This is a genomic window from Corynebacterium glaucum (assembly GCF_002287505.1).
In the GTDB taxonomy this organism is placed as follows: Bacteria; Actinomycetota; Actinomycetes; order Mycobacteriales; family Mycobacteriaceae; genus Corynebacterium; species Corynebacterium glaucum.
On sequence record NZ_CP019688.1, the window covers coordinates 564,618 to 622,288 of the forward strand.

Sequence of the window (57,671 nt, forward strand, 5' to 3'; positions counted from 1 at the left end):
TCACCCGCACGAATATCAAGCCGCAGGTGGATCTGTTCGACCTGCCGAGCGGCAACGCGATCATCGTGCTCTCCGAGGGGCGCCTGCTTAACTTGGGTAATGCGACCGGCCACCCGTCGTTTGTCATGTCCAACTCTTTTGCCGACCAGACGATCGCGCAGATCGAGCTGTTCACCAACGCCGACCACTACGACAACGAGGTGTACCGCCTGCCGAAGATTCTCGACGAGAAGGTCGCCCGCATCCACGTCGAGGCCCTCGGCGGCACGCTCACCGAGCTGACCAAGGAGCAGGCGGAGTACATCGGGGTCGACGTCGCAGGCCCGTTCAAGCCGGAGCACTACCGGTACTAATGATCATCGCAATCGAGGGTATCGATGGCGCCGGCAAGCGCACGCTTGTCGACGGGCTCTTGGAACCGTTGCAGGCCACCTCGCTGGCGTTTCCCCGCTACGACGAATCGGCAGCCGCGCAGTTGGCCCAGGCGGCGCTGCACGGCGAGATGGGGGATATGACCGATTCGGCCCACGCGATGGCCGTGGTGTTCGCGCTGGATCGCCACGGCGCGCTGCCGGTATTGGAGCGTTACGCCGGCAACCCCGATGAGACGATCATATTGGACCGCTACTGCGCCTCGAACGCCGCTTACACCTGGGCACGCACCGGGGACGCAGCTGCGGCTGATTGGGTCGCGGAGCTGGAATTTAACCGCCTCGGCCTGCCGAAGCCGGATCTTCAGGTGCTGGTCGCCACGACCCCGGAGGTTGCCGGCGAGCGCGCTGCGAAGCGCGAGGCGGATGACGCGCAGCGCACCCGCGACCGCTACGAGCGTGACCGCGCCCTCCAGGAGGCGACGTTTGCGGCTTACGCGGCGCTTGCGCACGGGAGCTGGGCGAGTCCGTGGGTGAGCACCACTGATTCGGCGGTTATTATAAAGGCAGTACACGCACTGCGATAAGGAGCCGACATGATGCCGAAGATCCTGGTTGTCGACGACGACCCCGCCATCAACGAGATGCTGACCATCGTGTTGGAAGCGGAAGGGTTTGAAACGGAGTCGGTGACCGACGGTGCCGCTGCGGTTCCTGCGTTTCGCAAGTACGAGCCCGACCTGATCCTGCTTGACCTCATGCTGCCGGGTATGAACGGTGTGGATATTTGCCGCGAGATCCGCAGGGAATCCGCGGTGCCGATCGTGATGCTCACCGCGAAGACCGACACGGTTGACGTGGTGCTTGGCCTTGAGTCGGGCGCGGATGACTACATCACCAAGCCGTTCAAGCCCAAGGAGCTGGTGGCGCGCATCCGCGCGCGCCTGCGCCGCTCGGATGAGGAACCCGCGGAGGTGCTGCACATCGGCGACCTCACCGTCGATGTGCCGCAACACATGGTGACCCGCAGCGGCGCCGAGATCAGCCTCACCCCGCTCGAGTTCGACCTGTTGCTGGAGATGGCGCGTCGCCCGAATCAGGTGCACACTCGCGAAGAGCTGTTGGAGAACGTCTGGGGGTACCGCAACGCCTCAGACACCCGCCTTGTGAACGTGCATGTGCAGCGCCTGCGTTCCAAGATCGAGCACGACCCGGAGAACCCGGAAATCATCCTGACGGTGCGTGGCGTCGGTTACAAGACTGGCAAGCCGACGAGCACCGGCCAGGCGGGGGTGTAGATCCTGGCATCGAACCGGATCAGACGCGCTGGGGAGCGCGTCGCAGATGCTTGGCGCACCTCGCTGCAGGTGCGATTCGTGGGCACAGTGCTGTTGGTGTCCGCGGTGGTCATGTCCGTGCTTGGCTTCACTTTGGCCACGGTGGTCACGCAGCGCATCGCGCAGGCGAAGATCGATGCGGCGAGTGTGGAAATCGACCGGGCGCGCGTGGTCGTCGAGGAGCAAATCGACACCTCCGCCTCCACTTCCTCGTTGCAAGCACGGCTCAACTCGGCCCGGGCGAGTTTGACTCAGCGCACCCAGCAAGGTTCGGACGTGGCCAACGTCTATGAGCCGGTGCTGCTTGTGGAAAGCACCCACGGCACGGTGACCTCGTCGCCGGAGTCCTACCGGGTGCCGGAGCGGCTCGTCGAGTTCGTCTCGCAGGGCTACGTCGCCTACCAGTTCGCGGTGGTCGAGCGACCGGACGGCAGTCCGTATAACGCGCTGATCATCGGTACACCGACGGACTCCGACGTGCCGAACCTGCAGCTTTACCTGGTCACCAACATGGATAACGAAGCTTCCACGCTCGCGCTCATGCGCGGTTTGCTCGCCTCGGCCGCCCTCATTGTGATCGTGCTGTTGGTGGGCATCGCCTGGCTCGCCTCGCAACAAATCGTCGCCCCGGTTCGTTCCGCCTCGCGTACGGCGGAGCGCTTCGCCTCGGGGCATCTGCGCGAGCGCATGCCGGTGGAGGGCGAAGATGAGATGGCGGTGCTCGCCCTGAGCTTCAACAACATGGCGGAGCAGCTCTCGCGCCAGATCAACCAGCTCGAGGAGTACGGCGACCTGCAACGCCAATTCACCTCGGACGTCTCGCACGAACTGCGCACCCCGCTGACCACGGTGCGGATGGCGGCCGACATGATCGCGTCCGACCAGGAATCGCTCGAGCCTACGCAACGCCGCGCCTCCGAGTTGATGATCCGTGAGCTGGACCGCTTCGAGGCGCTCCTGACCGACCTGCTCGAAATCTCCCGCCACGACGCGGGTGTGGCGGATCTGGCCAGCACCATCATGGACGTGCGCACCCCGATCAACTCGGCGTGGGCACAGACTCGTTTGCTTGCCGACGAGCTGAATGTGCCCGTCGAGTTCGGCATCCCCGACCACGAGGTGAAGATCGAAGGCGATCCACGCCGCATCGAGCGGATCGTGCGCAACCTCATCGCCAACGCCATCGACCACTCGGAAGGCAACCCTGTCCACGTGGATCTGTTCGAGAACGACGAGGCAGTCGCCGTTACTGTCACGGATTGCGGCGTGGGCCTGAAACCCGGCCAGGAGGAGCTGGTGTTCAACCGGTTCTGGCGAGCGGACAAGTCGCGTAAGCGCCACTCCGGCGGCACGGGCTTGGGCCTCGCCATCGCTCGCGAGGATGCGCAGCTTCACCGCGGCACTCTCGACGCCGCGGGTGTCGCCGGCGAGGGTTCGCAGTTCCGCCTCGTGCTGCCGCGCGACCCGGAGGCCGGTTTCGTCCACGCGCCGGTCGAGCTGCGGGCACCAGGCGAGTCGAACGCGGTCGTTGAAGCGCGCGCGGCAGTCGAAGGCGCGGATGACGCGGCGGCGGGCGTGGACTGCGGAGACCAAGAGTGCGTCGATAAGCAACCTGCTCCGGAGGTGCGCGATGCGTAAGACTGCAATCCTCCCTGCACTTGGGCTTGTGGGGGCACTGACAGCGGGGTGCGCGACGCTGCCGTCGAACTCTGACCCGCACGTGCTGCGGCCGTTCAACTCGGAGGTCACTGCCGCCCCCGTTATCACGCCGGAGGCGGGGCGCGAGCCGGACCTGCTGCTGCGCGACTTCTTCTCCGCGTCGGCGATCCCGTCTTCGGACTACGAGGCCGCGCGCGCGTTCCTCACCCCGCAGGCCTCGGACGCGTGGGACGCGCAGGAGGAGACGATCATCGTGGACCGGTTGGGCGTGACCACGCTGCCGGGCGGGCAGGCCAACCGCACGTATTTCAACGTGCACGGCAACGTCGTGGGCATCCTCGGCCAGGGCGGCTCGTACCGCCCGGAACGCGGCTCATACGAGGCGACGATTGAGATGGAGCTGGTCGCAGGGGAGTGGCGTATTGCGTCGCTGCCTGCGGGCGTGGTGCTTGAGCGCACGGAGCTGCGCAATCAGTACATCCCGTTCAATTTGTACTTTTTCGACGGGCAGGGCCAGGAGCTGGTCACGGACCGCCGTTGGTTGTTCTCGCGGCGCGAAACGTTGCCGAGTGCGCTCATCTCGCTGATCATGGAGGGCCCGTCGCAGCGCCTCCAGCCCGCCGTCGCCAGCATCTTGCCCGCCGGCGCGTCGTACACCGGCTTCGAGGACGGCGCGTACACGTTCTCGGGCTTCGGTGGGGTGAGCGAGCAGGACCGCACGCGCTTCGCCGCGCAGATCGTCTGGACGCTCGCCTCGGCCGGCATCTCCGGGCCGTTCACGCTTGAAGCGGACGGCGCGCCCCTACTCACCGACACCCCGAAGCTCACCACCGACGATTTCGGCGAGCTCAGCCCACTTGTGCAGACCGCAGGCGAATCCACCCTTTACGCACTCAGCGATGGGAGCATTTCGCTTATCGACGGCGGGTCACTGACGCCTTTGGACAACGAACTGGGCAAGGAACAAAACGTCATTACCGCGGACATCACCGCCTCCGGGCGCTGGGCCGCGGTCACGGATGCAGGCGGCGGCGGAGGAGGGGCTTCGTTGCGCGCCGGGGCGTTCGGCGAGGAGTCGCGCGAACTGGTCACCGCGGATACTTTCACCCGCCCGTCCTTCGAGTCGAAGGCGGCCGCGGTGTGGACCGTTGCCGACGGCACACGCATCCTGCGCTCCGTCCAGTCCGCGGCCACCGGGGACGTGAACACCGAAGAGATTGTCGCGGAGTTGCCGGAGGGCGTGAGCGGCAACATCTCGGTGTTGCGGCTGTCGCGTTCGGGTGCGCGGGTGGTCATGGTCATCGACGGCCACCTCTACACCGGCATCGTAGAGCGCCGCGCGCCGGGCGAGCGCGCGATTGTCAACGTGGTCGAGTACGCAGCGGAGCTCGGCGGACAAGTGGTCTCCGCCGACTGGCAGCCGGACGGCTCGCTGATCGTGGGCACGTCGGTATCCGTATCCCCGGTGCTGCGCGTCGAACAGGACGGCTCGTCTGCCACCGCATTGTCCGTGGGCAATATCTCCGCGCCGGTGGTGGCGGTCGCCGCCTCGCCGAACATGCTTTATGTCACCGACGCCAACGCGGTGCTGCAGCTGCCCAACACCGGCGCGGACAACCCGCTATGGCGCGAGGTGCCGGGCCTGCAGGGGGAGCGGGCCCTGCCGATTGTGGCTCGCTAGTGGCAGGCCTGGGGGAGCTCATCCTGCCTCGCCGTTGCGCGGGGTGCGGGTTGGCGGGGCATGTGCTTTGCGACGCCTGCCGCACCCGCCTTGCCACGCCCCCGCGGCGCGTCTTTCCGCCGACCCCGCCGCACGCGCCGGTCTTCGCGTTGGGCCCGTACGCCGATGCGCATCGCTCGGTGGTGTTGGCGATGAAGGAGCACAACAACCGCATCGTGCGCCGCCACGTGGGTGCAGTCTTGGCAGCCGCATTGGAGTATTTGGAAGTGCGCGGCGAGATCCCGCACGGGGCGGTGCTGGTGCCGGCGCCGACGCGGCCGTCGTCGGCACGCGCTCGCGGGGGTGATCCGGTGGCGGCGGTGTGCCGCGCGTCCGGCAGGGCAGTGGTGGAGGTGCTCGAGCTGTCGGAGCGCGCCGCCGACCAGGCGGATTTGGATGCCGCCGCGCGCCGGGCGAACCTTGCTGGGGCAGTGCGCATCTCCGGTGTGCCGGCCAAGCAATGCATCGTCATCGACGACGTGGTGACGACTGGGGCGACGTTGACCGCAAGCGTCGAAATGCTGCTTGCTCACGGCGCCGATGTGGCTGCCTGCGTGGCAATTTGCGAAGCCTGATTTGCAAAAGCTGAATCAATCTATCGTCTGAATGGTTATTACCAGTTGTATACTCGGAAGTGACCCCGTTCCTACTATCTCTAGGAGGAAGCAGATGACATCTGCAGAGCACGATCAGGCCATCAACCAGGGCATTGACCAGGGCATTGGCCAGGGCATTGGCCAGGGTTTTGACCAGGGTTTTGAAACCGGTTCCGAGCAAGCTGAGGGGTTGAGCCCCTCCGCGCACGTGACCATCACCGGCCGCAACGTCGAAGTGCCGGAGCACTTCCAGGAACGTGTGAACACCAAGCTGGCGAAGATCGAGAAGCTTGATCCTTCGCTGACCTCCTTCCATGTTGAGCTGAAGCACGAGCCCAACCCGCGTCGTGAAGCGCAGGCGCAGCGTATTCAGATCACCGCAACCGGCAAAGGTCATCTCGCCCGGGCGGAAGCGAAGGAAGACAGCTTCTACGCCGCGCTGGAATCCGCGATTGGCAAACTGGAGCGTTCCCTGCGCAAGGTGAAGGTGCGCCGTGAGATCTCCCGCTCTGGCCACCGCGCCCCGAAGTCGGCCGGTGTCATGGCGGCAGAGCTTGCCAACCAGGCTGCGGAGGCCCGCGCCGAGGAGCCGGGCAAGTACGACGTCGACCCCTACGCCGATCAGTTTGCTGACCTCGAGCCGGGTCAGATCGTCCGCCGGAAGCTGCACCCGAACAACCCGATAAGCGTCGACGACGCTTTGAGCGAGATGGAGCTGGTAGGCCACGACTTCTACCTCTTCATCGATGAGGAAACACAGCGACCGAGCGTGGTGTACCGCCGCCACGCCTTCGACTACGGGCTGATCGCGCTCGCGCCGGAGACCGAGATCTCTGCGGCTGCCGGGGACCAGGCCATGAACCCGGCGTCTGCTGACGTGAAGGCGTAAGTACGGCGTAAGCACGAAGCCGTCGATAAGCAACGAGCCCCCGCACCCCTGGAAACCGACTAGGGTGCGGGCGCTTTTGCTCCCCAGCAAGTTCTCAGCTGCCCAGCTCGGAGTTCAAAACTTCGTGTGGGTACAATAGCGCGTTGACGCTTCCTCGACCTTAAAGGATTTATACAACCGTGTTTAATGGACTGACGAAGCTGCTCCGCGCTGGCGAGGGTCGCACTGTCAAGCGTTTGGGCAAGATCGCCGACCAGGTGCTCGAGCTTGACGACGAATACTCCGCGCTGACGGACGCCGAACTGAAGGCCAAGACCGACGAGTTTCGGGCGCAGCTCGAGGGTGGCGCGACGCTCGACGACATCCTGATTGACGCGTTTGCCACCGCGCGCGAGGCCTCCTGGCGTGTCCTAGGTCAGAAGCACTACAAGGTGCAGCTCATGGGCGGTGCGGCGTTGCACTTTGGCTCGGTTGCAGAGATGAAGACCGGCGAGGGCAAGACGCTGACCTCGGTGCTGCCGGCCTACCTCAACGCGCTTGAGGGCAAGGGCGTGCACATCGTGACCGTCAACGACTATCTAGCGAAGCGCGACGCGGAGATGATGGGCCGCGTCCACCACTTCCTGGGCCTGAACGTCGGCGTGATCCTCTCCGAGCTGCGCCCGCCGGAGCGCAAGGAAGCTTACGACGCGGACATCACCTACGGTACGAACAACGAGCTGGGCTTTGATTACCTGCGCGACAACATGGCGCGCTCGTCGTCGGACATGGTGCAGCGCGGCCACAACTTTGCCATCGTGGACGAGGTTGACTCGATTCTTATCGACGAGGCGCGTACCCCGCTCATCATCTCCGGCCCGGCCGACGGGTCGAGCCAGTTCTACACGGTTTTTGCGCAGCTTGCCCCGCGCATGCGCGAAGGCAAGCACTACGAGGTTGACCAACGCAAGCGCACCATCGGCGTGACCGAAGAAGGCGTGGAGTTCGTCGAGGATCAGCTGGGCATCGACAACCTGTACGCGCCGGAGCACTCGCAGCTGGTGAGCTACCTTAACAACGCGATCAAGGCAAAGGAGCTCTTCGAGCGCGACAAGGACTACATCATTCGCCAGGGCGAGGTGATGATCGTAGACTCGTTCACCGGCCGTGTGCTGCCGGGCCGCCGCTACAACGAGGGCATGCACCAGGCGATCGAGGCGAAGGAAAACGTCGAGATCAAGAACGAGAACCAGACGCTAGCGACGGTGACGCTGCAGAACTTCTTCCGCCTCTACAACAAGCTGGCCGGCATGACCGGTACCGCAGAGACTGAGGCGGCCGAGCTGCACCAGATCTACAAGCTCGATGTGGTGGCCATTCCGCCGAATAAGCCGAACCAGCGCCGCGACCACGACGATCTGATCTACAAGACGCAGGAGGCGAAGTTCGCCGCTGTGGCTGACGACATCGCCGAGCACGTGGAGAAGGGCCAGCCGGTGCTGGTCGGCACCACCTCCGTGGAGCGCTCCGAATACCTCTCGCAGCTGCTCACCCGCAAGGGCATCAAGCACAACGTGCTGAACGCGAAGCACCACGAGGAAGAGGGCCGCATCATCGCTGAGGCCGGTCTGCCGGGCAAGGTGACCGTGTCCACCAACATGGCCGGCCGCGGTACCGACATCGTGCTGGGCGGCAACCCGGAAATTCTCCTTGACGCGAAGCTGCAGGAGCAGGGCCTCGACCCGTTCGAGGACGAGGAGCGCTACCAGCAGGCCTGGGACGAGCAGCTCCCGCAGGCCAAGGAGCGTTCGCGCCAGCTTGGCGACGAGGTGCGCGAAGCCGGCGGCCTCTACGTGATCGGCACCGAGCGCCACGAGTCGCGCCGCATCGACAACCAGCTGCGCGGACGTTCCGGCCGCCAGGGCGATCCGGGCGAGTCGCGGTTCTACCTTTCCATGCGCGATGAGCTCATGGTCCGCTTCATGGGTACCTCCATGGAGCAGATGATGAACCGTCTCAACGTTCCGGACGATGTGCCGATCGAGGCGAAGATGGTCTCCAACGCCATCAAGTCCGCGCAGTCCCGCGTGGAAAACCAGAACTTCGAGATGCGCAAGAACGTTCTGAAATACGACGAGGTGCTCAACGAGCAGCGCAAGGTGGTCTACCGCGAGCGTCAAGAAATTCTCGGCTCGAAAGACATCGAGGCGCAGGTGCGCCGCATGATCGACGAGACGGTCGGCGCCTACGTCGACGGCGCGACGCGCGAGGGCTACGTGGAGGACTGGGATCTCGACGAGCTGTGGAATGCACTCGACTCGCTGTACGGTCCGACGATGACTCCGCAAGAGCTTATTGACGGCACCGAGTACGGCCGCGCCGGCGAGCTCACCCCCGAGCAGCTGCGCCAAGCCATTATCGACGACGCGCAGACCCAGTACGACGAGCTCGAGCAGAACGTGGCGGCTATCGGTGGGGAAGAGCAGATGCGCAACATCGAGCGCATGGTCATCCTGCCAGTGATGGACACCAAGTGGCGCGAGCACCTCTACGAGATGGACTACCTCAAGGAAGGCATCGGTCTGCGCGCAATGGCGCAGCGCGACCCGCTGGTGGAGTACCAGAAGGAGGGCGGCGACATGTTCCACGCGATGAACGAGGCCGTCCAGGAGGAGACCGTGCGCCAGCTGTTCATGATGCGCAAGCAGTTCGAGCAGCAGGACACCGCAGAGGTTTAAAGCACCTTGAACGAGGTGAGACGGCCGTCTTCAATGCGGGCCGCCCACCCGTAGCGCTTGCCCGACACCGCCACGGTGCCGAACCATTCGCCGCCTTCCCGCACGTGGCAGGACAAAAGTTGCACCTTGCCGCGTTCGGGGGTGGTGCGTCGTCGCGCCCGGATGTGGTTGCGCACGCCCATCGCGAACAGGGCGTGGGTGAGCGATTCGGGGCTGCGGTTGCCAAACGCCGCTTCAAGGGCGTCGCGCACCAGCGGCGAGACCGGTTTCTGGGGCATTGCGCGTATCGACGGCATGTGGTCGGCGCCTGGCCGTTTCGGTCGAGGCACCACGACCTTGATGTACTGGTGGCCGGGGGCGTAGTAGTACTGCGACATGGTGGGTACCTCAGGGGGACAAAATGGCTTGGTGCAGAACGGCTGACGGACAGTCCCAGCAGCGAGCGCGGGGCAAACGCGCGTGGTGCTGAATACGGTGGCGGCAGGTAGTATTGTGCTCGCTCGCGCAGCGCGGCCGCTAGGTTGCGCGCGCTCATTTGAATGCGCACGCGGAAGGGAACCGCGTTGGTGGACTACAGCGAAAGGCGATACGTCGAATGCAAGGATTGCTCATCGATTACGCAGGCGTTCTGGATCTTGACCCGGAGGATCAGCCCCGCTGGCAGGCGCTGATTGCGGCGGTGAAGGAAAAGGGTATCTCCACCGGCATCCTCTCCAACGAAGAAGCGGACACCGAAACCGCCGATGCGATCCGTGAGTGGGAGTTCCGCGGCGACATTGACGCCGTTGTCCTCTCCGGCGAGGTTGGGGCAGAGAAGCCCGAGCGCACCGCGTTTCAGGCGGCGTGTGACGCGATCGATGTGGACCTGCCGGAGTGCGTGATGATCGACGACGACATCATGAATGTCCGCGCAGCCGTGGAATACGGCATGATCGGCATCCTCCACACGGCGTTCGAGCGCACCGCGGTGGAAATCCAGTCACTGTTCGGCATCGAGGGCGAGTTCTAGTGCGCGTGTACCTCCCCGCGACGTTCGGGATGCTCGAATCTCTCGACGCCGACGGGCTGGTCCACGCCCGTAACGGCTGGGGGTTCGCGGCAACACCCGAGCTGACCGAGTTCTACACCTCGGGCGACCAGGAAGAGATCGAGGCCATCGCTTTCGACGATGCCGCGCTCGCGTCCCTGCGTCTCCTCGCCATCGGGGACGAGGAGAAGTTCCCGCACCGCAGGGTCGTGATCTCTGTCGACACCGATGCCGAGCTCGCGCCCGACATGGGCGAGTCGGTGGTCAAGTTGTCGGGCCCAGTTGAGCTCAAGGATGTCGCGGCGATCCACGTTGATGTGAAGGAAGCGGAGGAAGCTACCGCACGAGCCATTGAGCTTGTCGACGCCGCCGATCTCGGCGACGAAGACGCCGAGTTGGCAGTCGGGGACGCCCAAGACAACTACATGGCGTTCTACGACCCTAGCGAGCTACCGTTCCTCGTCGAGCTGCTTTAGTTCCCACTCGTTGTTCGAGTGCAGCGCCTCGAGGAGGCGTCGCACGGCGGCAACCCGCCGACCAATGGGGGAGTCAAGGTCGAATTCGTCCCACGCGCACTCCGGATCCGCCGGCGGACCCAGGTGGTTGCAACCGCGGGAGCACTGTTCGGTCGCAACGGCGAGCTCGGGGAACACGTCGATGATGGTCTCGGGTGAAATGTGAGCGAGCCCGAAGGAGCGTATGCCGGGAGTGTCGATGACCCAGCCGCCGCCGTCGAGCGGCAGCGCGACCGACTGAGTCGAGGTGTGGCGCCCTTTGCCCACACCGGACACTTCGCCGGTTTCGCGGTCCGCCTCCGGCACGATGCGGTTGACCAGCGTCGATTTGCCCACTCCCGAGTGGCCGATCAAAGCGGAGACATGCCCGGTAATGCGCGCCACGAGTGCGTCGATCGGTTCTTCGATGCCCACCTCGTACACATCGACGTCGAGGTCTTCGATCTCGCGCTGGAACTCGGACGGGTCGGCGATGTCGGACTTGGTCATGCACACGATCGGGGTCACCCCGCCGTCGAAGGCGGCGACAAGCGCCCGCTCGACAAAACCGGTGCGCGGCGGCGGGTCGGCGGCGGCAACGACGATGAGCAGGAGCTCTGCATTTGCAACAATAATGCGCTCGTACGGGTCAGTGTCGTCGGCAGTGCGCCGCAGCACGGAGGTGCGGTCTTCGCGCTTCACGATGCGCGCCAAGGTGTCTTTCTCGCCAGAGGTGTCGCCGACAACACCGACACGGTCGCCCACTTCGATGGAGAGGCGTTTGAGTTCCCGGGCACGCATGCAGGTGACCAACGTGTCGTCGTCAAGCATGACGCCCCAACGCCCGCGATCCTTGGTCACCACCATGCCGTGCTTAGCGTCGTCGTGGCTAGGCCGGTCCTTTGAGCGCGGCCGGGAACCCTTGCCGGGGCGGATACGGACGTCGGACTCGTCATAGCGCGACAGGTCGCCGAAGCCTCGCCGTGCCATTAACGGTGCACCATCGCAGTCCACATTTCGTCGAAGTCCGGCAATGTCTTCGCGGTGGTGCCGATGTTCTCCACCATCACGCCCTCGGTTGTAAGGCCGATGATCGCGCCGGCAGTGGCCATGCGGTGGTCGTCGTAGGTCGCCCACGTGCCGCCGTGCAGCTCGGCGGGGGTGATGCGCAGACCGTCGGGGAGCTCTTCGCACGCACCGCCGAGGTTGTTGATCTCGCGGGTCAGCGCGGCTAGGCGATCCGTTTCGTGGCCGCGCAAGTGCGCAATGCCGGTGAGCTCGCTCGGGGTGGTCGCCTGCGTGGCGAGGGCGGCGACGGTGGGGGTGAGCTCGCCGATGTCGCTCATGTCGATGCGGAGCCCGCGCAGGCCGCCGCGCTGCGGCCCGCGCACCTCGAGCGTGTGGTGTTTGCCCTCGGCAATGAGGTCCACTTCGCAGCCCATGCGCTCCAAGATGAGACGGATGACATCGCCAGGTTGAGTGGTGTCCAGCGGCCAGTGCGGGATGCGCACCGCGCCACCGGTCACGGCCGCAGCGGCGAGGAAAGGGGTGGCGTTGGACAGGTCCGGCTCGATGTCGAAGTGCGTCGCCTGGATAGTCTGCGGCTCCACCTGCCACGTCTGACCCTCGGCGCGCACACGCACGCCGGCGTCAGCGAGCATCTGAATCGTCATCTCGATGTGGGGCATCGACGGCAGCATGCCGGCGGTGTTCTTCACAGTCACGCCGCGGTCGAACCGGGCGGCGGACAAGAGCAACCCGGAGACGAACTGCGAGGATCCGGAGGCGTCGATCTCCACCTCGCCGCCTTCCGCACTGCCGCGGCCGTGGACAGTGAAAGGCAAGGTATCGCCGGCGACAGCCACGCCGAGCTGGCGCAGCGCATCGAGGATGGTGGTCATGGGGCGGTTGCGTGCGTACTCGTCGCCGTCGAAAAGCACGGGCCCATGCGCGAACGCCGCAACCGGCGGCAGAAACCGCATGACCGTGCCGGCCAGCCCGCAGTCCACCTCGGCGGCGCGCAGTTCGCGCGGATTCACGCGAATCGTGCCGCCTTCGTGCGCAAACTCCACGCCCATTGACGCCAGCGCCGCTTCCATCAGATCGGTATCACGCGAGCGCAGCGCACCGGCAATGGTGGATTGCCCGTTCGCAAGCGCGGTGAGGATGTAGGCCCGGTTGGTCATCGATTTCGACCCCGGCACCTCAACTGTGTGGGTAATCGGGGTCGCGGAATGCGGGGCGGGCCAAAGATCTGTCATGCGAACCATCATAATGACAGGTATGTGCGGACGCTTTGTGCTTTTCACCTCCGGTCAGGACCTGTTTGACCAGGTCGCCACACTCCCCGGCGTGCGCGAGGTGGTAGCGCCCGACGGCACCCCGCCGCCGCGCTACAACGTTTCCCCCACGCAGCAGGTACCGCTCATCAGGCTTGAGGGCGACACCGCGCAGATCGACGCCGCGCGCTGGGGCCTGCTGCCCACCTGGAAAAAGGACGACACGGGCGCGCCGCTGTTCAACGCCCGCGGGGAAACGGTTGCGGAGAAGTCTTCGTTCCGCTCCGCCTTCAAAGCCCGGCGCGGGCTCATGGTCCTCGACGGTTACTACGAGTGGAAAACAGACGGCACCGACAAGCAGCCGTATTACGTTCGCCCGGAATCAGGTTTGCTCTACGCTGCGGCATTGTGGGAAACAGGGCTTGATCGCTTATCGACGACCATGGTGACCACCGAGGCGACCGAGAACATGTCGTGGCTTCACCACCGCTTGCCCCTGTTTTTGGCTCCAGAGGAAATCCGCACCTGGGTCGAGGGGACGCCGGAGGAGGCGCTGGCGCTGGTGGCACCGTCGCGGGTGGCTGGCAGCTTTGTGTGGCAAGAGGCGGACAAAGCCGTGGGCAATGTGCGCAACGACTACGCGGAGCTGATGTCGGCGAAGTGACCGCCGCCGAGGCGTGCGAGGTCATCCGGGGCGATCGCGATCGAAAGGCCGCGTTGGCCGGCGGAGACGGTGATTTGGGGGAGGGCGTTGACCGAGGCGTCGATAAGCAATGGGAGCCTGGTGAGCGTGCCCAGCGGTGAGATGCCGCCGACGATGTAGCCGGTGGTGCGCTGTGCTTTGGCTGGATCTGCGAGGGCGGCGTGCTTCCAGCCGAGCGCTTTCGCTGCCGCCTTGAGCGAGAGATGGCCAGCGACGGGCACGCAGCACAGCGCCATTTCGCGCTCGTTCGCGGAGTTGGCGATGACGAGCGTTTTCAGCGTCGCGTGCGGGTCAGTGCCGAGTTCCTGTGCCGCGTGTTCTCCGAAGTGGTCTTGGGCAGAGGTGTACTCGAGCACCTCGTGAGGTGTGTCCTTTACCGCCTCGAGAGCGCGGGTGCGTGCAGCCATGATGAATCCTTTCCCTACAATGGCCACTATGCCCGAAACCGACACCGACGCCGTCAACGAGTCCGTCAACGAGGCCGTCGACGAGGTTGCGCTCAGCGAGCGCAAGGCGCGCTTCACCGAGGAAGCGATGCCGTTGCTCGACCAGCTCTACGGCGGTGCGCTGCGCATGACGCGCAACCCGCAGGACGCCGAGGACCTCGTGCAAGAGACGTACCTGAAGGCCTACAACGCGTTCGATTCCTTCAAACCGGGCACCAATTTGAAGGCGTGGTTGTACCGGATTATGACCAACACCTACATCAACTCCTACCGCAAGAAGCAGCGCCGGCCGCTGGTGACATCGGCAGAAGACGTAACAGACTCCCAGCTCTACACTTCCAGCTCGCACGATTCGACGGGATTGGAATCTGCTGAGGTGGAGGCGCTGAAGCTGATGCCGAATTCTCGGATCTCCGAGGCGCTGAACGCGTTGAATGAGGACTACCGCATGGTCGTTTACTACGCGGATGTGGAGGGTTTGGCGTACAAGGAAATCGCCGAAGTGATGGACATCCCGCTGGGAACCGTGATGAGTCGGCTGCACCGGGGAAGAAAACAGCTCCGCGAGATGTTGAAAGACGTAGCTAACGAACAAGGCATTGGACTCGACCGCGAACCGGAGGAGAAATAGATGGCTAGCGGAAACTGCACGTGCACGCAGGGGAGTGGCCACGACACGCAGCTGCTCCTGTGCGAGATGTTCGACCCGGAAACCACGCAGAGGCGCGCCGAGGAGATTCGCCGCGAGATCGCGAACTGTCCTGAATGCCTGCGGCGCCTTGAATCAGAGCAGACAGTGCGCGGGTTGGTGCGTGACTGCTGCGGGCAGGCGAATGCGCCGGAGCCGCTGCGCCAGCGCATTATCGCCTCGATTACGACGGTGACCTACACCGAGACGTATACCGAGGTGCGCCGCCCTCGGTAAGTTGGCTCCGGTGAGTTGGCTCCGGTAGAGAAAACGCCACCTTCCGATCTGGCGTGAGTGCCAGGGTGGAAGGCGGCGTTTTTGTGTGCCCGCATTCTGGTTGCGGGCACCGCTGCTTAAGAGTTAGGACGCTTACCGCGGTTAGCGCTCTTCTTGCGGCGGTCCTTGCGCTTACGACCACGTTTGCTCATAGTGGGCCTCCTTGATGGGCTGGAAATGAAAGCTTGTCGGCTTTCAACTGTATCGCCCGCAGATGTCGGCGGAGAAATCAGTACCGCGGGCTTAGACGGTCAGGCGGGCGCGGTTGCGGGCGCGTGCCTTGTTGCGGCGCTTGAGCGCGCGGCGCTCCTCCTCGGACATACCGCCCCACACGCCAGCATCCTGGCCGGTCTCAAGCGCCCACTTCAGGCATTGGGAGGTGACGGGGCAGCGGTTGCAAACAAGCTTGGCCTGGGCGATCTGGGACAGTGCCGGGCCCGAGTTGCCGACTGGGAAGAACAGTTCCGGGTCCTCGTCGCGACAGATTGCTTCGTGGCGCCAATCCATGGTGATACTCCTTGTGAAAATCGTGTTTTCGGTTTGTCAATCAGATGGGTGCGCACCACTCCATCGCCGATTGCTCGGAGACGTTGCAAAGAAAAGTTTGATTCCAGGACCCCAGGCGGTGATCCCCAAATTGCTTTGAGGCCCGTCTTCCGGTTTCCCTGGCGTTAACCCTGTGGTGGCCTAGGGTTAAGGGCTGTTTAACCAGCCCGTTGCTTTTGCTACCCGAGAATAATTGCATGGTTTCTTGAAGCTCGCTAGGGGTTGGCCGTGAATTGTGACCTAACTCATAAATGCTGAGCTACATCTAGACGCCTTAAGGTTCTAGCGACGGGGCGGGTTGAGCCGGTGCGGTGCGCTGACCTGCGAAAATCTAGTGAGCGAGAACTGCACAGAAGGTATGCGACGGTCAAATCACCAAACTGAGGTTCCTGAGTGCGCCAACCAGGGAAACCAGCCGGATACACTTACCGGTTGTGAGTGCGAACCATGACATTGAATCCCTCCAGCGCGAGGAATCCCTCGAGCGCGATGCGGCCGTTATGCCCCCGCTGATGCGCTTCGGTGCCGTCGTCGTGCTGCTGCAATGCGCCGCCATTTTCGTCTACATCGGCACGCTGATCGTGGCCCAGTTCGAAGGTGGCGACACGGTCATCGAATCGCAGTCCGCCGCCGCAAACTATGTCAACCTCGGCACAGCCATCTTCCTTGGAGTGATCTTCGGATTCATCACATGGGTATCGGTGGAGACGCTGCGCGGACGGCCGCGCGGACAGGGGGCCATCATGCTGATCGAGGCCATCCTGTTTGGCGTAGCCATTTACATGTTCCGGGGCGGCGCGCCCTGGCTTGGCGCTGCGACGATGCTCACGTCGGTCCTTGTGTTAATCACGATTTTGCACCCGGATACCCGCCGATTTGCGGAGGCGAGGTATGCGGTGGCAAGGGGCCGTCGATAAGCGAAAAGCCCCTACTTTGCCGTGAGCACGACGATCTCGTTGCCCCGCTTTTCGACGACGGTAGCGCCGGCGGAATCAATGTGGACTGGGCCTGAATACTCGCCGCGGTCCACCGGGATGATTGATTCAACATTGTTCTCGTCCCAGTTGACAACCGCGACGCCTTCATCGGAGGCGTAAAGCAGCCGATCGCCAGCGGCGAAACCTGTGCCGAGCGCGCCTTGGAATACACCGGTTGCCTGGAGGTTGCCTGGCTCCAAAAGCACCAGTGAATCGCCCTCGTGATACGTCATGTGATGCGGCAGATCGGCGACGGGAAGCGCGCGGAGGTTCCCCTCGAGCGTGAGAGGGTCACCCAGATTGGTCACCGAAGACGAGGCGGTGGAGTTGCCGTCCTTGTCGTAGGCGCGAATCTCATTCGTATCCGGATCGTAGATCGCCGCGCCCTCTTGCGAGATGGCTACCAGGTAGGCGTCGGCAGAGATCTCGACGCTGCCGTACATCTCTGGCTTGCGGGAATCCTCCGGTGTGGTGTCCTGGAAACGCAGGTACGTGCCGTCCTCGCAGGTCTCGGTGACAGCCAACAACTCGGTGCGGGTCAGCGCCGAGGAAATGTCGCACACGTGGGGCTGCATGTTCGGTTCCTGCGGTGCCTCGACGAACCCGTACTCCACGGTGCGCACCATGTCAGAGCGCCAAAGTTCGGCGCGGGTCGTACCAACGTAGCCGACTCGGTCATTCGAGCTGATCGCGGTGACCTCATCTGGCGCGATCGCCGAACGAGTACGCGAGTACTGGCCGGTCAGCGCCTCAAGCGCGACGACATCGCCGCAGCCTGCATTACTGCGGTACACCGCGACGACCTTGCCCCAGGCGCTGTCCAGCGCACAGAGGTCCGTATCCCGTTTATACGTCCACGCAGTTTCTCCCTCTACTGTCGTGGCCGTGACGGTGCCGTCGTTATAAGTGATGATGAGACCGTTCACCACGACGGGCTGGACACCTGGAGCAGTGTCAGGGAGGCGAAAGCTCTCCGAGAGCGATTCCGGCACCACCGCAAGGCGCCCGGCATTGTCCAATTCCTCCGCAGCTGGGTTCAGCTGTGAGGCGCGGATCGGCGCGGTGAAGTACGCGATCATCAACAGCAGTACCGCCACGGCTGCAATGACAGCGGTGGCGATCACGTCGCCCCGGGTGCGGCGCAATGGGCGAGTCACCGGTGTGTGCCTCCTTGATCGGCTCTTTGGTTCGGGCGCCGGCCACCGTGGGAGCGGCCGTTTCGCCCTCCCTTCGAGCGCGGTGGGCGTGCCCCGAGCACTTTACGCGCCGGACCCACAGTCGCAGACGCGGAGTCCGGAATGTCGAGTGCTTCCGCGAACTCAGGTGAGGTGGAGAACCATTCCGGCGGCTCAGGTTGTTCGAGGCCGAGCTCCTGGTTGATCAGATCCCACTTGTGCACTTCGTCGTAACCGACAAGCGTGATCGCGGTGCCGCTATGTCCCGCGCGTCCTGTGCGGCCGATGCGGTGCACATACGTCATCGGGTCGTCCGGCGTTTGGTAGTTGATCACGTGGGTGACATCTTCGACGTCAATGCCGCGAGCTGCGACGTCGGTGGCAACGAGGATGTCTACCTCGGCGTTGCGGAACGCTTCAAGCGCCTGCTCGCGGGCGTTCTGCCCCAGGTCGCCGTGGACGGCACCGACGGCGAACCCGCGCTTGGCAAGATCTTCTGCTACCTCGGCCGCGGTGCGTTTGGTGCGCGAGAAGATGATGGTGCGGCCACGTTCGGGCGCCTGCAGGATGCGTGCCACCACTTCCGGTTTATCCATCCGGTGGGATTTAAACACCACTTGCCGGGTGGTGACGTGCGTGGTCGGTGCATCAGCCGCCTCAGCGCGAATGTGCACCGGAGTATGCATCTTCGAACGGGCGAGCGTGAGAATCGGACCAGGCATTGTCGCCGAAAACAACATGGTCTGCAGCGAAGCCGGCAACGCTCCCCAAATCTTTTCAATGTCCGGCAAGAAACCCATGTCCAGCATCTCGTCCGCCTCATCCAGGACGAGGATGGCCGCGCCAGACAACTTGAGCTCCCCGCGCTCGTACAGATCAATGAGGCGCCCCGGGGTTCCGACGACGACATCCACACCGTCTTGCAACGCCGCGATCTGTTCTTCGTACGGGCGCCCGCCGTAGATGGTCGAGACACGCACCGGCGTGTACTTTGCCGCTCGTTCCAGATCGTCCCCGACCTGTACTGCAAGTTCACGGGTGGGGACTATGACGAGCGCGCGCGGGGTGCCGTCAAGCTCTGCAATATCTGCGTCATCAAACACCCGATCCAGCAGAGGGACACCGAACGCGTATGTTTTTCCCATGCCGGTTCTGGCTTGCCCAATCAAGTCGCGCCCATTTAGCGCGAGAGGGATCGCGAGTTCCTGGATAGAAAACGACGTGGTGATTCCCAGGTCTGCAAGCCCGGCGATCAATTCGGCGGCAACGCCGAGGTCCGCAAAGGTCGGGGACTGCTGCCCTGCGGTGCGGGAGCGGCCACCTGTTGCAAACTTCGGCAGGTTCTTTGGCACACGCATATCTTAGCCTCCGGCTGCGGGGCCAGCTGCAGGTGCTGAGCGTGGGTGGCCGGTAGTTAGAATGGGTCGCGGTGCCTGGGATTGCAGGCATGCCCAAGACAGAACCGAAGGATAGTGATTTCACAACCATGGATATCAAGATTGGTCTTGCAGACATTCCCCGCGAGCTTGTCGTCCGTCTTCCCGAAGGGCAAGAGGGCGTGATCGGGGTCGTGCAGCAGGCGATCGACGCTTCCTCCCCGACGTTCAAGCTCGAAGATGACAAGGGGCGCCAGTACCTGATCCGCACTGACCGCGTGGTTTATGTCGAGCAGGGCTCTGTGGCAGCGCATTCCGTGGGATTCATGCGTTAAATTACTGCTATGACCACCAGGCACTACCCCGATAGAGACGACCGGGCCGATTACGGCGGTCACGCTCCGCGAGACCTCGGCGACGGCCGGGACGTGGTCGACGGGTGGAGCACTCAACCCCAGCGGGGTCCCGAACCATCTGCCTCTCACAGGGGAAGCGACGGAGATGGACGCCTGGTGGTGTTTGCTCGCGAGTACGGTTGGCGGGCATACGCCATCCCCGTTTTGGCGGTGATAACCGTGTTCGTGGTGGTCAACATGTTCCAAAACCCGCAGGATCAGGTCGTGAGCGCTGCGTCAACTTCGACTGCGTCCTCCCAAGACCCGTTGGCCCAGCCAGGGGATCAAGCCGGTGACGAGGAGAAAGATCAGCCGCTCGAGCCAGCAGAGATGCCCGAGGGCGAGCAGGACATCAACGAGCTTCCCCCGGGCGGGGCGTACACCGAGTCCGGCGACGGCACCTTCTACGAGGTTGGCGCTTCGGGCGCACAGTCGGGTGACGGTGAAGAGATTGTGGTTCGCTACGTCGTCGAAATTGAAAACGGCGTCGACACCGCGCCTTACGGCGGCGACGAGGCGTTCGCATCGATGGTGGATGCAACCCTGATGGATCCGCGCGGATGGACAAACGACCCACGCTTCCGCTTTGAGCACGTCTCCAGCAACGAGGAGCCCTCACTGCGAATTCGCCTCACCTCGGTTGCCACCACGCGCGAGCTCTGCGGCGGTGACTTAGGGCTGGAAACCAGCTGCCGCACGACGATTACCGGCGATGACTCGGTGGTGATCAATGAGTCGCGTTGGGTTCGCGGTGCCGCGCCGTTTGACGGTGACCTGGGGCGCTACCGTCAATACGTGATTAATCACGAGGTCGGTCACGCCGTCGGGTTTGCAGAGCACGTCCCCTGCCCTTCTGAAGGGGACCTTGCGCCGATCATGATGCAGCAGACGCTGAGTTTGAATAACGCACAATTGCGGGCGCTTAATCCCTCTGAAGTGTACCCCGAGAACTCTTATACTTGCCGCTCCAACCCATGGCCGTATCCGCGGCCGGCGGTGCTCTAGCCTGTGGGTATGCATTCCAAGCGCCTGGAGATCCCGCAGCATGTGCTTGCGGCGTTCCAGCTTGAGGGCAAGGGGGTAGCGGTTGGAGCGCCGTGGGATTACGGGTTGCGGTTCCGGCGAGTGGTGGTGTCTCCGGCGGCGGAAACCGCCGCTTGGTCGGGCAAAGTTCGCGAGAGGATTGCGGGGCAGTCCGCCAGTCTCCGGGTTAGCCGACCCGTGCGGGCGACCGACGGCCGGCTGGTTGTGGGTGGGTTCGCAGCGAATGAGTTCGGCGAGGGAGCTCCCGCAGCGAGGATTGATGAAGCGATTGCGGCGGCGCTCGTTTTCGATGAGCTTCTCGACGGCATCGAGGCGCCTTCTGCGCCGTCTCGCCCCAACCCTTGGGCGACGGCTGATCGCACGGTCTGGGCGGGGGAGCGGATTACCGGTGACCGGGTAGTTGCTCACCTCGATTTTCTCTCGTGCTGCTTGTTCGACGGGACTAACCCGCCAATGCTGAGCGCACTCGTTCCCTCGCTGGATTTGCGTCCGAAGGGCTTCACTGCCGCACTGGTCATTGTGGACGGGCTTCTTGCGGACGCCATCGACGCGAAGGTGCTGCAGCGTTGGGAATTGGTACCCAATCTGCGGGCATTGGCACGCAAAGCATTCGACTACCGAGAAGCCTCGCAGCTCCTAGATGATTCGAACGTGCGTTCCGATTTTGTCCGGGTTGCCCAACTCTTGTCGGACTGACGTGCAACGATTACTCCCATGAGTGCTCCCCACATTCCGGCGCTTCCGCCAGCGGTCACACCTCAGGCGTTTCTGGTCGCGCGCGAGCGCCAGCTCACTGATCGCCAGTGGTCGCACGACCTTCCAACCCAGGGACTGTGGAAGGTCACCGGAGAAGCAGGCGCAGGTGTGTCAAGCTTCCTCATCGACACCGCTGTCAATGCCATCACCGCTGACCCGCAGCGAGCGTCGCGCGAGGGAATTGTGTTGTTGACCTCTTCGAAGGAATCCGGTGCGCGTATGCGTTCAGAGCTGTCGGAGCGGCTCGCCGCCACCGGTTTCACCACACAAGAGCCGATTGTGCGCTCTGTGCACTCGCTAGCCTTTGCGCTTTTGCGCCAACGCACGGAGCGAGAAATCCGGCTGATCTCCGGAGCAGAGCAAGATGCGGTGATCCGTCAGCTCCTTCTCGGACACGCTGAAGACGGTGGCGGCACCTGGCCCGAGGAATTGCGCCCAGCACTGCCGCTCGTCGGGTTCGCCCGCCAGTTGCGCGATTTCCTCCTGCGCGCCATCGAGCGCGGTCTCGGCCCGAAAGATCTCAACCGGCTCGGCGAGGTGCACCAGCTTCCGATCTGGTCGGCGGCCGGCGACTTTTTGCGCGAGTACCAGCAGGTCATGGCGCTCACTGGGGCATTGCGCTTCTCGGCAGCAGAGCTCGTGACCAAGGTACTTGAAGAGGAGCTCATCCAATCATGGGGCATCGTGCTTGTCGACGACGCGCAAAGCCTCGCTCCTGCCTCTGCAGAACTCGTTTCGCGATTGCTGCAGCGCGCCTCACTTGGCGTGGTTGGCGGGGACCTAGACCAATCTATCTTCCGGTTTCGCGGGGCGTCTCCGAAGTTCTTCGCCGACCTCGGCGGTTTGCTGCACAACGTCCGGCATCTAGGCGCAAGCCGTCGCAACCCAACGCGCGTAGTTGCTGTGGCCCCAGATGAACAGACACACCACGCTGCGGTCGTCGATTCGCTGCGCCGAGCGCACTTCGAAAGCGGTGTTGATTACCGCGACATGGCGGTGGTCGTGCGTTCCACGCCACTGATCGAGCCGCTGCGTCGCGCTTTGCTGCATGCGGGCGTTCCCGTTGCTTTGGACCCGACGGACGTTGTCTTGGCCGAACAACGTGTGGTCGTCGCCCTGCTCTTAGCCCTCAAGGCGCTCACCCAAGAGCTCACGGTCTCTGAGTGGCGCGAACTCCTCCTCGGGCCGGTGGGAGCTACAGATCCGGTGACGCTGCGTCGCTTGCTCCGCGGCTTACGCAGGTGGAAGCCCGAGTTGCGCGCAGAGGAAACACTGCACCAACTACTCACCTCAACTGCACCGTTGCCGGACTTTGACACGCTGCTGACCGAGCGCGAAATGCAGTTACTCACCCACGTGCGCGGGGTGCTTGACCAGGGGCGGCAAGCGCACGCTGCCGACGGCAGCGTGGAGGAGGTGCTGTGGGCGGTGTGGGCCGCGACCGGACTGTCTGATCGGCTGCTCGCCGCCGCGCTTCGCGGCGGCGCTACCGGCTCACAAGCAGACCGCGATCTTGACGCAGCGATGGCGCTGTTCGATGCAGCTGGCGATTTCACTGAGCGGCGCCCCACGGCCAGCATCGAGTTGTTCTCGCAGTACATCACAGAGCAAGAGCTGCCAACCGGTGTACGCGACCGGCGTACCGCGACTCTGGATGCCGTCTCCCTCCTCACTGCGCACGGTGTGGCCGGGCGTGAATTCGAGCGCGTCGTCGTGGCTGGAGTACAGGAGCTTACCTGGCCGAGCCTCGGAGAAACCGGCACCATCTTCCGGCAAGAAGACCTCATCGATCTCATTGATTCGGACGTTGATCCAGCAGTACCTGTGCCTCGCGTTGCGGAACGGCTCTTGGAAGAGCAGCGTCTTTTCCATGTCGCCACCACCCGCGCCACGGACCACCTGCTGGTCACAGCGGTAGATGATCCGTACAGCGAGGAAGTGGTTCAGCCTTCGCGCTTCATTGAAGCGTTCTGCGCCGAGCATGGGATCGAAGCCACACAGCTGCGTGCTGCCGGCACCGCGTCTGAGGAGATGAACGAAACTCCGGATGAGACACACAGCGCTGCATTAGTACGAGTGCTGGCCAGAGACGATGTGATTGCGGAGCTGCGTCGCGCAGCCGGCGACGCAGACACCAGTGAAGCCACGAGAACGCAGGCGGCCCGCCAACTTGCGCGTCTTGCCGAAGCTGGTGTGGCAGGGGCAGATCCCGATTCGTGGTGGGGGTTGACGCAGGCGTCGACAAGCGAAAAACTCCCGCTGCGATCCTCCCTGTCACCTTCGCGCATCGAGTCCCTTCTGCAATGCCCGATGCGGGCTGTGCTGGAGCGCATGGTCGATCTCGAGGAAACTATGGAGATGCTCTACGGGTCGATGGCGCACGCGTACTTCGAGGCGCTAGGGCGCGGAGTTGATCCAGAGGCGGCGAGCGCTGAGGTGATTCGTGCCAGACGGGAAGCGCATGACGGTCCGGAGTGGAAAAAGGATCGGGACGTGGCAGATTTTGAAGCGATGCTGCGTCGCATTGACGGATGGCTACTGAAATCGCGCGCCGCCTACGAGCAAGTGGCGGTTGAGGCTGACGTGAACGTCGAGGTAGAACGCGGGTTGCGGATTTCCGGACGGGTGGACAGGCTCGAGCGTGCTTCCGACGGTGCGCTGCGCATTGTTGATCTCAAGACCTCCGCAAATCCCGTCGCGCATGCCGAGGCTGAGGAGAACGTGCAGCTTGCGGCGTATCAGCTCGCTATGAGCAGGGGAGAACTTGGCGGCGACGGGGTGCGGACTGCAAAGGATGCCGGGCTCACAGTAGGCAGCGCGGTGCTGGTGTACCCGAACGCGGAAAAGAAACGCCTGACCGAGCGGGGACAGGACGGGAAAACGTCTGAGGAACTTGCGGAATTTGTCGAAGAAATTCGCTCGCTGCCACAAGAGATGGTGGGTCCAGAACTCACCGCACGCACCGGAAAACACTGTGACTACTGCCGGGTGCGCAGCCTTTGCCCGGTACAACCGGAGGGAGAGGTGATTCACCGTGGCTGACATGCAACATGGAATCGGGCCGGTAGCGCTGTCGCGGGCGCTCGGCCAGGCCCACCAACCGACCCCGCAACAGGCAGACGTAATTGGTGCGCCGCCTGGCCCGCTGCTGGTTGTGGCGGGCGCCGGCGCGGGAAAAACCGAGACGATGGCGGCGCGTGTAGTTTGGCTCGTTGCCAACGGTTACGCCCGTCCAGATGAGATTCTCGGGCTGACGTTTACCCGCAAAGCAGCCCAGGAGCTGGGGAAGCGCATCAGAGACAGACTTGGGGTGCTGGCTAGCGACGAAGCGCTCGTGCGTCGACTGGATCCGTCAGGCGAGCTGACGAGCTCCCTCCGCGTGATCGCGCCGACTGTGTCAACCTACGACGCGTACGCCGGCGACCTGATCCGCGAATATGGATTGCTGGTGCCGGTTGAACCGGACGCGCGATTGATTACCGAGGCGGAGCTACACGCCATCGCCACCGAAGTAGTGTTGGACTACCGAGGTAGCCTTATCTCTGAAAACGGCACCAACCCAGCTGTGAACTCGGTCGTCGAGAACCTGCTGGGGCTTATTACGTCCATGGGCAACGAGCTCGCGTCTGCCGAGGATGTGATTGAGCGTGCGGAGATATTTCTCAAGGAAACGGAGTCCTTGGAACCGTCGAAGCGCACCGAGAGCGGCTACTCGCAGACCATGCTGAAGTGGCGCAGTAGGCAGGAGGAGCGCACCGCATACCTGCCGTTGGCGGCGGCGCTCAATACGGAGCTGCGCCGCCGCGGTCTAGTGACCTTCAATGAGCAGATGTCAGTCGCAGCGAAGCTCGCCCGCGATCACGCATCGGTGGGGGAGCGTCAGCGTCAACGCTTCCGGGTGATCATGCTCGACGAGTACCAAGACACCTCCCATGCACAGCGCGTGCTGCTGCGCAGCCTGTTCGGGGAAGGCACCGATCCAAAGCTGACGGTTACCGCCGTGGGCGATCCAATGCAGGCGATCTACGGCTGGCGTGGTGCGACCGCGGCTAACCTCGCCGCTTTCGTCGAAGATTTTCCGGCTAGCGATGGTTCTCCCGCACCAAAAAAGCAGCTCACCACCTCATGGCGCAATCCTCCGGAAATCCTCGACCTGGCTAACTCGGTCTCCGACGCGATTTTGGGTACCGGCGCCGAGCGCGCGGTGGCCCAGCTTGAACCGCGCCCAGGAGCGGGAGCTGGGTCGGTGCATCTGGGGTTCTTCGAGCACGAGGACGACGAGGTCGCCTATGTTGCCGGCGAGCTGGAAACTCAGTTCACCCAGGCGAAGCAGGATGACGAACCGTTTACCGCCGCTGTGCTGGTGCGCAAAAACAAGCACAGCTCAGCAATCGCGGAAGCCCTTGAAGCGCGGGGTGTGCCGTACGAAATCGTAGGCGTCGCTGGCCTGCTCGACGTGCCGGAAGTTGCCGACACCGTCGCAATCGCGACCATGCTGGTCCGTCCGGGTGATTCGGCTGCAGCGCTTCGCATCCTCGGCGGTCCTGCGGTGGGGCTCGGGTTGGCGGACCTGCAGGCGCTCGCCGTGCGGGCGACGAATTTGGCCGGGCGCGGCCAAGCCCGCAGCGCCGACGCGGAGCGCGGTGATTTCGACGAGGCTGCCCGGACTCCGGAGGCCCATCTCGAAGCGCAACTCGCCGAGCTCGTTCAACGGGCGGAAGAAATCGTTGGAACTGGCGAGCGCGCTGCGGGGCTGGCGGATGCCGTGGCGGACCTCGGAGAACCCGAGCGGTACTCGGCGACCGGTCTCCAGCGTCTGCGTGAATTATCGGCGAAACTGCGCTGGCTGCGCACCAATAGCCTGGGTAAGCAGCTCACGGACGTCTTCGCAGACATCATCTCCGTCTTCGGTATCCGCGCTGAGGTCCTATCACGCCCTACCGCGTCGCGTGCCGCGCACCTCGACCGCCTGCTGCACGAGGTGGCCCAGTATCCCGGAACGAGCTTGACCGGCCTGCTGGATTACTTCGAGCTTGCCCGCACCCATGAAGACGGCCTCGCTCCCGGAAACGTCACGGTGAAAGACGATCGGGTGCAGATCATGACCGCCCACAAGGCGAAGGGCTTAGAGTGGGACACCGTTGCGGTGCTGCACGCGGACGACAGGACCTACAGCGACACCGCCGAGACATTCCTGGGCATTGTCAAGCGGCTGCAAGACGAATCTTTTGGAGACCCCGAGCTCACCCCGGAATTTGGGGAGGTAGAGACCCGCCCACAGTTTGAAAAAGCGGTCAAGGCCTGGTTGAAGACGGTCCGCGGAGACTTCGCAGAGGAGACAGCGCGGCTGTTTTACGTCGCCATCACCCGCTCGGAGAGGAAACTCATAGTCACCGCGTCAAGCAACGCGGCGGGTTCGACGAAGCAGACGGGCCCGTATACACACTTTGAAAAGCTGGCATCGCTCGTTAGGCCTGCGGATATCGTCCAGTGGCACACCGATGGAGATGCCGAAGGCGATGACGAGGGTGGCAGCGCCGAACGCCCTGACGGCGAGCGCGAAGGCCGCTGGCCTAACCTGCACCAGCAACCCCACGACCAGCGCGCGGCTCAGACTGTCACTGCAGCACGCGCATCCCTCCCCCCGCTGGTAGAAGGAGAGCTTTACGGATTATGGGAACGCGACGCGACAGCGCTGATTGAGGAGCATGCAGCGTCTCTGTCGCCTGAGGTAGCGGTGGTAGTTCCAGGCGAACTCACTGCGTCTGACGTGGTGGCCATGCGGGCCGATCCTGCCCAATTCGCTCGCCGCGCCCGTCGCCCTGTGCCGTACAAACCGAACGCTTACGCCAAGCGTGGCACCGCGTTCCACCAGTGGTTGGAGGAGTTCTATGGCGCGCGCCCGCTTATCGACGAAGACGAACTTCCGGGCAACGATGAAGCCGAGGTGGACCGCGCCACCCTCGAACAGCTCAAGCGATCGTTCGAAGCGAGCCACTGGGCATCGCGCACACCAGCGTTCGTTGAGCACCCGTTTGAGCTGGCAATGGGCAACGCGATGGTGCGCGGTCGCATCGACGCCGTGTTCGAGGACGAAACCGGGTGGATAGTCGTGGACTGGAAAACCGGCCAAAAACCAGGCACAGCGGAGATGGAATCGGCGAAGCTGCAGCTCGCCGTCTACCGTGAAGCGTGGAGGCGCATTGCTGCCGACGGACGCGATGTGCGCGCGGTGTTTTTCTACCTCCGCACCGGAGAAGACTACGCTCCTGATCAGCTACCGGCAGGTCAAGATCTTGCCGACATGCTTGCGCCACGCACGCAACAGGAAGGCAGGAAGTGAAGCGGCCATTCAGATTCGCCAGCCAGCTCCGCGCAGACGCGGAACTTGGTGATGTGCCGGTGCACACGCTCACGGATGTCATCACCATCCCGCGTTCAGCCCATACCACCCCGTGGGTGTTGATGGCCAGGCGTTTCGGGTACGCGATTTTGCTCGTCATTGCCGTGGCAGGGCTGGTGTACTTCGATCGCGGCGCGTATTCGGAGCCGCTCACGTTCATCGACGCGCTGTACTACTCAGCGGTGTCGCTTTCCACGACCGGCTACGGTGATATCGTCCCGGTCACCCAGGGCGCACGGTTGATGAACATCTTCCTCATCACTCCCGCCCGCGTGGCGTTCCTGATGCTCCTCGTCGGTACTACGTTGTCGGTGCTCACCGAGGATTCCCGCAAAACGCTTGAGATTCAGCAGTGGAGGCAAACTGTGCGCGACCACACCATCGTCATCGGTTACGGCACTAAGGGTCGTTCAGCGACTGATGCGCTCCTTGCCGGCGGCGCTGCCCCGGGTTCTATCGTGGTGGTCGATGCGGACCCGGTGAATCTCGCCCAGGCGGAGAAGCGCGGCCTGGTGACCGTCCACGGTGACGGAACAAAGTCCGACATCCTGCGCATCGCCGGCGTGACCCGCGCGCGTTCCGTCGTGGTGGCGCCGTCGAGCGATGACACGGCAGTGCTAGTCACCCTCTCTGTCCGCGAGATCGCGCCGAGCGCAATGATTGTCGCCAGCGTGCGCGAGAGCGAGAACCAGCACCTGCTCATGCAGTCTGGCGCTGATTCCGTTGTGGTCTCAGCCGAAACGACGGGTCGCCTGCTTGGCCTGGCCACGGTGACCCCGCCTGTGGTGGAGATGATGGAGGACCTGCTGAGCCCGGACGAGGGCTTTGCAGTTGCGGAACGGCCGATCGCAGACGACGAGGTGGGCGCCAACCCCCGCCATCTCGCTGACATCGTCCTGGGCGTGGTGCGTTCCGGTGAGCTTTATCGCATTGATTCACCAGAGGCGGAGACCGTCGAGCCGGGCGATCGCCTGCTCTATGTCCGCTTGACCAAACCCACCGATGCCCACGATGCCTCCAAGCACGCGGAATAGCATGTTTTTACTCATCGATTCGCACAATTCTTTCCCACTCGGGCCCGATAAGGAGCCATTGCTTGTCGACGCCCCCTTGCACGCCATTTCCACCACCGCCGAGCTCCCGGGCGGCGTGACAGCAGCGCGGTTGACTGACGCGCTCGCCTCAGAGCTGAGTGCAGACGTGGGGGATGCGCGTTCCCACGCCGACCATCCCCTCGTCGCCCATGCTGTCGCATTGCTGCGCGCCCAAGAGACGCTGCGCTTCGACCCCACGGACGGCTCTCCGCTGACCTGGGATGTCTCAGGTGCTGTGGCCCGCAGCGAGGCGGGAGGGATGGTGTTCCCCCGGATCGACCCATGCGTTATCGGAGTGGTGCAAAACGCTGATGGCACCGAGATCCTGCTCGGTGAAAATGCCCGCCGTCCCGGCTACCACACCTGCATCGCTGGCTACGTCGAAGTCGGCGAAACCATCGAGCGTGCATTCGAGCGTGAGGTGTGGGAGGAAACCGGGCGCGCGATTTACGACGTCACGTATGTCGGGTCCCAGCCGTGGTCGCTCAGCAGCTCGCTCATGCTGGGGTTCAGTGCGCGAACCGACGATCGGGAGCCGCGTGGTGAGCTGGACGGTGAGCTCAGTTCCGTCATCTGGGCAAGCCGGGATGAGCTGCCACAAATCTCCTTGGCACCAAAGGGCAGCATTGCACGCAGCCTCATCGAACGGTGGGCGCGCGGTGAGTTCAGCGGTGAGTTCAGCGGTGAGTTCGAAGGTGGCAACTGTGGCCATTGATCTGAGCGTGCTCGACCAAGACCAGCTGGTTGCAGCGACCGCCCCCCGCGGACCGGTGTGCATTCTGGCGGGTGCGGGCACCGGTAAAACCAGGACGATCACGTACCGCATCGCGAACCTGATCGACCAGGGCATGGTGGCGCCGAACAAAGTGCTCGCGGTGACGTTCACGCAGCGCGCGGCCGGCGAGATGCGTGACCGCTTGCGCGTCATGGGCATCGGCGGTGTGCAGGCGAGGACATTCCACGCGGCTGCGCGCCGCCAGCTGGCCTATTTCTGGCCGCAGATCGCAGGCGACTTGCCGTGGCGCATGCTGGACAACAAGTTTCCTCTAGTTGGCCGCGCTGCACGCGCCGCGGGAGTAGATTCCGGCAAGGACATGGTGCGCGACCTCCTCGGGGAAATCGAGTGGGCGAAGGCGAACGTGATCGGCCACGACGACTATGTCCAGCGTATTGCGGGTAGCGGGCATACGCCTCCCACCGACCCGTCGAAAGTCGCCCAGGTTTACCGGTTGTATGAAGAAGGCAAGCGCAGCCCCGAGGGCATGCTGCTCGACTTCGACGATCTGTTGCTCCATGTCGCCGCCGCGCTCGAGAACGCGCCCGCAGTGGCGGAGGAGTTCCGCTCGCAGTACCAGTCGTTCGTGGTGGATGAGTACCAGGATGTCACTCCGTTGCAGCAGCGGGTCCTGGAAGGTTGGCTTGGGGACCGCGATGATCTGACTGTGGTCGGCGACGTGAACCAGACCATCTACTCGTTCACCGGGGCGACCCCGGAGTACCTGCTCAACTTCTCGCGCACCTACGCGCACGCCACGGTGGTGAAATTGCAGCGCGACTACCGTTCGACGCCGCAGGTCACTGAGCTTGCGAACACAGTGATTGGGAAGGCGCAGGGGAATACTGTCGGGCCGAAACTCGAGCTCATCGGTATGCGTGAGCCCGGCCCGCAGCCGACGTTTCATGCATACGATGACGAACCGACCGAGGCGCGCGAAGTTGCCACCGCAATTCGCAGATTGCTTGACGACGGCGTGCCGGCGCGGGAGATCGCCGTGCTGTATCGCATCAACGCCCAATCCGCGGCGTTCGAAGCTGCGCTCGCCGACGCGGGCATCTTGTACCAAGTCCGCGGTGGCGAGGGCTTCTTCCAGCGCGGGGAGATCAAAGAGGCGCTTCGCCAGCTGACTGCGGCAGCGAACCGCACCGACCTGCCTGACGATCCGGTAGCAGTCGCCCGGGCCGCTTTCGCCACGATCGGATTGACGCCCACGGAGCCGGAGGGTGCCCAGGCTCGTGAGCGGTGGCAAGCACTGCGTGCGCTCGTTGATCTCATCGAAGACATCGTGCAGTCGCAGGAGGCCGCGCATTTGCCGCAGGTACTGGTCTCGCTGCGGCAGCGTGCGGAGGCGAAGCAGCCTCCGGCAGTCGACGGGGTGACGCTGGCGAGCTTGCATGCAGCGAAAGGCCTCGAGTGGGACGCGGTGTTTCTTGTCGGGCTGGTGGAAAACACCCTGCCCATCTCGCACGCGATCAAAGCCGGCGAAGACCAGGTCGAAGAAGAGCGCCGCTTGTTCTACGTCGGCATCACTCGAGCCCGCACACATTTGCAACTGTCATGGTCGTTGGCGCGTCAAGAGGGCGGCCACAAGTCTCGCTCGCGTTCCCGGTTCCTCGATGGACTGGTCCCGGAACTCGAGGTGGAGAACACCCCGCAGCGCCTGAAGCGCAACCGGCGATGCCGAGTTTGCGGGAACCCGCTCGACACTCCGGCGGAGAAGACGCTGGGCCGCCATGCGGACTGCGAACCGGATTACGACGAAGCGGCGTTCGGGGCACTGAAGCGCTGGCGCCTCGAGGTTTCCCGCGCCGCAGGCCAGCCCGCGTATCTCGTGTTCTCGGATGCGACGCTGCTCGCCATCGCGGAGGCCATGCCCGCCGATGAGCCATCGCTTCTCGACGTTTCCGGCGTCGGTCCCGTCAAGGTGGAAAACTATGGGGCCGACGTGTTGCGGGTGCTCGACGACTACCGCGAAGACAACTAGAAACACACTGGACAATCGGGGTGCCGTTGCAGTTGATGCACGGCCAGCGGTACGGGTCCGAATGGGTCCGCGACATGGAACTCGCCGGGCACCGGGTGCGGCGCGGACACCCCCGGCGGGTCTGGCACACCGGCAACCCGGCGGATGAACACCGCCGCAGCAGCACCTCCAGCGCGCACCAACACCGGGTCGGGGGAGCGCGGTCCCTGCGGCACGTGCGTGGCCGCCGTGTCCCAGCCAGCGTCCTGGTCTCGCAGGTGCTGCTGCACGCACGCTTGGCACGGGTCGGTGGCGCTAGTTCGCAGCGGCCCGATGAGGACGCGCGAGTCGAAGAGTGACACCGCAACCGTGGGTCCGGTGCGGTATTTCACCAGTTGCGCAAACTGCGTGGCGTGCGGAAGCTGGTCGACCAATACTAATGGCGCGGACTGGTCCGAGGCGACAACAAAGTCGGGCTCAGTCTCGGGTGTCAAGGGCACGCGAACTTGGATGCCACTGGAAGCCAATTGGGACTTCAATTCTGCGGCCAGCGGCGACTTGCCAATCACCAAGACCGGGAGATCGATCACCGGCACGAAAATTCGGTAGGAGAGTAGATCGGCGATGAGGCTTTCGGCCGTGCCCGAGGCGGCGCGGATGCGGCTTTGCAATGACCTGGTCAGATGGTGAAGGGATATGGGCTCAAAGGTGCCGTCGATAAGCTGAGCAAGCTCCGTGGCGTAAGGGGTTTCGATGATGCCGGTGCGTGTCGCATCCAGTCCGAACTGCAGCGTGTGCGGAGCTCGCACGAACACGCTCACTCCCGGCGCAAGGCGCACCGGTGTGGCGCTTTTGAAACTGCGCGCCAATGAGACCACCCCCCGAAGTGTCTGCATTCAGCTTACAATCTTGGCCGATGCCCGGCACCGAAATTCCCTACACCGTTATTCGCTCCGCGAGGCGCAAGCGCACCGTGCAGGCGCGGATAGTCAACGGGGTGGCGGAGATCCGTATTCCGGCGCGCATGACTAAGGCGCAGGAACGCACAGCCGTAGAAGAGATGCTGGCGAAGTTGGCGAAGAAATCCCCCACGCCTCGCACCGATGCAGATTTGCTTGCCCGCGCGGAGACGCTGAATGCGAATTTGCTGGATGGCAACGCGAAGTGGCGCTCGATTCGTTGGGTGAGTAACCAAAACACCAGGTGGGGGTCCTGTACCACCGGCACCGGCGACATTCGCATCAGCGACCGGCTGGCGCAGGTGCCTGATTACGTCCTCGACGCGGTAATCGTGCACGAACTGGTGCACACGTTCATCCCGGGGCATAGCGGCGAATTCTGGCGGTGGGCGGACCGGGCTCCGCGAGCTGAACGGGCGAAGGGCTACCTTGAGGCGTATCAGCGCTTCGGTAGCGAGCAGACCAGCGGCCAGAGATTCAGCGGCTAAAGTTCGGTGCCGTCGTCGCGCCCGTCGTCCTTGCCATCGCCGTTTTCACGCTTGACCTCGGGGTTGTTGCGAATTTCTTCTTCGAGCTTGGCAAACTCCGCGTCGAAATCGGTGTCCGGTGCGTCATCGAGCAGGGTGTCAATGAACGCGGCAGGGTTGGCCAAGTGCTCAGCGGTAGGCAAGAAGTCGGGGTGATCCCACACCTGATCGCGGCGCTCAATGCCCACGGCGTTCTCGGCGCGGCGCCATAGGTTCGCTGCTTCGCGCACGCGCGGTGCAGACAGCTCGATGCCCACCACGTTGGCAAACGCCTGCTCGGCGGAACCGCCGGTAGCGCGACGGCGCGCCCACGCCTCGGCGAGCTGGTCGGCGGACGGGATGCGTTCGTTGAGCGCATCGGCTACCACCACATCTACCCAGCCCTCCACCAGCGCGAGGAGGGTTTCAAGCCGCTCCGTCGCGGTCGCGTTACGAGAACCCACACGTGGGGAGAGATCTTCACCCTGTAGTGACTGCAATGCTTCCTGGATCTGCTGCGGGTCCCCAGATTCAAGGTTGAGGTTGCGGGCGAGCTCCTCGATGTGGGAGGTATCAATCTGCAACCCGGCCGCATACTCCTCAACCGCCGCAACCAGCCGCTCGACCAGCCACGGCACGTGCTGGAACAGGCGCTGACGCGCCGCTTCGCGAGCTGCGATGTAGACAATGACTTCCTGGCCCGGCACCTCGAGACCGTTGGCGATCTCCGACACATTGCCCGGCAGGAGAGCGGTAACGCCGTGCGGCGCTACGGGCAGGCCGAAATCAGTGCCGGTCAGCGCCTGCTGGGCAAGATCGCCGAGCGCGTGGCCGAGCTTCATACCGAACTGCATCGAGTTCATCTGCCGCATCATCGATGCCATCGGCCCGAGCATCTCTCGTGCTTCCGCCGGCATCGTGTCCATCTGCGCGCGGTTCATCTGGTCAGCCACCGGATTCACCAACCGCTTCCACATGGGCATGGTCTGGGTGAGCCAATCGCTTGGGTTCCATGCCTGGGCGGTCGCGCCGGAGGCCGGCAGGCTGGTGGTCTCGTTGAGCCACAGATCTGCGAGCTTTACCGACTCCTCAACAGCTTTCGCGTCGCTGCTGGAGATTTCGCGCGGGTTGCCCACGCGCTGGCGCGCCACCCGCAGCGCCATGTCGAAGTTGACGGCATCCTCGCTGCCTTGAGAATTCATCGAAGACCCGACACCGGAAAGCATTTGGCCGAACTGGTTCAATATGTCACCCAGGCCACCTTCTCCGGCTTCAAAGCGGAAGTTCTGCTGGCCGCCGAAACCGCCAAAGCCGAACGCGGCAAACGGGTTGTTGGAATCGCCGTGGTTGCCGCGTTCGTTGCCGTCGCCTCGGCCGTCATCGCCGCGACGATCGTCGTTGTCATCCCGGTCGTCGTTAGGGAAGGAGAATCCGAATCCGTTGCTCATACAGGCCACACTACAGACGCTCAGGTGCGAAAAGCACCGTCTGCAAGGTGGCATTTCGCCGTGTTCGCTCTCGGCATTTGTAGCTCGGCTGTTCGGGGAGGGTGGGGTTGCTGGTCTAAGCTTGCTCAGCGTGAAAGCTGCTGGGCGTGAAATCGAGGACGACATCGAGGACGGCAACGAGGAAGACCGGGTGCGTACAAAGCGCTGGTCCACTGTGGTCTGGGGTGCGATTCCGGTTGCGCTTTTGGCTGGCGTTCTCACGTTCGACCACATCCCCGGCACCGACATTTCGTTGGCGGTGCCCTATGCTGCGCAGGGGCCTGGCCCTTTGTTTGACACGCTCAGCGAGGTCTCGGGCGAGCCGGTGGTGCGTATCGACGGCGCCGACCTCGACGCCACGTCCGGAGCACTGAACATGACCACGGTCTCGGTGCGTACCAACATGACCCTTCCGCAGGCGATCGGCCGGTGGATTACCACGGATGACAGGTTCGTGCCGGTGGAGCAGATCATGCCTCGGGATATGAGCCGCGAGGAAGTCCAGGAGTTCAATCAGCAGGCGTTCGTCGCCTCGGAGGCGTCCGCAACCGTTGCCGCCATGCACTACCTCGGCCGCCCGACCAGGGTCGTGGTCCATGACGTCGTGGACGGTGCCGCAGCCTCGGGCCATCTCGAACCCGGCGATGCGCTAGTCGCGGTCGATGGCACCGAGATCACTAAGCCAAGTGACGTGCAGGACATCGTGCGGGCTAAACACCCAGGCGACGAGGTCGAGATCACCGCGCTGCGTGGGGGAGCGGAACGTCAAGAGCGGATTGCCCTAGGCAAAGATGAGCGGGATGAAAATGTGGCGTTGCTCGGAATCCTCATGTCCTCTGAGCCGGCCGACGGCGTCGATGTCACCTACAACTTGCAAGACGTGGGCGGCCCGAGTGCCGGCATGATTTTCGCACTCGCGGTGATTGACAAACTTTCCCCGGGCGAGCTCACCGGCGGCAAAACCGTCGCGGGAACAGGCACCATCAACGAGGCTGGGGAAGTCGGCCCCATCGGCGGCATTTCCCACAAGATCACTGGCGCCCGTGATACCGGGATGGAGCTCTTCCTCGCGCCCGAGGGAAACTGTGCGGAAGCCGCTGGTGTCGAGACCGGGGACATGGTCGTCGCCGCTGTTGCCAACCTCGATGAAGCAGTCAAAGCGATGGATGATTACGCCGCCGGGCGCGAAGTCGCTACCTGCAAGTAGCGCCTACGGCGTCGCCGACAAGGTCTCAACCGCGCGCGGCGTCGCACCCGGGGTCTTCACCTCATTGACCTGATCGGCCAGGCCCAGCTCGTAAATGCGCTGGCGCGGATCGTCCTGGTCGGTTGAGATCAGCTGTTGCATGACCTGGCCCTTGGTGTTGTCGACCACGGTGATAATCGCAGAGGTGCCCAGCACTGACCACCCAACAACGCGGTCGCCCTTGTCCTCAACGATGCGCGAGGATCGCAGCTCCGTCAGCAGCTGGGTCGTTGACGCCGCCTTTGCTTCCGAGTCAAAGAACTGGAACTGCCCAATCTCCGAACCGGAGCAGTCGAAAGACCCCGCCATCCCGGTAGCGCTGCAAGATTCAAACTGGCTGAACAGCGCCGCCGGGGCCAGCGTCGAGAAGCGCTCAGCAACCTCGGCCACAAGCTTGCGCTCCTCAGCCACAGTGGTCCGGGCAGCAGAAGAGCTTTTGCTTATCGACGGCTCGGACGACGCCTCCGACTCATCCGACACTGTTTCGGTTGCTTCCGTCACCTCCGCCGACGAAGAATCAACTGACGTCGCTGTCGCCTCCGGCGTCGGAGTCGCGGTCTCGGTCTGCTCGGTCGCGTTGTCGCCACATGCAGTGAGGCTGGCTGCGAGCGCAATAGTTGCCGCAGCGGTAACGGCGCGGGAAATACGGGCCACCGAGAGCTCCTTGGAATCGATTACCAAACAGCCATTATTTTAAAGCAGTTCATCTGGGTCTTGGGCAAGACTATGGCGCAATGCCGCAATCACCACCGGCGCGACACCGGGCCCGCCCCGCAATTCAATGTCGTCCTGGGCGAAGAGACCGCGCTCTTCAAGCTCGTCCTCGGTAGGGCGGATCTGCAGCAGCGTCTGCTCGATGTCGTCGTCGCGCAACACGCCTGAGAAGAGCCGGGCTGGACGCGGGGAGGAGTCGACGTCTTCGGCAGTGTCGCGGAAGATAATCTCCTGCGCCAGAATTACGCCCTCTACCGTCTGCGGCCAGGCGACCCGCGCCACGTAGTCCGCTAGTTCATCCGACCCAGCATCGATGGATTCCGGCAAGTCTTGCACCACAAGCGTCAGGGGGCTGGAGGCGCCACCGTCGTCAAGCAAATCGAGCTCCCCCAACTGATCAACGAGGAGCTCTGTGGGGACGAGCCCGAACAATGTCGGAGGCTGGTCCCACCCCTCGGCATGGACGAACTCGACCGCCTCCATCATCGCCTTGTTCAATGCCTGTTGGTGCAGCACGGGAACCCTTCTTACGTCTGGGTCGTTGGACAATTTAAGCTAGAAGCCTAGTACGCGCTCGCACATATATAAGGAGAAGGATTGGCTACCCGCGTGAATAAGCCAAGGCCAAACGCGAAGAAACCGAATGCTGGGTTGTGGGCAACCATCGGCATCATCGCCGCGGTGTTGTTCCTACTGCCCCTGATTGTCGGTCTTTACACAGACTTCCTGTGGTTTGGCGAGCTCGACTACCGCGGAGTATTCAACACCGTCATCCTGAGCCGGGTGGTTCTGTTCGTGCTGTTCGCCGCAATCGGCGGGGCGATTGCGTACGTTGCGGCATGGTTGGCGTGGCGCGGACGGCCAAAGGTTGAGTCGATGGATCCGTTCTCGCCCGGCGCCCAGCACCGAGCAAGTGTGGAGCAGAGCATCCGTTCTCTGCTGGTCTGGGCACCTGTCGTCGTAGCCTTGTTCTCCGGTCTTGCGGGGCAGCGTAGTTGGCGCACGTTCCTCCTCTGGCTCAACGGCGGCGAGTTCGGCGTGACTGATCCGCAGTTCCACCGGGACCTTGGTTTCTTCGCTTTCACGCTGCCTGCGGTCTCGACGGTCGTGGATATGCTGTCTGTCCTGCTGGTTGCAGCATTCCTCATTGCGCTGTTCGGCCACTACCTGCTTGGCGGCATTCGGGTGGGTAACAACGTCACCGGCGCACGCGGTCACATTTCGCAGTCTGCTCGTGTACAGCTTGCGGTCACCGCGGGGCTGTGGATGCTGGTCAAGGCGGCGAGCTACTGGATTGAGCGATACCACCTGCTTTACGCCCGCAACGATATCTTCACCGGTGCCTCCTACACCGGGATCAATGCGATGCTGCCGGCGAAGATCATCCTGACCATCATTGCCGTGCTTGTGGCTGCCGCGTTCTTTGTGTCGGTGGTGTACAAGGATTTCCGGGTTCCGGTGCTCGCAACCGTGCTCATGCTGGTTTCTTCTCTGGTGGTGGGCAACGTGTGGCCCGCGCTGCTGGAGCAGTTCTCGGTGAAGCCGAACCGTCAGGCGAAGGAATACGAGTACATCGGCCGCAATATCGAGGCCACCCGGTACGCCTACGGGCTTACGGATGCGACGGTGACATACGAGGACAACTGGGGCCAAGGCAATGTCTCCAACTCCACAGTGGCGGATGACGCGGCCACGATCTCGAATATTCGTCTGTTGGACCCCGATGTCATTTCGCCGACCTTCACCCAAAACCAGCAGCTGCGTAACTTCTACGGCTTCCCGAACACCCTGGCGATGGATCGCTACGAGGTTGATGGGGAGATGCGCGACTTCGTCGTCGCTGCCCGCGAGCTCAACCCGAACTCCTTGAGCGAGAACCAGCGTGACTGGATCAACCGCCACACCGTGTACACGCACGGCAACGGTTTCATCGCGGCGCAAGCCAACACCGTCGACGAGGCAGCGCAGGACGCCGGATCTACCCGCGGTGGTCTACCGATCTTCACAGTTTCCGATCTGCAATCCAACGCCATTGCTCGCGAAAATGACCAAGCTGAAGAGCTGGGCATCCGCGTTGACGAGCCGCGGATCTACTACGGGCCGGTGATCGCCTCGGCGAGTGACGGACTTGATTACGCCATCGTTGGAGACAACGGCCAGGGGGCGGTCGAGTACGACACAGACACAAGCACGTACACCTACACGGGTCAGGGCGGCGTCAACATTGGCAACTGGGCGAACCGGTTGGCCTACGCGGTGAAGTACCAAGAGCTCAACCTCGTGCTCTCGGACCGGGTCGGCGGGGAATCGAAGATTCTCTACGACCGCGATCCGCGCGAGCGCGTGGAGCGGGTCGCGCCGTGGCTGACTACGGATTCCAAGACCTACCCGGCTGTGATCGATGGGCGGGTGAAATGGATCGTTGACGGCTACACCACGCTGTCGCGTCTGCCGTACTCGACTCGTTCACGGTTGTCCGAAACCACCCAGGATGCCCTGAACCCTGACGGCACAACCCAGCGTCTGATTACCGACGACCTGGGCTACATCCGCAACTCGGTGAAGGCGACCGTCGATGCCTACGACGGCTCGGTGGAGCTTTACGCTTTTGATGAGTCGGACCCGGTTCTCAAGGCATGGATGGGCGTGTTCCCGGACACGGTGAAGCCGGGAAGCGACATTTCCGACCAGCTGCGAGACCACCTTCGTTATCCGGAGGACCTCTTCAAGGTGCAGCGCGAACTGCTTGCGCGCTACCACGTTGACGACCCCGGGGTGTTCTTCAACAACGATGCCTTCTGGTCCGTGCCAAATGACCCGACCGCGCCGGAGGACCGTAAACAGCTCTACCAGCCGCCGTACTACGTGGTTGCCTCCGACCCCGAGACCGGGGACCCGAGCTTCCAGCTGATTACGCCGTTCCGCGGACTCAACCGCGAGTTCCTGTCAGCTCACATGTCTGTGTCTTCGGATCCCGAGAACTACGGCAAAATCCACGTACGTGTGCTTCCGACCAACACGCAAACCCAGGGTCCGAAGCAGGCACAGGATGCTTTGATGTCCTCTGATCAGGTTGCCCGTGACCGCACGCTGTGGGAGGGCACAAACGATCTACGAAACGGTAACTTGCTGACGCTGCCGGTTGGCGGCGGTGAGATCCTCTACGTCGAGCCGATTTACTCGCAGCGCAAGGGCCAGGAATCGGCGTTCCCGAAGCTGCTGCGCGTGCTCGTGTTCTACCGCGGTCAAGTTGGCTATGCGCCGACGATCTCCCAGGCGCTGAGCCAAGTGGGCATCAACCCTGCCGCAGCCCAGGACATTGAGGTGGTGGACGAGGATGCTCCGGATACCCGTACGGAGGCTGATATGGCATCTCCGACATCGCCGGAGCAAAACGAAGAGAGCGAGGAGGCGAGCGGCTCTGACGGCGCAACGACTGATGGCCAGTCGCCGATCGATGGGGCAGCGAACCGGGATGAGGCGCTGGAGAACATCAACACGGCGCTGCGGAACTTGGAGGACGCCCGCGACGGTTCCTTCGAGGAATACGGACGCGCCCTCGACGCTCTCGACCGGGCTGTAGAAGACTACCAGCGACTTCAGGACTGACTCCGCGCATAAACTCCCTGATGCGGCCGTAATCCCCTGGTGAGAGATCTGATCACCAGGGGATTTGGCGCCTGGGGGAGTCATCCGTATAGTGATGGTCGTTGCCAACAAGGCATCAGGTGAAAATAAAAGTCACCCGGCGCGGGGTGGAGCAGCTCGGTAGCTCGCTGGGCTCATAACCCAGAGGTCGCAGGTTCGAATCCTGTCCCCGCTACTACACTAGAGTGGCCCCTCTCTTCGGAGAGGGGCCACTCTTGCGTACCTGAGAGTGCTCAAACCAGTGAACCGATACGGGTTAAGTAGCAAAATGTGTGTCTGGTCGGTGTGTCGTCGGCTGGGCACACTTTTGCTACTTGAGGGGTCCTTTTCTGATTCCTATGTTGTGTTGGTATTCGGTTGGGATAGCGTTGTCATAGAAGGCTGGTCGGCCTGTATGTTGGTCGGCTTTGTTTCGGTCTTCAGGGACAAGATCGGGAACTTTGGCGAGTTGATCTTGCCCGAATGCGCACTGCCTGGCGATCTCTAACGGGTCGTCAGGCAGATGCGTTTTCGAGTGCAGATACCACTCGAGCATTCTGCGTTGGCGTTCTCCTGATCTGCCGCGGTGGGCGTCGGCGATGCGTTTGAGCTGCGCGTTGACCCCGCCTTCAAGACTGTTGGTGGTCGAGGTCCACCGGTTGGGTTCGAGGGCGTTTGGCGGGGGCTGGAGGTAGGTAAACAGCCAGTTGTTGCGCGATAGGTGCAGCAGTGAGTTATAGGCCTTGCGCACTCGGATGTGGGTGTATTCCCACTGGTGGTTCACGGTGCGGCGTTCTTGGGGCACAGGTGTTTTCTCGTTCAGGAAGCCTTTGTAGACCACCCCGAAGTCATGCAGTCGCAGTGTCCATTCCCGGGCTTGGTCCAAGGTGGTGATCTTGGTCAGTTTCAACGCCAGTGCGTAGATGGCTTTTCCGGCATCAGTGCGGGGCCGGGAGGTGGTGTAGCGGCGGATGACACGTTGGGCGTGCACAAGACAGCGCTGGATGAGTGTGGTCGGCCAGCAGGCCTTGATCGCAGAGTAGGCTCCTTGCCCGCCATCGAGGACAACGCATAACGGTTCAGCGATACCGTGCAGGAGTTGTGTGTAGGCGTGGGTGGTTTCGCTTCTAGCCCAGTGCCATGCGATGACGTGGTCCCAGCTGGCTGCGACAAGCAGGCAGCCGGCGTCGGTGTGGGTGCCGTCGATGAAGATCTGGTCGTAGACCCGATCAGGGTCTGGGGTGTTGGGAATGTCGATAAGCCAGAAAGGTTCGAAGCGGCGGTTCAAAGTCCACCTGCTCACACCAGCCTGTCTGGCTACGTCACATAACGGTGCGGTACCGGTGGCGTAGGCGTGGAATGCGGTGAAGTCGCGGGCTTGGGTCAAATCGGTGCGGCGGCGTGTAAACGAGACTCCGCAGTCTTTGCACCGCCACCGAGTGGAGCCTTTGGAGGTGGTGCCGTTTTTCTTCGTTTCCCCACTACATGAGGGGCATCGTGGTCTATTTGGTGTCACCGGGAAAGCACACCAACACCCGGCTACCACATGCAGGCGCCATTCCGATGGATTGAACGCGAATCGGGCTCGAATAAGGTACTGACCCTAATTCAAGCCCGATTCATCCAGCCTGATCAGCGGATACCCGCAAAATCAGACACACTTTCTGCTACTTAACCCACCGATACCGCCAGCCCAAACCTTAGAAAATACTGAGATAGGCAGACGGCCCGGAGTAGTGATGTAGATCTCGATTCTCTATCTCTGGTGGTAGAGCGTCGTGAACACTTGGAAACGAGTCTGTAGTTCCCGAATAATGCATACCAAATCGCTTTGAAGCTAGACCAATCAATGATTTGTCCGTACACTGTGGTCGTCGCAGAAAAGCTGTACACATGCTTTTCGATCTTTTCGAGAAATTAGCTTTTCTAAGTGGCTAAAACTAGTCATTTAGAAGAGCAATCAATTAACTATCCTTTCCTAAATTCAAATTACAACCTTGCCAGTCTCTAAAAGGGGGAGACTCGGAGATGACGAATATTTTGGTGACCACCAGCCTGACGCTGGAACCGCTGCTGCAGCGCGCGATGCCTGACGTGTCGATGCGCACTTACGCGTCCATTGCGGAGGTTCCGACTGAAGCGATTCAGAAGGCCAGTGCCATCGTCTTTGACGAGTCCACCGCCAACTTCATGGAACTCTTCGCGCACAAGGACATTGTTGATCCCTGTGGCAAACTTGTGATTCTGACGGAGAAGCGTGCCGCAATGGTTCGCTGCTTCCCGCAGGCAACAGTGTTCTCTTACCCGATTGTTCCGGTCGATATTGCGACAGCGGTTCGCTACCTGGAGACGATCATTGCTTGAGACCTCACACGTCTTATACGGAGCTACTGTTCTTCTCTTTCTGCTGTTTCTCCTCTGCATATACCTCGTGATCAACAATGTGAGGATGCGTAAGAAGGCTAAGCGCAAGGCGGAGTTCCTGACGACGACTCGCGATACTTGGGTCAGCGCCATCCTCGACGGCGAAGAGACCGACATCCGTTTGGCGAACACCGAGCAGTCGGAATGGACAACTGACATATTCCTGTCCTACGCAAACAATTACGACGATCCCAACATTCGCTCGAGGGTCAGTCAGCTTTCGGATGACGTGCTCGCACCCGAGCTTTCGACGAAACTGAATTCGCGCGGTGTTCCAATCCGTCAGTACGCGCTCTTGGTTATCAACCAGTTGGAGATGACTTCTCTACATAGCGAAGTGGCTGCCCTGCGCCCGCAAACGGATCTCGAGGCCGCTCTCACGTCGCTGATTCTCGAGGGGGAAACCTCGCTCGCCCCATTCAATTCGGCAGAATCAATGGACCCCACAGATGGTTCGAGTCAGTCGGACTCGATGGCTGAGCTTGCTGAGCTTGAACCAGCGAGGGAATCGGAACTCGAGCCATGGACCCAGGAAAAACCAACTAAAAACGTTGAGGAGCCGTCGGCGGATAGCAATGTGCTCAATCCCCGGGAACTAGGAACTGGATTTACACATCGACCGGTCTGGAGGAGAGGAGAAATCCGTGGTTAACATCAACGGGATTCTTGCCTGGATCGGGTACTTTCTCGCGGCGTACTTGTTGGTTGTGCTTCTGATCTACTTCGCGATGATGATCTTCGCGGTGTACAAGATCAATCGCAACCGTCGATACGAGCGAACGATGGACCTGTTGAGCAATACCGAGGCTTACAACCTGGGAGTCTCAGTCTTGGTTCCGGCGTTCAATGAAGAGCAAGGCATTGTGCAAAACGTTTCGTCGTTGTTGAACCTCAACTACAAGCGCTTTGAAATCATCGTGGTGAACGATGGTTCCACCGATGCCACCGCCGACTTGCTCATCAACCAGTTCTTGATGAAACCGGTCCAAAACGTCACGATTGAGCAAAAGTTGAAGACCGCTGAAGTTGAAAGCATGTATGTCTCCAACTTGTTCCCGAATTTGAAATTGGTGAACAAGCTCAACGGTGGCAAGGCTGACGCACTTAACTGTGGCATCAACGTCTCCACCATGGAGTACGTCTGCACGGTTGACGGTGATTCGGTCCTGGAGAAGGACTCGATGAAAAAGGTCATGCGACCGTTCGTGCTTGAGGGCGACCGCGTCGCGGCCGTCGGCGGCACCGTAGAGCTGATCAATGAGAACCGTGTGAACCACGGCGTGGCCGATAAGCAGATTGAATTCTCGCCGAACCCTCTCGTTGCGATGCAGACAATCGAGTACTTCCGTTCGTTTTTGATCGGACGTGTTGCACTCAGTGAGCTGAACCTCATGCTCATCTGCTCAGGCGCGTTCTCCGTGTTCGACAAGGCCATGTTGATCGAGAACGGTGGCCTGGCGCGCAACGTGATCGGTGAAGACATGGAAATCGTCGTGCGTCTGCAGAAGAACATCACGAAGCACAGGCTTAACAAGCTCATCGTGCACGTGCCGGACGCCATCTGCTACACCGAGGCTCCCGAAACGCTGAAGGTGCTTCGCCGCCAACGCCGGCGGTGGCACCAGGGTCTCCTCGAGAGCTTGACCGCCCACATGGAGGTGTGGTTCAACCCTCGCTTCCGGGCCCTCGGTGTCATTGCCTTTCCGTACTTCATCATGGTCGAGGCGTTCATCCCGTTCGTGGAGGTGCTCGGCATCGCCTACCTAATCGCCGGTTTCTTCGTCGGGCAGGTGTTTGTCGAATTCTCCTTGTTCCTTCTAATGCTCTCGCTGATCTACGCCGGTCTAATGAACACCATCTCGGTGATGCTCCACTCCTGGCAGCAAGACAAGTACCCCGATGCTGCAGAGCTGGCTTATGTGCTCGGACTGTCATTCACCGAGGCATTCTGGTTCAAACCCCTCATGTTGTTCTGGCGTTTGGAAGGTTTCTACCGCTTCTTCACCAAGCGCAGCGACTGGGGTGTGATGGACCGTCGGGGTTTCAGCGAATCTAAGCCTGAGGTTGTTTCGTGAGGAAGCTGTTTTCCTTCATTGCTCTTATTGCCCTAATTTTCTTCACCCCGGTGCTGATTTGGGGGGTGAAGAGTGCGCCGTACGATACGTCCCTCGTGTTGGAGAACCGTGTCGGTGAAACGCCGAAGCAGAGCGGTGCCGCATTCGCACTCGACTACATGAAGGCCAACTCCAAGGTTGCCTCGGTCCAGGACGTGGACTCCACAATGGATGAGCTCAAGGCTTACGACGCTATCTATGTCACCACCGAGGATGGATTCAGCACTTCGGTGGATCAGTGGAACACCGTGAAGGTCAATATTGACCAAAACTCCCCAACCATCCTGTTCGCGGAGTACGGCGTTATCCAAAACACCGAGCCGGGCCCGGTCGCGGGCCAAATCGCCCAAGACCTTGGGGTCGAATCCAGCGGGTGGTCGGGCCTTTTCGTGGAAAATCTAGAGAACTATGATTCCGCGATTCCGGATCGTGTGTACGACTACTTCGGCGACAATTGGACGTTCAGTGGACCAGGGCTCGTATTGAATAACGACGTCGAGAACGTGACTCACGTCGTTGAGATTGACACTGAGGACGATGACCTCGCGCTTGACCTCATCACGACCGATGCCGGGCGCGAGCAGGGTTTCAAGGAAGCACGCAAGCCTTACTCGGGTTGGTTCGACATCGTCACCCCTGCGGAAGGCACCGATGTGCTCTACACCTTCGACATCCCGCTCAGCGACGAAGTCAAAGACAAGTTCGACGAGCTTGATATCCCGGAGACGATTCCCGCGGTGACAAAACACCGCAACGGAGCCTCGCACCGTTTCTACATGGCCGGCACTTTCAGCCAGTCCGAAGCGATTCCGCTGTTTTACCAGTTCCAGGGTCTGCCACGTCTCTACTCGGTGTTTGACCGCTTCAGCTCGAGCTCGTTCTATTGGAACTCCTACTTCCCGATCATCTCGCAGGCTATGAAGCTTCACGCTGACTTCAGTGAGGGGCTTGGAGCCGAGTTCGCTGCCGTCGCTAATGAAAATGACGACGACATCCGCTATCCGGCACGAATGAACTATGACCTCGACCGCATCGAGATCAATGTCGACGGCCAGTGGGAACCCACCCTGGTCAAGGGTGTCAACCTCGGTATGGCGAGCCCGGGACATTTTCCTGGCGAAGCGGGCATCACCGAAGACGAATACTACGAGTGGTTCAAGATGATCGCGGAGATGAACGCGAACACCATTCGTGTGTATACGCTTCACCCGCCAGGCTTCTATCGCGCGCTAGCCAAGTACAACGCGGAGCATGAGAACAAGATTTACGTGTTCCACGGCGTTTGGATTAACGAGGAGTGGATCACTGGTGATGCCGACGCGTTCCACGAAGAGGCGGTTCAAGGGTTCCGTCAAGAGATTGAGCACGTGGTCGACGCGTTGCACGGCAATGTGATCGTGGACCACGTTCCGGGACACGCTTCCGGTGTTTACGCGACCGATGTCTCCGACTACGTCATCGGCTGGGTCATTGGTACCGAGTGGGACCCGTTCATGGTTCAGGGCACCAACCAGAAGCACCAGGACGTCGGGCAGTTCAGCGGCACCTATTACGAGACGAAGGATGCCAACCCGATGGAGTACTGGATCGCTTCGCACATGGAGTACGTGACCGATTACGAGATCTCGAACTACAACGAGATCCGCCCGATGAGCTTTACCAACTGGGTGACCACAGACATCTTGCATCACCCCTCCGACGCCTCCAATAAAGAAGAAATCTCGGAGATCAACCCGAACCACATCTTCACCAAGGGGATCATGGACGAGGTCGGCCAGTTCGCCTCCTACCACGTGTACCCGTACTACCCGGACTTCCTGTACCTGGATAAGAAATACCTCAACGCGGTTGATCAGCGTGGGGAGAAGAACACCTATTACGGGTACCTCGATGAGTTGCGTTCAGTCCACGAGATGCCGGTGCTGGTGGCCGAGTTCGGCGTGCCGGCATCGCGTGGGCGTACCCACACCGGCCCAATGGGCATGCACCAAGGTGGTGTGAGCGAGGAGGACCAGGGCAAGTACATCCAGCGCATGTTTGAGGACATGTTGGAGACCAATTACATGGGCGGCCTGATCTTCACGTGGCAGGATGAGTGGTTCAAGCGCACGTGGAACACCATGGATTATGACAACCCTGACCGCCGCCCATACTGGTCGAACCGTCAGACGAGTGAGCAGCAATTCGGCTTGCTCAGCTTTGATCCGGACAAGATCAAGGTAGACGGGGATGTCAACGAATGGCAGGGCGATCCGCTCTACGTTGGCGACAAGGGTGACCCTATCCAGGCGGCCTACGTGGACCACGACGAGGCGTATTTGTACCTGCGCATGGACCTTGACGACGCAGCGTCGTCGACCGGGTACCCGGTGGCGTTGATCGACACCATCCAAGGTCAGGGCAACAACTACATCAATTCGCTCAATGCGACAAGTGACACCGCGGCTGACTTCCTCGTCTCGTTGGAAGATGACGAGTCCCGCGTGATGGTTGATGCCAACTACGAGATGCACTCGTACTACTACGGCTGGCTCTACGGCTACATGGACATCAACGATTACATGTTTGATCGCAACTCTGGAGTGTTTCTGCCGATTAAGTACGTGCTGAATGGACAGATGCGTAACGGTGAAACCGGTGAGATTTACCCGTTCGAAGACTATGAAACGGGTCTCCTCCAAGAGGGTAACGGTAACCCTGAGGCAAAGGACTTCAACTCCTTAACGGACTACTCGTGGTCCGCCGACCGCAAGCACGTGGAAGTTCGAATTCCGTGGTTGCTGTTGAGTTTCAAGGACCCGAGCCGCAAGGAAATCGTCGGTGATTTCGTGACCAAGGAAGACATTCGTGTCAGTGACTTCCTCAAAGACATCGGCTTGAGCTTCATGTACGTCGAATACGACACCCCGGTTCAGGCGCTTCCGACGTCGATCTCTGGCTCTACCGTCGGGTCGATGAAGCGCTACACCTGGGAGAACTGGGACATGGTTGAGGTGCCGTTCCCGTCGCGTCTAAAGCAGTCCTACTACCACGTGCAGGACTACTTCGCGACCCTGGACTAGGCCCAGCGGTTGGTTCCGCCCGGCAGAGAATGCAGCGTGATACCCAGCTGGGCGGCGAGCTCCGCGAACTCTTCAACGAAGCGGTCCGAGCGCGCCCCTGCGGCGCAGTAGACCACCACGTCCCCCTGCGGAAGCGCAGCAATGGTTTCCCTGGCTTGGTCGAGCTGACTCATGGGCAAATGTGCTCCGGGGTAGGGGAGGTCTGAGAGCAGCTTCTCATGGGGTTCGCGCACATCAAGCAGGTACGCCTCGCCTCGCTCAAGGGCATCGATGAGGTCGCGCCCGCGATCAGAGGCATCAGGGACCGCGCATGCACCGGAGTAGGAGCCGAGTTCTGCCACCAGCGCGCGCCCAGGATCTTTGCGAACGGAGAACTGTTGGATGGACGACGTGAGAGCGTCGTACATGTACAGCTTGCCCACCGTCGACTCACCGATGCCGGCAAGAAACTTCACCGCCTCGGTGGACATTAGCCCGCCAACCACGCTGGTGGTCACGCCAAGCACACCGGCGGTGGCGCAGTCCGGCACTGAATCTGGGTCAGGTTGGGAGGGGTAGAGGTCCCGCATGCCGACACCGTCCTCGGGTGCGCCTGGCCCGGACCACCACAGTGCGACATCTCCCCGATAGCGCAAGACCGAACCCCACACAAGGGGAGTGCCGGAAATTTCTGCGGCGTCGGCGGCGAGGAATTTGGTCGCGAAGGTATCCGAGCCGTCGATAAGCAAATCGATGCCCTCGAGATGTGTGAGGAAATTGCCTTCGTGGAGCCGATCATCGACTGCATGCACCGTGAGTCCTGGCTGGAGTTCGCGCAGCCGCTCCGCCGCAACCTCGACCTTCTTCCGGCCGACGTCGGCAGCGCTGAAGAGGATCTGGCGGTGAATGTTGGAAAGGGACACCACATCGTCGTCCACGACCGTAATTTCACCCACGCCGGTCGCCGCGAGAGTCTGCATGACGGGGCACCCAAGTCCGCCGGCGCCGATCACGAGTACGTGCGCGTTGTGTAGGAGGGTCTGCTGCTCGAGACCGAAACCCGGCAAGTTCATCTGCCTGGCGGTGCGTGCAAGTTCGTCGTGGGGGAGGGGTGCGACCATACCCGCCAACGTACTCCAACCCGCTAAGGTGGTTTACCGATTCTTTCAAGCCACAGAAATGGACTTCGTTATGGCGTGACAACGCCAACTGCAGTCAGATCCCCTGATCTTTTGGTCGGCGCTGGGCTTCATCATCGCCTTCGTCACCGCGACTCTTGCCTTCGGCGACAGGGCCCGGAAAGCCTACTCAGAGATCTCCGGCTGGTTGATGGAGAACCTGACCTGGATGTACATCGGCGGCATCTCGGCAGTGTTCATTTTTCTCATCGTCGTGTTCGTGTCTCGTTACGGCAACCTGCGCTTGGGTGATGACGACGACGAACCCGACGTACGCTGCTGACCAGCGACCGCATCTACCGGTTGTCGTGAAGCCGCGCGTGAGCCGCGGTGGCCGCGGTGTGGAGGTGGTGGAAACCCAGGATCGCTTCACAGAGATCACCGATCCCGGGTTGATCGTGCAAGAGTTCGCCCCTGGCGAGGAGTTCTGCCCCCAGTTGTTCATCAGTCCCACCACCGGTGAGACCGAAGTCGTCGTGCTCCACAAAACTGCGATGAAGGAAGGCCGGGTTGGCAACGCGGCCGCGGTGGAGCGAGCTACGGACCAAGCTGTCGCTGACCTCGCTCGCGAAACCGCCAGCGCTATCGGCTTGACCGGTCCGCTGGATATGGATATCCGCTACACGGAAGCCGGTAGGCCAGTACTGCTGGAGGTCAACGCGCGATTTGGAGCCAATTCGGAGCACGCCCCGGAGATCCTCGCTGCGTTCCTTGAGGAGGTAGCGTGACGTGGCGTTTCTAGTGTTCACCATGGCGCTGCTGGTCATGCGTGTTCTGTTCGTCCCGCTTGCGCTCATCTTCGAATACCGCGCCGCGCGGCGGCGCGCCGCTGGCACGCCCACTGCGCTCGACCGGCAGCCGCTGGTGTCCGTGGTGGTACCCGCGTACAACGAAGAGACTGTCCTGAAGTCATGCGTGACCTCAATCGTTGGTTCCGGTTACCCGAACCTCGAAGTCATCGTCGTCGACGACGGTTCCTCCGATGACACGCGGCGCATCGCTCAGGAACTAGAGTCTCGCCACCCGCAGATGCGCTACATCTACCAAGAAAACGCTGGCAAAGGCGCGGCGCTGAACCACGGCTACCGCGAGTCCAGGGGCGAATTTCTCCTCTTCATTGACGCAGACTCCGTATTCACGCCTGACACGGTTCCTGCCATGCTGCGCGCGTTCTATGTAGATGACATCGGTGCTGTGTGTGGAGACGACCGTCCCGTGAACTTGAACCGGGTGCTCACGCGGTTCCTCGCACTGATCACCCACGTCGGTACAGGTCTTGTACGGCGCGCCTTCGACCTGCTTGGAGTTGTGCCGGTCGTTTCTGGCAACTCGGGTGCATTCCGCCGCGCTTGCCTGGATGATGTCGCCCGCGCGACCCCTGGGCGGCCGTTGCGAGAAGACACGGTCGGTGAGGACTTAGAGCTCACGTGGCACATCCACACCACCCCGTGGAGAGTTGTGTTCGCGCCGGAGGCCCTTGTCTATGCGGAATCCCCTTCGTCCCTCAAGGCGCTATATAAGCAGCGCACCCGCTGGGCCCGTGGGCTGCTGCAAAGCCTGCAGATCTACTGGCCGTTGATGTTCAGACCCTCCAACCCTGCGTTTACCGGCCTGTTGTGGTTCACCGTGATCACCATGGTGTTCTTCCCGGTGCTGCAGATTGGTCTGTTCATCGCAATGCTTGTAAGCCTGCCCAACGCCAACTTCACTGCGTGGGGCCTCTTGCTCGGTTCCGGGCTGCTGTTGTCAACCGTGCTGCTCATCATCACCATGGTGATCGCCAACGCGCTGGGCGACCTTCGCCATATCTGGGCGCTGCCACTGTGGCCAATTTACTCCCTGGCCATGTCGTTCACCATGCTCAACGCGATGTGGCAGGAGCTGACCCGATCCGAGTTGAAGTGGAACAAACCAGAACGAACAGGAGTGATCTCCTTTGAGGAGCAACTTGGATTGGAAGCTGGCGCTGATAGCAGCGGCCGTTCCGCTGATCGCATTTCTGCTGATCAATTTGATGCAGCAGCCCAGCCGCGGGGTTAAACCCGCGTCCCTTACGGTGGGCATCGGCTACGAGTCAGTCAGTTCCGACGAGGTTGATTGGCCAGAAATCCGTGAGCGCCTCGATCGGGCCGGTGTCGACGCCGTGAACGTCTCAGTCGGCCGCGCCGACTTCATCGGCTTCCCAGCCGAAGGTGAACAGGAGTACTGGGCCTCAGGGGTAGAGCAGGGCCAAGACCGTGTGGGGGAGATCCTACGCACGTTGCAGGAATCCAGCGATCGGCGCGTTGGACTCACCGTCGATGTGCTTGCGCCCCGTATCGTTGAGCAAGACGATGACTATAAGGCAGTCTTTGCCGACGGGAAGCCCGCCGAGGATTTTCCGTCCGCGGTTGCGCTGCACCGCGGCGAAGTTGGCAACCGGGTCGTGGAAATGTGCGGCGCGGCAGCCACCAGATATTCACCCGACTACATCGTACTCACGGAACTGATCGGAGATGCGTTCTTCTCCGAAGCAGATGAGCAGCTGTACCGAGACATGACCGGTCGGGACGGCTTTCCGCGCGACGCGGAGGGAAACATCCAGATCGCTGACGGCACGCTCAACGACTGGCAATCCGACATCATCGTCGGGGTCATTGAGCGTTGCCGCGACGCAGCGGACCTCCAAGTCGAGATGGACGCGCGCGTGAACTTCGACGAGCCAGGTTCGAACCGTTTTGAATCGGGCCACCGCTACGAAGACATCCTCGCGACCGGCGCAGACCTTTCGCTGTGGGCGTACACCGCCTTGGCAGACCAGTCCCCGGATGCGATCAGAGACGTCGCCAAGGGACTCAACGAGCGATTCAGCCCCGAGGAGCTTCAGCGCATCACCATTGCTGTGGGGCTGTGGGGCGACCTCTCCAACCGTGAGGTCGAGACGTCGCTGCGATCAGGGGAGGGGCTATCGATGGCGCTGACGCCACTGTCGAAGATGAGCAAGCGCCACTGGGAGATCCTCGAAGAGCTCAACCAGTAGCGTCGACTAAGCGCCAACCGGACTAGGGCACCCGGTCAGCCGAGCCCGCCTGCGCGCGTGGGCCGGCCCGCTCCCACGGTCAGTTTCATCCTGAAAACCCCGCGAAGTAACCCGCACTGTCTCGCCGGCTGTGCATCCGGCGTACAGTTTGCTCATGGAAAATGCACAGCACCCCGCCGCGTCGGCCTCCGGCGCGGCGCCGGTCATTGAGACCCGCGGCATCGACATCGTCCCCGAACACGAGCGCACCGCGAAACCATCGGACTTGTTCTGGCCCTGGTTCGCGGCGAACGTGTCCGTGTTCGGCATCAGCTACGGCTCGTTCCTACTCTGGTTTGGGATTTCGTTCTGGCAGGCCGCCATCGTCACCGCGATCGGCGTGACCTTTTCCTTCTTCCTTTGCGGCCTCATTGCCGTAGCCGGCAAGCGCGGCTCCGCGCCCACGATGGTGCTCTCGCGTGCCGCGTTCGGCGTCCACGGCCAGAAAGTGCCGGGCATCGTTTCGTGGCTCACGTCGATCGGGTGGGAGACCTCGCTAAGCATCATGGCCGTGCTGGCCACCACCACGGTGATCCGGCAGCTCGGCGCTGAACCGGGGCTGGCCGTGCCGGTAGCCGCCACCGTGATCGTCGCCGCGCTGATTGTGGGTGCCTCGGTGCTGGGCTACCACACCATCATGAAGCTGCAGTCCGTGCTGACGTGGCTCACCGGCGCTATCACCGTGCTTTACATCCTGCTCACCGTCCCACAGATCGACTGGGCAGCCGTGCAGGCCATCCCGGCCGGCAGCACGGGCGCGGTCATTGGCGCGCTGGTGATGGTGATGACGGGCTTCGGCTTGGGCTGGATCAACATCGCCGCCGACTGGTCGCGCTATCAGCGCCGCGACACCCCGGACAGCGCGATCATCTTCTGGAACACTTTCGGCGGGGCAGTGGCACCGGTACTCCTCATCATCTTCGGCCTGCTGATTGCGGGCTCGGACCCAACCTTGGCTGAAGCGATTGCCGACGACCCAATCGGCGCCCTCGCTGTCATCCTGCCCACCTGGGTGCTGGTGCCGTTCCTGCTCACCGCCGTCCTGGCGCTGGTCTCGGGAGCGGTGCTGGGCATCTACTCCTCTGGCCTGACGCTGATCACCCTGGGCATCAACATCCCGCGCCCGGCGGCCGCCGCCATCGACGGCCTCATCCTCACCGCCGGCACCATCTATGTGGTGTTCTTCGCCCAGTCCTTCCTCGGGCCGTTCCAATCCTTCCTGATTACCCTCGGCGTGCCGCTGGCCAGCTGGGCCGGCATCCTCATCGCGGACATCTTCTCCCGCACGCAGGATTACGACGAGGCAGCACTCTACGACGCGGACGGCCGCTACGGCGCCGTCGACTGGGCCTCGATCGCGATCATGGTGATCGCATCTGTCGTCGGCTGGGGGCTAGTGGCCAACGCCTTCGCGGAGGAGGCGGCGTGGAACAACTGGCAGGGCTACCTGCTCCCGCTCGTCGGCGAGCACTGGGCGGACGCCAACCTGGGTGTGCTCGTGGCGCTGGTCTTCTCCTTTGTCGCGGCGTGGCTCGCGCGACGCGGCACGATCCGGCGGCAGGAAGGGCGCGAGGGGCAGAACTAGAGCACCTGGTCAGCCCAGCTCGCCAGGCCCTCAAAGCTCGACGACGCCACCGCGTGTTCGCGCTTCGGGATGCGCCCGCCAGAGCGCGCGAGCCGGCCCGCCTCCACGGCCAGCTTCATCGCCTGCGCCATGGCTTCCGGATCCTGCGAGCGGTTTACCGCACTTGCCAACAGTACGCCTGAGCAGCCGATCTCCATGGCCAGGGCTGCATCCGAGGCGGTGCCCACGCCAGCGTCGATAAGCACTGGCACCTCCGCGCGCGAGCAGATGAGCTCAATGTTGTGCGGGTTCAATATCCCGAGTCCGGTGCCGATCGGCGAGCCGAGCGGCATGACGGCCGCCGCTCCCAGATCCTCGAGGCGCTTCGCGGCCACCGGGTCATCCGAGGTGTAGGCCAGCACGGTGAATCCCTCGGCAATCAGCAGCTCGCAGGCATCCACGGTTTCCACGACATCGGGCAGCAGCGTGCGGTCGTCAGCAATCACTTCGAGCTTCACCCAGTCAGTGCCCAGTGCCTCGCGCGCAAGCTTCGCAGTAATCACCGCATCGCGCGCCGTGCGGCAGCCCGCGGTGTTTGGCAGGGGGTCGATCCCGAGTCGGGTCAGCAGGTCAAACACACTCTCGCCGGTAGTCGGGGCTTTTGCGTGACGACGCATCGCCACGGTGGTCAACTGCGTGCCCGAAGCCACCAACGCCTTTTCAAGCATGTCCATCGAGCTCGATCCGCCGGTGCCCATGATCAGGTGCGAGTCGAATTGCTTGCCGGCAATCTCCAGCATGCCTAGCCCCCCTGTACGGCGGTGAGGACGTCCACGGTGGAGCCGTCGACAAGCTTCGTGCTTGCCCACTGTGAGCGGGGGACGACCTCACCATCGACGGCTACTGCCGTGCCGGCCTCGGGCACCTCACCCAGGGTTTCCTCCACGAGTGCCTCGACAGTGTCGGCCTGGGTGTCTCGGGCCTCGTTGTTGACGGTGATTCGCATCGGTCTCATCTCCTTCTAGCTGTCGCGGCGGTGCCGCCACGGGTCGCATGCTTCCAACGATATCGATGGTGCGATCTGTTCCACCAGCTCCGCCCCGCAACGCGCTGCCATGCCAGCGAGCAGGATGCCGTGGCGGAAGTAACCGGTGGACACGGTCACCCGGTCGCTGACCCGGCCGAGGTACGGCAAGTCGTCCGGCGAACCGGGGCGGGCGCCTGCGTCCGCTTCGAGGAAGTCGCACTCCTCGATTGCCGGGCAGATCTCGATCGCGTCGCGCAGGAGCTGGTAAATGCCCTGCACTTGCGGATTTTCGCGCCCATCCTCGCGCGTGGTCGCGCCGATGGTCAGCGTCCGGTCCTCGCGAGGGATGAGGTAGATCGGGCGGTCTTCGACGAATCCGCGCACTACACGTGTGAGCAGGGGGTACTGGTGCTCCGGCACGCTGACGTGGATGATGTCGCCGTATACCGGGCGCAGATCGAGCGGGTTTTTGCCCTCGTACCAGCCGGTGATGTCCGCGGCGCCGAGCCCGGCCGAGATGAGCACCTGGTCGGCATCGACCTCGCTGACGTCCGTGATTTCCGCGGCGCGGAATTCAACTGAGGCGTTGGCGCAAGCATCAATAAGCGATTGGGTGAACAACCTGGGCTGGAGCTGGTGATCGCCGTCGATTCCCACCGCTCCCGCGAGGCTTGGGGCGAGGGCGGGCTCGAGCGAGCGGGCCTGCCGGGTGGTCAGTCGCTCCACCTCCATGCCGTGCAGCGACTGGTACTCGCGCAGCTCCTCCAAGTGGGTGTTATCGGCGCGATCGCGGGCGACCACCAGCGTGCCGTCGGTGCGGTAGCCGGTCGGTTTTGTGCTGGACTTTTCCGTCAGCGCGACGAGCTCGGGGTACCACTGCGCCGCGGCCTGCATGAGCGGAAACAGCGGTTCTTGCTTGTACACCACCTCGGCGGTGGGGGCGAGCATGCCGCCCGCGTGCCGGGTGGCGCCGGAGGCGGGATCCGGGTCGTAGACCGTGACTGCGTGGCCCCGGTCAGCCAGTGTCAGGGCCGTTGCAAGGCCGATGATGCCGCCGCCGATGACTGCCACGCTCAATTTACTCACGTCCACCAGCGTACGCCTCAAGCTGGTCGGACCGAGGCGGCTACAGCCAGCCCTTTTCTTCAGCGAGGCGGGCGGCGGCGTAACGGTTCGTGGTGTTCGTCTTCGCCATTATCGACGATAGGTGGTTGCGCACCGTGCCGGGGGAGAGGTGGAGGATGCTGGCGATTTCCTTGATTTCCGCGCCGCTGAGCGCTTCGCGCGCGACCTCGACTTCGCGTGAGGTCAGCGGCGACGGTGGGGTGAACAGCGACTCCTCGGCGACCGTCGGATCCACAACGCGAAGTCCGGCGTGGGCCTTGCGCACTGCGTCGGCAAGTTGCTCCGGGGGAGCGTCTTTGACCATGAACCCGGACGCGCCCGCCTCAAGCGCAGTGCGCAAGTACCCGGGGCGGCCGAACGTGGTCACGATGACTACTTTGCACGGTGAATCTGCGAGGTCGCCGGCGAGCTGGAGGCCGGTGCGCCCGGGCATTTCGATGTCCAACAGCGCCACGTCTACGTCGTGTAAGCGCACCGCGTCTGCGACGTCATCGCCGCGATCGCAGGTGGCTACAACCGTGATGTCGTCTTCGAGTTCCAACAGCGCCGACAACGCTCCGACGAGCAGCGCCTGGTCGTCGGCGATGAGCACACGGATCATACGGTCACCTCGACAACTGTGCCGGTCGATGCAACCGGTGAACTGACCCGCAAGCGTGCTCCAGCTGCGTCGATGTGCGACGACAAACTCGACAACGCAGTGCCTTCCTGAATGCCCACGCCGTTATCCGCCACCATGAGGCGCTGTGGCGTGACCGTGATGCGGCATGCGTCGGCTCTTGAATGGCGAATGACGTTGGTGACAGCCTCGCGAAGCGCCCAAGCGAACAGGGGCGACTCCACATCCGGGTCGGCATCTACCTGCGGAGTAATACCTGCCGCCTGCAATGACGATGTCGCAGAGCTGAGTTCACGCGCCAGGGTGGGGGTGTGAGAACCATAGACGGCAGCGCGAACGTCATCAAGCGCGGCGCGCGAGAGCTCCACCAACTCTTCCACCTCTTGCCGAGCGCGCTGCGGATCGCGGTCGAGCAGCTTGAGTGCGAGCGACGACTTGACGTTGATGGCGGTCAATGAGTGACCGAGCAGGTCGTGAATGTCGCGGGAGATGGATTCACGCTGGTGCGCCAGCCGCAGTTCCGTGCTCAGCTGGGCGCGTTCCTCGTTGATGCGCAAACTGGCCACCTGGGCGCCCACGATTGCGGCGATCGTCGCCATGAATCCGAAGAACAACAATGCATTCGGCCCGCCGGCGAATGCCACGTACACCCCGTAAGCGACGATGACCGCCAGGTTGACCCAGGCGCTGTAGCGAAACCGGGCCACCGAGCTGGCCACCGATGTGACAAACGGCAGCATGGTCGCAGTCCACGGCCCGATGAACCAACTCAGCGCGGCAGTGAGCAGGAGCAGCGGTGTCAGCCATAGCGCAAGGTTTGCCCACTCCCTTTCGTACAACGGGCCGCGGTAGCTGTGCCCGGCCACGAACACAGGGCCCGTGAGGCCGACCAGGATAAGGCTCATCGCGCGCTGCCACGGTGAAATATCTGCAACCGCGACGATCAGCGCTGGGCTGAGCAGGAAGAACAGCCATACGGCAGCGGAGCGTGCAGCGGGGCGGTCGAAGTCTGAGCGGGTGATCACGCGCGGTGCTTCTCCCTTCTGTCCAGCGCGAGCGACGTGAGTGTGAACAGTGCAGTCCAGAAAATGATACTGACAGCCGGCACCCATAGCGGGTCGGTGACCCAGTATGGGTCGGTTTGGACAAACTGCTCGCCTTCGGTCAATGGCCAGCGCGAAAGCACGGCGGCACCGTAGAGCGGGGTAAAGCGCGCGAACGACAAGAGATCCTCAGTGAGCGGAATGAGCAGATTGGCGGCGATGGCCAGCAG

At 62.4% G+C, this 57,671-nt stretch carries 54 protein-coding genes and 1 tRNA gene (2 of these 55 cut by a window edge); 35 read left to right on the forward strand and 20 right to left on the reverse strand.

Annotation, left to right across the window (positions count from 1 at the left end; genetic code table 11):
- From ahcY to secA, 8 genes are all read left to right on the forward strand, one after another.
- Window positions 1–353: the final stretch of an adenosylhomocysteinase gene (gene ahcY, locus CGLAU_RS02780; RefSeq protein WP_095659386.1), read on the forward strand. The gene continues 1,102 nt to the left of window position 1, outside the view; the window shows 353 of its 1,455 coding nt (coding positions 1,103–1,455); the start codon falls outside the window, past its left edge; it ends in the stop codon at window positions 351–353.
- Window positions 353–958, forward strand: coding sequence for a dTMP kinase (locus tag CGLAU_RS02785; RefSeq protein ID WP_095659387.1), 606 nt, complete (start codon window positions 353–355; stop codon window positions 956–958). Before ahcY ends, CGLAU_RS02785 begins: the two co-directional genes overlap by 1 nt.
- 9 nt (window positions 959–967) lie before the next feature.
- Window positions 968–1,669 carry an MtrAB system response regulator MtrA gene (mtrA, locus tag CGLAU_RS02790; protein WP_095659388.1) on the forward strand — a complete coding sequence of 234 codons (702 nt, stop codon included), beginning with the start codon at window positions 968–970 and terminating at the stop codon, window positions 1,667–1,669.
- 18 nt (window positions 1,670–1,687) lie between these two features.
- On the forward strand, window positions 1,688–3,346 hold the full coding sequence (gene mtrB, locus CGLAU_RS02795) for an MtrAB system histidine kinase MtrB (RefSeq protein WP_415877150.1): 1,659 nt from the start codon (window positions 1,688–1,690) through the stop codon (window positions 3,344–3,346).
- Window positions 3,339–5,048, forward strand: coding sequence for an MtrAB system accessory lipoprotein LpqB (lpqB, locus tag CGLAU_RS02800; RefSeq protein WP_095659389.1), 1,710 nt, complete (start codon window positions 3,339–3,341; stop codon window positions 5,046–5,048). Before mtrB ends, lpqB begins: the two co-directional genes overlap by 8 nt.
- Complete coding sequence (locus tag CGLAU_RS02805; protein ID WP_095659390.1) at window positions 5,048–5,662, forward strand: ComF family protein; 615 nt, start codon at window positions 5,048–5,050, stop codon at window positions 5,660–5,662. The genes lpqB and CGLAU_RS02805 overlap by 1 nt, the downstream gene beginning before the upstream one ends.
- Before the next feature lie 94 nt (window positions 5,663–5,756).
- Window positions 5,757–6,572, forward strand: a complete 816-nt coding sequence (gene hpf, locus CGLAU_RS02810) for a ribosome hibernation-promoting factor, HPF/YfiA family (RefSeq protein ID WP_095659391.1) — start codon at window positions 5,757–5,759, stop codon at window positions 6,570–6,572.
- A gap of 179 nt (window positions 6,573–6,751) precedes the next feature.
- On the forward strand, window positions 6,752–9,289 hold the full coding sequence (gene secA / locus CGLAU_RS02815; RefSeq protein WP_095659392.1) for a preprotein translocase subunit SecA: 2,538 nt from the start codon (window positions 6,752–6,754) through the stop codon (window positions 9,287–9,289).
- Here the strand turns inward: secA and CGLAU_RS02820 are convergent.
- Complete coding sequence (locus tag CGLAU_RS02820; RefSeq protein WP_095659393.1) at window positions 9,286–9,666, reverse strand: hypothetical protein; 381 nt, start codon at window positions 9,664–9,666, stop codon at window positions 9,286–9,288. The two genes, secA and CGLAU_RS02820, sit on opposite strands and share 4 nt — an antisense overlap.
- A gap of 158 nt (window positions 9,667–9,824) precedes the next feature.
- Here CGLAU_RS02820 and CGLAU_RS02825 point away from each other — a divergent pair, with 158 nt between their 5' ends.
- Window positions 9,825–10,298, forward strand: a complete 474-nt coding sequence (locus CGLAU_RS02825) for an HAD family hydrolase (RefSeq protein WP_332461820.1) — start codon at window positions 9,825–9,827, stop codon at window positions 10,296–10,298.
- Window positions 10,298–10,792 (forward strand): DUF6912 family protein, encoded by a 495-nt coding sequence (locus CGLAU_RS02830; protein WP_198304987.1) that lies wholly within the window; start codon window positions 10,298–10,300, stop codon window positions 10,790–10,792. Before CGLAU_RS02825 ends, CGLAU_RS02830 begins: the two co-directional genes overlap by 1 nt.
- On the opposite strand, the gene rsgA is transcribed toward CGLAU_RS02830, so the two are convergent.
- Window positions 10,766–11,800, reverse strand: coding sequence for a ribosome small subunit-dependent GTPase A (gene rsgA / locus CGLAU_RS02835; protein ID WP_095659395.1), 1,035 nt, complete (start codon window positions 11,798–11,800; stop codon window positions 10,766–10,768). The genes CGLAU_RS02830 and rsgA overlap by 27 nt on opposite strands.
- Window positions 11,800–13,080, reverse strand: coding sequence for a 3-phosphoshikimate 1-carboxyvinyltransferase (gene aroA / locus CGLAU_RS02840; RefSeq protein ID WP_095660994.1), 1,281 nt, complete (start codon window positions 13,078–13,080; stop codon window positions 11,800–11,802). The genes rsgA and aroA overlap by 1 nt, the downstream gene beginning before the upstream one ends.
- 13 nt (window positions 13,081–13,093) lie before the next feature.
- Between aroA and CGLAU_RS02845 the strand changes: the two genes are divergently transcribed.
- Window positions 13,094–13,753 carry an SOS response-associated peptidase gene (locus CGLAU_RS02845; protein WP_095659396.1) on the forward strand — a complete coding sequence of 220 codons (660 nt, stop codon included), beginning with the start codon at window positions 13,094–13,096 and terminating at the stop codon, window positions 13,751–13,753.
- On the opposite strand, the gene CGLAU_RS02850 is transcribed toward CGLAU_RS02845, so the two are convergent.
- A complete protein-coding gene (locus CGLAU_RS02850; RefSeq protein WP_095659397.1) occupies window positions 13,726–14,199 on the reverse strand; it encodes an aminoacyl-tRNA deacylase in 474 nt (157 codons plus the stop codon). The genes CGLAU_RS02845 and CGLAU_RS02850 overlap by 28 nt on opposite strands.
- 19 nt (window positions 14,200–14,218) lie before the next feature.
- Here CGLAU_RS02850 and CGLAU_RS02855 point away from each other — a divergent pair, with 19 nt between their 5' ends.
- Together CGLAU_RS02855 and rsrA are read left to right on the forward strand one after the other, a co-directional pair.
- Window positions 14,219–14,869 (forward strand): sigma-70 family RNA polymerase sigma factor, encoded by a 651-nt coding sequence (locus tag CGLAU_RS02855; protein WP_415877142.1) that lies wholly within the window; start codon window positions 14,219–14,221, stop codon window positions 14,867–14,869.
- Window positions 14,870–15,163, forward strand: coding sequence for a mycothiol system anti-sigma-R factor (rsrA, locus tag CGLAU_RS02860; RefSeq protein WP_095659398.1), 294 nt, complete (start codon window positions 14,870–14,872; stop codon window positions 15,161–15,163).
- Window positions 15,164–15,279: 116 nt separating this feature from the next.
- On the opposite strand, the gene CGLAU_RS12605 is transcribed toward rsrA, so the two are convergent.
- Together CGLAU_RS12605 and CGLAU_RS02865 are read right to left on the reverse strand one after the other, a co-directional pair.
- Window positions 15,280–15,354, reverse strand: coding sequence for a 50S ribosomal protein bL37 (locus tag CGLAU_RS12605; RefSeq protein WP_095066802.1), 75 nt, complete (start codon window positions 15,352–15,354; stop codon window positions 15,280–15,282).
- A gap of 91 nt (window positions 15,355–15,445) precedes the next feature.
- Complete coding sequence (locus CGLAU_RS02865; protein ID WP_095659399.1) at window positions 15,446–15,709, reverse strand: WhiB family transcriptional regulator; 264 nt, start codon at window positions 15,707–15,709, stop codon at window positions 15,446–15,448.
- Between the two features lie 473 nt (window positions 15,710–16,182).
- Here CGLAU_RS02865 and CGLAU_RS02870 point away from each other — a divergent pair, with 473 nt between their 5' ends.
- Window positions 16,183–16,665 carry a hypothetical protein gene (locus CGLAU_RS02870; RefSeq protein WP_232507169.1) on the forward strand — a complete coding sequence of 161 codons (483 nt, stop codon included), beginning with the start codon at window positions 16,183–16,185 and terminating at the stop codon, window positions 16,663–16,665.
- Window positions 16,666–16,676: 11 nt separating this feature from the next.
- On the opposite strand, the gene CGLAU_RS02875 is transcribed toward CGLAU_RS02870, so the two are convergent.
- Together CGLAU_RS02875 and CGLAU_RS02880 are read right to left on the reverse strand one after the other, a co-directional pair.
- Entirely contained in the window at window positions 16,677–17,882 is a 1,206-nt protein-coding gene (locus CGLAU_RS02875; protein ID WP_095659400.1) for an Rv3212 family protein, read from the reverse strand.
- On the reverse strand, window positions 17,879–19,258 hold the full coding sequence (locus CGLAU_RS02880) for a DEAD/DEAH box helicase (RefSeq protein ID WP_095659401.1): 1,380 nt from the start codon (window positions 19,256–19,258) through the stop codon (window positions 17,879–17,881). The genes CGLAU_RS02875 and CGLAU_RS02880 overlap by 4 nt, the downstream gene beginning before the upstream one ends.
- A gap of 89 nt (window positions 19,259–19,347) precedes the next feature.
- On the opposite strand from CGLAU_RS02880, the gene CGLAU_RS02885 reads away from it, so the two are divergent.
- From CGLAU_RS02885 to CGLAU_RS02920, 8 genes are read left to right on the forward strand one after another with little or no spacing between them, the layout of a single operon-like run.
- A complete protein-coding gene (locus CGLAU_RS02885; protein WP_332461821.1) occupies window positions 19,348–19,611 on the forward strand; it encodes a DUF3107 domain-containing protein in 264 nt (87 codons plus the stop codon).
- A 9-nt stretch (window positions 19,612–19,620) separates the two neighbouring features.
- Window positions 19,621–20,676 (forward strand): DUF3152 domain-containing protein, encoded by a 1,056-nt coding sequence (locus CGLAU_RS02890; RefSeq protein ID WP_095659403.1) that lies wholly within the window; start codon window positions 19,621–19,623, stop codon window positions 20,674–20,676.
- A gap of 9 nt (window positions 20,677–20,685) precedes the next feature.
- Window positions 20,686–21,411, forward strand: a complete 726-nt coding sequence (locus CGLAU_RS02895) for a hypothetical protein (RefSeq protein WP_232507170.1) — start codon at window positions 20,686–20,688, stop codon at window positions 21,409–21,411.
- Between the two features lie 18 nt (window positions 21,412–21,429).
- Window positions 21,430–24,513: an ATP-dependent DNA helicase gene (locus CGLAU_RS02900; protein ID WP_095659404.1), complete on the forward strand. Its 3,084-nt coding sequence runs from the start codon at window positions 21,430–21,432 to the stop codon at window positions 24,511–24,513.
- A gap of 1 nt (window position 24,514) precedes the next feature.
- Complete coding sequence (locus tag CGLAU_RS02905; protein ID WP_095660998.1) at window positions 24,515–27,814, forward strand: ATP-dependent helicase; 3,300 nt, start codon at window positions 24,515–24,517, stop codon at window positions 27,812–27,814.
- Window positions 27,811–28,908, forward strand: coding sequence for a potassium channel family protein (locus CGLAU_RS02910; protein ID WP_095659405.1), 1,098 nt, complete (start codon window positions 27,811–27,813; stop codon window positions 28,906–28,908). Before CGLAU_RS02905 ends, CGLAU_RS02910 begins: the two co-directional genes overlap by 4 nt.
- A gap of 1 nt (window position 28,909) precedes the next feature.
- Window positions 28,910–29,683, forward strand: coding sequence for an NAD(+) diphosphatase (locus CGLAU_RS12460; RefSeq protein ID WP_157731243.1), 774 nt, complete (start codon window positions 28,910–28,912; stop codon window positions 29,681–29,683).
- Window positions 29,673–31,730, forward strand: coding sequence for an ATP-dependent DNA helicase UvrD2 (locus CGLAU_RS02920; protein ID WP_269768549.1), 2,058 nt, complete (start codon window positions 29,673–29,675; stop codon window positions 31,728–31,730). Before CGLAU_RS12460 ends, CGLAU_RS02920 begins: the two co-directional genes overlap by 11 nt.
- Here the strand turns inward: CGLAU_RS02920 and CGLAU_RS02925 are convergent.
- The gene (locus CGLAU_RS02925; protein ID WP_157731244.1) at window positions 31,727–32,578 is read right to left on the reverse strand and encodes a hypothetical protein; all 852 of its coding nucleotides are present in this window, start codon (window positions 32,576–32,578) and stop codon (window positions 31,727–31,729) included. The two genes, CGLAU_RS02920 and CGLAU_RS02925, sit on opposite strands and share 4 nt — an antisense overlap.
- Before the next feature lie 47 nt (window positions 32,579–32,625).
- On the opposite strand from CGLAU_RS02925, the gene CGLAU_RS02930 reads away from it, so the two are divergent.
- Entirely contained in the window at window positions 32,626–33,156 is a 531-nt protein-coding gene (locus CGLAU_RS02930) for a M48 metallopeptidase family protein (RefSeq protein ID WP_095659409.1), read from the forward strand.
- Here CGLAU_RS02930 and CGLAU_RS02935 read toward each other — a convergent pair.
- Entirely contained in the window at window positions 33,153–34,622 is a 1,470-nt protein-coding gene (locus CGLAU_RS02935; RefSeq protein ID WP_095659410.1) for a zinc-dependent metalloprotease, read from the reverse strand. The two genes, CGLAU_RS02930 and CGLAU_RS02935, sit on opposite strands and share 4 nt — an antisense overlap.
- A 190-nt stretch (window positions 34,623–34,812) precedes the next feature.
- Here CGLAU_RS02935 and CGLAU_RS02940 point away from each other — a divergent pair, with 190 nt between their 5' ends.
- Window positions 34,813–35,868: a YlbL family protein gene (locus CGLAU_RS02940; protein WP_095660999.1), complete on the forward strand. Its 1,056-nt coding sequence runs from the start codon at window positions 34,813–34,815 to the stop codon at window positions 35,866–35,868.
- Between the two features lie 3 nt (window positions 35,869–35,871).
- Here the strand turns inward: CGLAU_RS02940 and CGLAU_RS02945 are convergent, their stop codons facing one another.
- Both CGLAU_RS02945 and CGLAU_RS02950 read right to left on the reverse strand, forming a co-directional pair.
- Entirely contained in the window at window positions 35,872–36,561 is a 690-nt protein-coding gene (locus CGLAU_RS02945) for a hypothetical protein (RefSeq protein ID WP_232507171.1), read from the reverse strand.
- A gap of 39 nt (window positions 36,562–36,600) precedes the next feature.
- Window positions 36,601–37,107 (reverse strand): PPA1309 family protein, encoded by a 507-nt coding sequence (locus tag CGLAU_RS02950; RefSeq protein ID WP_198305064.1) that lies wholly within the window; start codon window positions 37,105–37,107, stop codon window positions 36,601–36,603.
- A gap of 165 nt (window positions 37,108–37,272) precedes the next feature.
- On the opposite strand from CGLAU_RS02950, the gene CGLAU_RS02955 reads away from it, so the two are divergent.
- Both CGLAU_RS02955 and CGLAU_RS02960 read left to right on the forward strand, forming a co-directional pair.
- Window positions 37,273–40,230, forward strand: coding sequence for a UPF0182 family protein (locus CGLAU_RS02955; RefSeq protein WP_415877151.1), 2,958 nt, complete (start codon window positions 37,273–37,275; stop codon window positions 40,228–40,230).
- A gap of 140 nt (window positions 40,231–40,370) precedes the next feature.
- Window positions 40,371–40,444 (forward strand) — tRNA-Met (locus CGLAU_RS02960).
- A 135-nt stretch (window positions 40,445–40,579) separates the two neighbouring features.
- Here the strand turns inward: CGLAU_RS02960 and CGLAU_RS02965 are convergent.
- The gene (locus CGLAU_RS02965; RefSeq protein ID WP_095658954.1) at window positions 40,580–41,764 is read right to left on the reverse strand and encodes an IS1249 family transposase; all 1,185 of its coding nucleotides are present in this window, start codon (window positions 41,762–41,764) and stop codon (window positions 40,580–40,582) included.
- Between the two features lie 512 nt (window positions 41,765–42,276).
- On the opposite strand from CGLAU_RS02965, the gene CGLAU_RS02970 reads away from it, so the two are divergent.
- The 4 genes from CGLAU_RS02970 to CGLAU_RS02985 all read left to right on the forward strand — a co-directional run bounded on the left by CGLAU_RS02970 (window position 42,277) and on the right by CGLAU_RS02985 (window position 47,848).
- Window positions 42,277–42,612, forward strand: coding sequence for a hypothetical protein (locus CGLAU_RS02970; RefSeq protein ID WP_095659413.1), 336 nt, complete (start codon window positions 42,277–42,279; stop codon window positions 42,610–42,612).
- An 85-nt stretch (window positions 42,613–42,697) separates the two neighbouring features.
- Entirely contained in the window at window positions 42,698–43,324 is a 627-nt protein-coding gene (locus CGLAU_RS02975; protein WP_157731245.1) for a hypothetical protein, read from the forward strand.
- Entirely contained in the window at window positions 43,317–44,747 is a 1,431-nt protein-coding gene (locus CGLAU_RS02980; protein ID WP_095659415.1) for a glycosyltransferase family 2 protein, read from the forward strand. Before CGLAU_RS02975 ends, CGLAU_RS02980 begins: the two co-directional genes overlap by 8 nt.
- Window positions 44,744–47,848: a glycoside hydrolase family 2 protein gene (locus CGLAU_RS02985; protein ID WP_095659416.1), complete on the forward strand. Its 3,105-nt coding sequence runs from the start codon at window positions 44,744–44,746 to the stop codon at window positions 47,846–47,848. Before CGLAU_RS02980 ends, CGLAU_RS02985 begins: the two co-directional genes overlap by 4 nt.
- Here the strand turns inward: CGLAU_RS02985 and CGLAU_RS02990 are convergent.
- The gene (locus CGLAU_RS02990; RefSeq protein WP_095659417.1) at window positions 47,845–48,948 is read right to left on the reverse strand and encodes a ThiF family adenylyltransferase; all 1,104 of its coding nucleotides are present in this window, start codon (window positions 48,946–48,948) and stop codon (window positions 47,845–47,847) included. The genes CGLAU_RS02985 and CGLAU_RS02990 overlap by 4 nt on opposite strands.
- Window positions 48,949–49,081: 133 nt before the next feature.
- On the opposite strand from CGLAU_RS02990, the gene CGLAU_RS02995 reads away from it, so the two are divergent.
- The 5 genes from CGLAU_RS02995 to CGLAU_RS03015 all read left to right on the forward strand — a co-directional run bounded on the left by CGLAU_RS02995 (window position 49,082) and on the right by CGLAU_RS03015 (window position 53,648).
- On the forward strand, window positions 49,082–49,288 hold the full coding sequence (locus tag CGLAU_RS02995) for a BCCT family transporter (RefSeq protein ID WP_332461825.1): 207 nt from the start codon (window positions 49,082–49,084) through the stop codon (window positions 49,286–49,288).
- A complete protein-coding gene (locus CGLAU_RS03000; protein WP_095659419.1) occupies window positions 49,257–49,733 on the forward strand; it encodes an ATP-grasp domain-containing protein in 477 nt (158 codons plus the stop codon). The genes CGLAU_RS02995 and CGLAU_RS03000 overlap by 32 nt, the downstream gene beginning before the upstream one ends.
- Before the next feature lies 1 nt (window position 49,734).
- Window positions 49,735–51,045, forward strand: a complete 1,311-nt coding sequence (locus tag CGLAU_RS03005) for a glycosyltransferase family 2 protein (protein ID WP_198304990.1) — start codon at window positions 49,735–49,737, stop codon at window positions 51,043–51,045.
- Window positions 51,020–52,024 carry a hypothetical protein gene (locus tag CGLAU_RS03010; RefSeq protein WP_157731246.1) on the forward strand — a complete coding sequence of 335 codons (1,005 nt, stop codon included), beginning with the start codon at window positions 51,020–51,022 and terminating at the stop codon, window positions 52,022–52,024. The genes CGLAU_RS03005 and CGLAU_RS03010 overlap by 26 nt, the downstream gene beginning before the upstream one ends.
- Window positions 52,025–52,178: 154 nt before the next feature.
- The gene (locus CGLAU_RS03015; RefSeq protein ID WP_095659421.1) at window positions 52,179–53,648 is read left to right on the forward strand and encodes a purine-cytosine permease family protein; all 1,470 of its coding nucleotides are present in this window, start codon (window positions 52,179–52,181) and stop codon (window positions 53,646–53,648) included.
- Here the strand turns inward: CGLAU_RS03015 and CGLAU_RS03020 are convergent.
- The 6 genes in view from CGLAU_RS03020 to CGLAU_RS03045 are tightly spaced (at most 40 nt apart) and all read right to left on the reverse strand, a layout consistent with a single transcriptional unit that may run on beyond the window.
- Window positions 53,645–54,427 (reverse strand): thiazole synthase, encoded by a 783-nt coding sequence (locus CGLAU_RS03020; protein ID WP_095659422.1) that lies wholly within the window; start codon window positions 54,425–54,427, stop codon window positions 53,645–53,647. The genes CGLAU_RS03015 and CGLAU_RS03020 overlap by 4 nt on opposite strands.
- Window positions 54,428–54,429: 2 nt before the next feature.
- The gene (thiS, locus tag CGLAU_RS03025) at window positions 54,430–54,633 is read right to left on the reverse strand and encodes a sulfur carrier protein ThiS (RefSeq protein WP_095659423.1); all 204 of its coding nucleotides are present in this window, start codon (window positions 54,631–54,633) and stop codon (window positions 54,430–54,432) included.
- Window positions 54,634–54,648: 15 nt separating this feature from the next.
- Window positions 54,649–55,740: a glycine oxidase ThiO gene (gene thiO, locus CGLAU_RS03030; RefSeq protein ID WP_095661002.1), complete on the reverse strand. Its 1,092-nt coding sequence runs from the start codon at window positions 55,738–55,740 to the stop codon at window positions 54,649–54,651.
- A 40-nt stretch (window positions 55,741–55,780) separates the two neighbouring features.
- Entirely contained in the window at window positions 55,781–56,380 is a 600-nt protein-coding gene (locus tag CGLAU_RS03035; RefSeq protein WP_095659424.1) for a response regulator transcription factor, read from the reverse strand.
- On the reverse strand, window positions 56,377–57,423 hold the full coding sequence (locus CGLAU_RS03040; protein ID WP_198304992.1) for a sensor histidine kinase: 1,047 nt from the start codon (window positions 57,421–57,423) through the stop codon (window positions 56,377–56,379). Before CGLAU_RS03040 ends, CGLAU_RS03035 begins: the two co-directional genes overlap by 4 nt.
- Window positions 57,420–57,671 carry the 3' portion of an ABC transporter permease gene (locus CGLAU_RS03045; protein ID WP_095659426.1) on the reverse strand. 513 nt of this gene lie beyond the right edge of the window, so only the last 252 of its 765 coding nucleotides appear in the window; the start codon falls outside the window, past its right edge; the stop codon is at window positions 57,420–57,422. The genes CGLAU_RS03040 and CGLAU_RS03045 overlap by 4 nt, the downstream gene beginning before the upstream one ends.

Coding starts and splice junctions, on each gene's coding strand:
- CGLAU_RS02785 (WP_095659387.1), top strand. CDS start 353: ATGATCATCGCAATCGAGGGTATCGATGGCGCCGGCAAGCGCACGCTT.
- mtrA (WP_095659388.1), top strand. CDS start 968: ATGATGCCGAAGATCCTGGTTGTCGACGACGACCCCGCCATCAACGAG.
- lpqB (WP_095659389.1), top strand. CDS start 3,339: ATGCGTAAGACTGCAATCCTCCCTGCACTTGGGCTTGTGGGGGCACTG.
- hpf (WP_095659391.1), top strand. CDS start 5,757: ATGACATCTGCAGAGCACGATCAGGCCATCAACCAGGGCATTGACCAG.
- CGLAU_RS02820 (WP_095659393.1), bottom strand. CDS start 9,666: ATGTCGCAGTACTACTACGCCCCCGGCCACCAGTACATCAAGGTCGTG.
- rsgA (WP_095659395.1), bottom strand. CDS start 11,800: ATGGCACGGCGAGGCTTCGGCGACCTGTCGCGCTATGACGAGTCCGAC.
- aroA (WP_095660994.1), bottom strand. CDS start 13,080: ATGGTTCGCATGACAGATCTTTGGCCCGCCCCGCATTCCGCGACCCCG.
- CGLAU_RS02845 (WP_095659396.1), top strand. CDS start 13,094: ATGTGCGGACGCTTTGTGCTTTTCACCTCCGGTCAGGACCTGTTTGAC.
- CGLAU_RS02850 (WP_095659397.1), bottom strand. CDS start 14,199: ATGGCTGCACGCACCCGCGCTCTCGAGGCGGTAAAGGACACACCTCAC.
- CGLAU_RS02855 (WP_415877142.1), top strand. CDS start 14,219: ATGGCCACTATGCCCGAAACCGACACCGACGCCGTCAACGAGTCCGTC.
- rsrA (WP_095659398.1), top strand. CDS start 14,870: ATGGCTAGCGGAAACTGCACGTGCACGCAGGGGAGTGGCCACGACACG.
- CGLAU_RS02865 (WP_095659399.1), bottom strand. CDS start 15,709: ATGGATTGGCGCCACGAAGCAATCTGTCGCGACGAGGACCCGGAACTG.
- CGLAU_RS02880 (WP_095659401.1), bottom strand. CDS start 19,258: ATGCGTGTGCCAAAGAACCTGCCGAAGTTTGCAACAGGTGGCCGCTCC.
- CGLAU_RS02885 (WP_332461821.1), top strand. CDS start 19,348: ATGCCCAAGACAGAACCGAAGGATAGTGATTTCACAACCATGGATATC.
- CGLAU_RS02890 (WP_095659403.1), top strand. CDS start 19,621: ATGACCACCAGGCACTACCCCGATAGAGACGACCGGGCCGATTACGGC.
- CGLAU_RS02895 (WP_232507170.1), top strand. CDS start 20,686: ATGCATTCCAAGCGCCTGGAGATCCCGCAGCATGTGCTTGCGGCGTTC.
- CGLAU_RS02900 (WP_095659404.1), top strand. CDS start 21,430: ATGAGTGCTCCCCACATTCCGGCGCTTCCGCCAGCGGTCACACCTCAG.
- CGLAU_RS02905 (WP_095660998.1), top strand. CDS start 24,515: ATGCAACATGGAATCGGGCCGGTAGCGCTGTCGCGGGCGCTCGGCCAG.
- CGLAU_RS12460 (WP_157731243.1), top strand. CDS start 28,910: ATGTTTTTACTCATCGATTCGCACAATTCTTTCCCACTCGGGCCCGAT.
- CGLAU_RS02930 (WP_095659409.1), top strand. CDS start 32,626: ATGCCCGGCACCGAAATTCCCTACACCGTTATTCGCTCCGCGAGGCGC.
- CGLAU_RS02935 (WP_095659410.1), bottom strand. CDS start 34,622: ATGAGCAACGGATTCGGATTCTCCTTCCCTAACGACGACCGGGATGAC.
- CGLAU_RS02950 (WP_198305064.1), bottom strand. CDS start 37,107: ATGATGGAGGCGGTCGAGTTCGTCCATGCCGAGGGGTGGGACCAGCCT.
- CGLAU_RS02970 (WP_095659413.1), top strand. CDS start 42,277: ATGACGAATATTTTGGTGACCACCAGCCTGACGCTGGAACCGCTGCTG.
- CGLAU_RS02975 (WP_157731245.1), top strand. CDS start 42,698: ATGCGTAAGAAGGCTAAGCGCAAGGCGGAGTTCCTGACGACGACTCGC.
- CGLAU_RS02990 (WP_095659417.1), bottom strand. CDS start 48,948: ATGGTCGCACCCCTCCCCCACGACGAACTTGCACGCACCGCCAGGCAG.
- CGLAU_RS03000 (WP_095659419.1), top strand. CDS start 49,257: ATGACGACGACGAACCCGACGTACGCTGCTGACCAGCGACCGCATCTA.
- CGLAU_RS03010 (WP_157731246.1), top strand. CDS start 51,020: ATGCAGCAGCCCAGCCGCGGGGTTAAACCCGCGTCCCTTACGGTGGGC.
- CGLAU_RS03015 (WP_095659421.1), top strand. CDS start 52,179: ATGGAAAATGCACAGCACCCCGCCGCGTCGGCCTCCGGCGCGGCGCCG.
- CGLAU_RS03020 (WP_095659422.1), bottom strand. CDS start 54,427: ATGCTGGAGATTGCCGGCAAGCAATTCGACTCGCACCTGATCATGGGC.
- thiS (WP_095659423.1), bottom strand. CDS start 54,633: ATGCGAATCACCGTCAACAACGAGGCCCGAGACACCCAGGCCGACACT.
- CGLAU_RS03035 (WP_095659424.1), bottom strand. CDS start 56,380: ATGATCCGTGTGCTCATCGCCGACGACCAGGCGCTGCTCGTCGGAGCG.